At 53.6% G+C, this 54,705-nt stretch carries 47 protein-coding genes; 6 read left to right on the top strand and 41 right to left on the bottom strand.

Annotation, left to right across the window (positions count from 1 at the left end):
* Nucleotides 1–92: 92 nt before the first annotated feature.
* The gene (gene wzzB / locus RTP97_RS14085; protein ID WP_312414682.1) at nucleotides 93–1,085 is read right to left on the bottom strand and encodes an LPS O-antigen chain length determinant protein WzzB; all 993 of its coding nucleotides are present in this window, start codon (nucleotides 1,083–1,085) and stop codon (nucleotides 93–95) included.
* Between the two features lie 190 nt (nucleotides 1,086–1,275).
* Between wzzB and RTP97_RS14080 the strand changes: the two genes are divergently transcribed.
* Nucleotides 1,276–2,280: an NAD-dependent epimerase gene (locus RTP97_RS14080; RefSeq protein WP_312414680.1), complete on the top strand. Its 1,005-nt coding sequence runs from the start codon at nucleotides 1,276–1,278 to the stop codon at nucleotides 2,278–2,280.
* Nucleotides 2,281–2,332: 52 nt separating this feature from the next.
* Here the strand turns inward: RTP97_RS14080 and ugd are convergent, their stop codons facing one another.
* From ugd to RTP97_RS13900, 36 genes are all read right to left on the bottom strand, one after another.
* Entirely contained in the window at nucleotides 2,333–3,499 is a 1,167-nt protein-coding gene (ugd, locus tag RTP97_RS14075; RefSeq protein WP_312414677.1) for a UDP-glucose 6-dehydrogenase, read from the bottom strand.
* Between the two features lie 253 nt (nucleotides 3,500–3,752).
* Entirely contained in the window at nucleotides 3,753–5,159 is a 1,407-nt protein-coding gene (gene gndA / locus RTP97_RS14070) for an NADP-dependent phosphogluconate dehydrogenase (protein WP_312414675.1), read from the bottom strand.
* Between the two features lie 189 nt (nucleotides 5,160–5,348).
* Complete coding sequence (locus RTP97_RS14065; protein ID WP_312414673.1) at nucleotides 5,349–6,188, bottom strand: glycosyltransferase; 840 nt, start codon at nucleotides 6,186–6,188, stop codon at nucleotides 5,349–5,351.
* Nucleotides 6,185–7,060, bottom strand: coding sequence for a glycosyltransferase family 2 protein (locus RTP97_RS14060; RefSeq protein ID WP_312414670.1), 876 nt, complete (start codon nucleotides 7,058–7,060; stop codon nucleotides 6,185–6,187). Before RTP97_RS14060 ends, RTP97_RS14065 begins: the two co-directional genes overlap by 4 nt.
* Nucleotides 7,050–8,384: an O-antigen polymerase gene (locus RTP97_RS14055; RefSeq protein ID WP_312414667.1), complete on the bottom strand. Its 1,335-nt coding sequence runs from the start codon at nucleotides 8,382–8,384 to the stop codon at nucleotides 7,050–7,052. The genes RTP97_RS14060 and RTP97_RS14055 overlap by 11 nt, the downstream gene beginning before the upstream one ends.
* Before the next feature lie 21 nt (nucleotides 8,385–8,405).
* Entirely contained in the window at nucleotides 8,406–9,266 is an 861-nt protein-coding gene (locus RTP97_RS14050) for a glycosyltransferase (protein WP_312414664.1), read from the bottom strand.
* Entirely contained in the window at nucleotides 9,253–10,521 is a 1,269-nt protein-coding gene (locus tag RTP97_RS14045) for an O-antigen translocase (RefSeq protein ID WP_312414661.1), read from the bottom strand. Before RTP97_RS14045 ends, RTP97_RS14050 begins: the two co-directional genes overlap by 14 nt.
* The gene (locus RTP97_RS14040) at nucleotides 10,518–11,624 is read right to left on the bottom strand and encodes a DegT/DnrJ/EryC1/StrS family aminotransferase (protein ID WP_312414659.1); all 1,107 of its coding nucleotides are present in this window, start codon (nucleotides 11,622–11,624) and stop codon (nucleotides 10,518–10,520) included. The genes RTP97_RS14045 and RTP97_RS14040 overlap by 4 nt, the downstream gene beginning before the upstream one ends.
* Nucleotides 11,614–12,081, bottom strand: coding sequence for an acyltransferase (locus RTP97_RS14035; RefSeq protein WP_312414688.1), 468 nt, complete (start codon nucleotides 12,079–12,081; stop codon nucleotides 11,614–11,616). Before RTP97_RS14035 ends, RTP97_RS14040 begins: the two co-directional genes overlap by 11 nt.
* Entirely contained in the window at nucleotides 12,059–12,478 is a 420-nt protein-coding gene (locus tag RTP97_RS14030) for an FdtA/QdtA family cupin domain-containing protein (protein ID WP_312414657.1), read from the bottom strand. The genes RTP97_RS14035 and RTP97_RS14030 overlap by 23 nt, the downstream gene beginning before the upstream one ends.
* 2 nt (nucleotides 12,479–12,480) lie before the next feature.
* On the bottom strand, nucleotides 12,481–13,029 hold the full coding sequence (rfbC, locus tag RTP97_RS14025; RefSeq protein WP_312414654.1) for a dTDP-4-dehydrorhamnose 3,5-epimerase: 549 nt from the start codon (nucleotides 13,027–13,029) through the stop codon (nucleotides 12,481–12,483).
* A gap of 3 nt (nucleotides 13,030–13,032) precedes the next feature.
* Nucleotides 13,033–13,911 (bottom strand): glucose-1-phosphate thymidylyltransferase RfbA, encoded by an 879-nt coding sequence (gene rfbA / locus RTP97_RS14020; RefSeq protein ID WP_312414651.1) that lies wholly within the window; start codon nucleotides 13,909–13,911, stop codon nucleotides 13,033–13,035.
* A gap of 50 nt (nucleotides 13,912–13,961) precedes the next feature.
* The gene (rfbD, locus tag RTP97_RS14015; RefSeq protein ID WP_312414648.1) at nucleotides 13,962–14,861 is read right to left on the bottom strand and encodes a dTDP-4-dehydrorhamnose reductase; all 900 of its coding nucleotides are present in this window, start codon (nucleotides 14,859–14,861) and stop codon (nucleotides 13,962–13,964) included.
* A 2-nt stretch (nucleotides 14,862–14,863) separates the two neighbouring features.
* Nucleotides 14,864–15,946, bottom strand: coding sequence for a dTDP-glucose 4,6-dehydratase (gene rfbB, locus RTP97_RS14010; protein ID WP_312414645.1), 1,083 nt, complete (start codon nucleotides 15,944–15,946; stop codon nucleotides 14,864–14,866).
* Nucleotides 15,947–16,316: 370 nt separating this feature from the next.
* Nucleotides 16,317–17,219 (bottom strand): GalU regulator GalF, encoded by a 903-nt coding sequence (galF, locus tag RTP97_RS14005; protein WP_312414644.1) that lies wholly within the window; start codon nucleotides 17,217–17,219, stop codon nucleotides 16,317–16,319.
* A gap of 215 nt (nucleotides 17,220–17,434) precedes the next feature.
* A complete protein-coding gene (locus RTP97_RS14000; RefSeq protein WP_312414643.1) occupies nucleotides 17,435–18,430 on the bottom strand; it encodes an NAD-dependent epimerase/dehydratase family protein in 996 nt (331 codons plus the stop codon).
* A 182-nt stretch (nucleotides 18,431–18,612) separates the two neighbouring features.
* Complete coding sequence (gene wcaM, locus RTP97_RS13995; protein ID WP_409455947.1) at nucleotides 18,613–20,013, bottom strand: colanic acid biosynthesis protein WcaM; 1,401 nt, start codon at nucleotides 20,011–20,013, stop codon at nucleotides 18,613–18,615.
* Nucleotides 20,014–20,026: 13 nt separating this feature from the next.
* Nucleotides 20,027–21,247, bottom strand: coding sequence for a colanic acid biosynthesis glycosyltransferase WcaL (gene wcaL / locus RTP97_RS13990; protein ID WP_312414642.1), 1,221 nt, complete (start codon nucleotides 21,245–21,247; stop codon nucleotides 20,027–20,029).
* Nucleotides 21,244–22,521, bottom strand: coding sequence for a colanic acid biosynthesis pyruvyl transferase WcaK (wcaK, locus tag RTP97_RS13985; RefSeq protein ID WP_312414641.1), 1,278 nt, complete (start codon nucleotides 22,519–22,521; stop codon nucleotides 21,244–21,246). The genes wcaL and wcaK overlap by 4 nt, the downstream gene beginning before the upstream one ends.
* A gap of 25 nt (nucleotides 22,522–22,546) precedes the next feature.
* Entirely contained in the window at nucleotides 22,547–24,025 is a 1,479-nt protein-coding gene (locus RTP97_RS13980; protein WP_312414639.1) for an MOP flippase family protein, read from the bottom strand.
* An 11-nt stretch (nucleotides 24,026–24,036) separates the two neighbouring features.
* Complete coding sequence (wcaJ, locus tag RTP97_RS13975) at nucleotides 24,037–25,431, bottom strand: undecaprenyl-phosphate glucose phosphotransferase (RefSeq protein WP_312414636.1); 1,395 nt, start codon at nucleotides 25,429–25,431, stop codon at nucleotides 24,037–24,039.
* A 49-nt stretch (nucleotides 25,432–25,480) separates the two neighbouring features.
* Nucleotides 25,481–26,851: a phosphomannomutase CpsG gene (gene cpsG, locus RTP97_RS13970; RefSeq protein ID WP_312414633.1), complete on the bottom strand. Its 1,371-nt coding sequence runs from the start codon at nucleotides 26,849–26,851 to the stop codon at nucleotides 25,481–25,483.
* A 54-nt stretch (nucleotides 26,852–26,905) separates the two neighbouring features.
* Nucleotides 26,906–28,348, bottom strand: coding sequence for a mannose-1-phosphate guanyltransferase (gene cpsB / locus RTP97_RS13965; protein WP_312414684.1), 1,443 nt, complete (start codon nucleotides 28,346–28,348; stop codon nucleotides 26,906–26,908).
* The gene (gene wcaI, locus RTP97_RS13960) at nucleotides 28,345–29,568 is read right to left on the bottom strand and encodes a colanic acid biosynthesis fucosyltransferase WcaI (protein WP_312414630.1); all 1,224 of its coding nucleotides are present in this window, start codon (nucleotides 29,566–29,568) and stop codon (nucleotides 28,345–28,347) included. The genes cpsB and wcaI overlap by 4 nt, the downstream gene beginning before the upstream one ends.
* Nucleotides 29,565–30,038 (bottom strand): GDP-mannose mannosyl hydrolase, encoded by a 474-nt coding sequence (locus tag RTP97_RS13955; protein WP_312414627.1) that lies wholly within the window; start codon nucleotides 30,036–30,038, stop codon nucleotides 29,565–29,567. The genes wcaI and RTP97_RS13955 overlap by 4 nt, the downstream gene beginning before the upstream one ends.
* Before the next feature lie 2 nt (nucleotides 30,039–30,040).
* The gene (locus tag RTP97_RS13950) at nucleotides 30,041–31,006 is read right to left on the bottom strand and encodes a GDP-L-fucose synthase (RefSeq protein WP_312414624.1); all 966 of its coding nucleotides are present in this window, start codon (nucleotides 31,004–31,006) and stop codon (nucleotides 30,041–30,043) included.
* Between the two features lie 2 nt (nucleotides 31,007–31,008).
* Nucleotides 31,009–32,130, bottom strand: a complete 1,122-nt coding sequence (gene gmd, locus RTP97_RS13945) for a GDP-mannose 4,6-dehydratase (RefSeq protein WP_042389850.1) — start codon at nucleotides 32,128–32,130, stop codon at nucleotides 31,009–31,011.
* A 27-nt stretch (nucleotides 32,131–32,157) separates the two neighbouring features.
* Nucleotides 32,158–32,706 carry a colanic acid biosynthesis acetyltransferase WcaF gene (gene wcaF, locus RTP97_RS13940; RefSeq protein WP_312213175.1) on the bottom strand — a complete coding sequence of 183 codons (549 nt, stop codon included), beginning with the start codon at nucleotides 32,704–32,706 and terminating at the stop codon, nucleotides 32,158–32,160.
* Between the two features lie 15 nt (nucleotides 32,707–32,721).
* Entirely contained in the window at nucleotides 32,722–33,468 is a 747-nt protein-coding gene (gene wcaE / locus RTP97_RS13935; protein ID WP_312414620.1) for a colanic acid biosynthesis glycosyltransferase WcaE, read from the bottom strand.
* A gap of 12 nt (nucleotides 33,469–33,480) precedes the next feature.
* Nucleotides 33,481–34,701, bottom strand: a complete 1,221-nt coding sequence (gene wcaD, locus RTP97_RS13930) for a colanic acid polymerase WcaD (RefSeq protein ID WP_312414618.1) — start codon at nucleotides 34,699–34,701, stop codon at nucleotides 33,481–33,483.
* Nucleotides 34,676–35,893 (bottom strand): colanic acid biosynthesis glycosyltransferase WcaC, encoded by a 1,218-nt coding sequence (gene wcaC / locus RTP97_RS13925; protein WP_312414616.1) that lies wholly within the window; start codon nucleotides 35,891–35,893, stop codon nucleotides 34,676–34,678. The genes wcaD and wcaC overlap by 26 nt, the downstream gene beginning before the upstream one ends.
* Nucleotides 35,890–36,381 (bottom strand): colanic acid biosynthesis acetyltransferase WcaB, encoded by a 492-nt coding sequence (wcaB, locus tag RTP97_RS13920; protein ID WP_312213183.1) that lies wholly within the window; start codon nucleotides 36,379–36,381, stop codon nucleotides 35,890–35,892. The genes wcaC and wcaB overlap by 4 nt, the downstream gene beginning before the upstream one ends.
* Nucleotides 36,381–37,226, bottom strand: coding sequence for a colanic acid biosynthesis glycosyltransferase WcaA (wcaA, locus tag RTP97_RS13915; RefSeq protein ID WP_312414614.1), 846 nt, complete (start codon nucleotides 37,224–37,226; stop codon nucleotides 36,381–36,383). The genes wcaB and wcaA overlap by 1 nt, the downstream gene beginning before the upstream one ends.
* A 28-nt stretch (nucleotides 37,227–37,254) precedes the next feature.
* Nucleotides 37,255–39,417: a tyrosine-protein kinase Wzc gene (gene wzc / locus RTP97_RS13910; protein WP_312414612.1), complete on the bottom strand. Its 2,163-nt coding sequence runs from the start codon at nucleotides 39,415–39,417 to the stop codon at nucleotides 37,255–37,257.
* A 2-nt stretch (nucleotides 39,418–39,419) separates the two neighbouring features.
* Nucleotides 39,420–39,863, bottom strand: a complete 444-nt coding sequence (wzb, locus tag RTP97_RS13905; RefSeq protein WP_312414610.1) for a low molecular weight protein-tyrosine-phosphatase Wzb — start codon at nucleotides 39,861–39,863, stop codon at nucleotides 39,420–39,422.
* A 5-nt stretch (nucleotides 39,864–39,868) separates the two neighbouring features.
* On the bottom strand, nucleotides 39,869–41,008 hold the full coding sequence (locus tag RTP97_RS13900; protein ID WP_312414608.1) for a polysaccharide export protein: 1,140 nt from the start codon (nucleotides 41,006–41,008) through the stop codon (nucleotides 39,869–39,871).
* Nucleotides 41,009–41,484: 476 nt separating this feature from the next.
* On the opposite strand from RTP97_RS13900, the gene RTP97_RS13895 reads away from it, so the two are divergent.
* Nucleotides 41,485–43,065, top strand: coding sequence for a TerC family protein (locus RTP97_RS13895; RefSeq protein ID WP_312414606.1), 1,581 nt, complete (start codon nucleotides 41,485–41,487; stop codon nucleotides 43,063–43,065).
* A gap of 80 nt (nucleotides 43,066–43,145) precedes the next feature.
* Here the strand turns inward: RTP97_RS13895 and asmA are convergent, their stop codons facing one another.
* The 3 genes from asmA to udk form a co-directional block, all read right to left on the bottom strand.
* Nucleotides 43,146–44,996: an outer membrane assembly protein AsmA gene (gene asmA / locus RTP97_RS13890; protein ID WP_312414604.1), complete on the bottom strand. Its 1,851-nt coding sequence runs from the start codon at nucleotides 44,994–44,996 to the stop codon at nucleotides 43,146–43,148.
* Between the two features lie 41 nt (nucleotides 44,997–45,037).
* On the bottom strand, nucleotides 45,038–45,619 hold the full coding sequence (gene dcd / locus RTP97_RS13885) for a dCTP deaminase (protein WP_042389830.1): 582 nt from the start codon (nucleotides 45,617–45,619) through the stop codon (nucleotides 45,038–45,040).
* A gap of 117 nt (nucleotides 45,620–45,736) precedes the next feature.
* Nucleotides 45,737–46,378: a uridine kinase gene (gene udk / locus RTP97_RS13880; protein ID WP_312414602.1), complete on the bottom strand. Its 642-nt coding sequence runs from the start codon at nucleotides 46,376–46,378 to the stop codon at nucleotides 45,737–45,739.
* Nucleotides 46,379–46,722: 344 nt separating this feature from the next.
* Here udk and RTP97_RS13875 point away from each other — a divergent pair, with 344 nt between their 5' ends.
* Nucleotides 46,723–50,052, top strand: coding sequence for a diguanylate cyclase (locus RTP97_RS13875; protein WP_312414600.1), 3,330 nt, complete (start codon nucleotides 46,723–46,725; stop codon nucleotides 50,050–50,052).
* Here the strand turns inward: RTP97_RS13875 and alkA are convergent.
* Nucleotides 50,034–50,903 carry a DNA-3-methyladenine glycosylase 2 gene (gene alkA, locus RTP97_RS13870; protein WP_312414598.1) on the bottom strand — a complete coding sequence of 290 codons (870 nt, stop codon included), beginning with the start codon at nucleotides 50,901–50,903 and terminating at the stop codon, nucleotides 50,034–50,036. The two genes, RTP97_RS13875 and alkA, sit on opposite strands and share 19 nt — an antisense overlap.
* A 113-nt stretch (nucleotides 50,904–51,016) precedes the next feature.
* Here alkA and yegD point away from each other — a divergent pair, with 113 nt between their 5' ends.
* The 3 genes from yegD to RTP97_RS13855 all read left to right on the top strand — a co-directional run.
* A complete protein-coding gene (yegD, locus tag RTP97_RS13865; RefSeq protein ID WP_312414596.1) occupies nucleotides 51,017–52,366 on the top strand; it encodes a molecular chaperone in 1,350 nt (449 codons plus the stop codon).
* A gap of 200 nt (nucleotides 52,367–52,566) precedes the next feature.
* Nucleotides 52,567–53,811: an MdtA/MuxA family multidrug efflux RND transporter periplasmic adaptor subunit gene (locus RTP97_RS13860; protein WP_312414594.1), complete on the top strand. Its 1,245-nt coding sequence runs from the start codon at nucleotides 52,567–52,569 to the stop codon at nucleotides 53,809–53,811.
* A partial coding sequence (locus tag RTP97_RS13855; RefSeq protein WP_312414592.1) for an efflux RND transporter permease subunit occupies nucleotides 53,811–54,705 on the top strand: 895 nt, incomplete at its 3' end. The genes RTP97_RS13860 and RTP97_RS13855, both read left to right, overlap by 1 nt.

Here is a 54,705-nt window from a genome sequence, read left to right as displayed (position 1 = left end):
ACATTTTCCTCAGTGTATGAGTAAAATGTGTCAACGCTATTCAGGACGGGTCACACAAGTAAAAAAGACCGGGGAGACCCGGTCTTTTTTTATCATGCATTAGATCGGCCTCTACTCTGAGCATCCAGAAATACGTTACGTGCAAGCACCACGCCAGAACCAATCAAACCGCCCAGCAATACCGCCAAGATAAGTGTGACCAGACGTTTGGGACGGTCACGGCGGATGGGCAAATCCGGCTTCATAACATAGCGATAAACATGAATGGTATCCGAATCAACGTTCAAATCCTGAATGTCCAAAAGATTTTGCTTTGTCTGATAATAAGCTGAAGAGAACACCAGTGGTCGCGATGCTTCATTCTGAATCATTGAGGTTAGCGCCTCGCTGCCCAGAAGGAACATAGTATCCTGAGTAACATCCTGTGTTTGTTGAATCTGCGGCGATGTAATGTTCGCCGCTTGGGCAAATTTCAACGCCTCTGCAATCTGTTTAATTCGCAACGCTTTCTGATCCTCAGAAACCTTTTCCTGATTCTGTAGTGAATCGTTCAGATTTTTAGTTTGCTGTTTAATATTATCATTGAGGTCAACGCTAAGCTCTTTTGCGGTTTGTTCATCCACCTGTTGAATATACTGTGCCAGCTGCTTTTGCGCAGCTTCTGCCGTTTCACCAACGTAGGTCACTTTGAGCGGCAGCGACTGACCCTTGACTGACGGTTCTATTGTCAGCTTTTGAGGTTCTTCCTGATTCTCAAGTGTCGCGGCTAATGCGGAGAATGCAGAATTGAAACGCTCAATAGCGCGTACTTGCGTGTCTAACATCGAAGGCGCAGCACTTCCATAAACAATATTCAGGGCATTACTATAGGTGGCAACCTGTGCGGCATCAGGCTGTGCAACGATCGCAGTGGAGGTCCATTCTTCTTGAGCCGTAGCGATGTAGACTCCAGCCAGAATAACAGCAATAACGACAAAAGCCGCAATTATCCACTTCCCACGCCAAAGCTGTGCTAGTAAATCAACAAGATCAAACTGCTCCAGGTCCTCGTTACGACTAGATCCATTACTGTTGTTCTGCGTCATAGAATCCTTAAACGGTTAAAAGCACAAAATATTGTTTGGATAGTGTATCGCTTACTGGCAATTTTTCTATAAGAATCCGTCGAGTTATGAGCAGAGAGGCGAAGTTTTGCTAACTCAACGCTTAGAGGTATGATGAGCTACGGCCTTTTGCGCTAAACGCATTGGGATATTTGTAAACAAAGAGGATTTTATGAAATTTCTTGTCACTGGGGCTGCAGGCTTTATCGGCTTTCATGTTAGTGAACGTCTTCTGGCTGCGGGACACCAGGTGGTCGGGATTGATAATCTGAACGACTATTATGAGATGAGCCTTAAGCAGGCACGACTGGCGCTTTTGGCATCCAAAAACTTCACGTTCCATAAGCTCGATCTTGCCGAACGCAAAGGTATGGAGACGCTGTTCGCCGATGAGAAATTCGATCGAGTGATCCATCTGGCCGCGCAGGCTGGGGTGCGCTATTCGCTGGAAAATCCACATGCTTATGCTGACGCGAACCTTATCGGCCACCTCAACGTGCTTGAGGGCTGCCGTCATAATAAAGTTCAGCATCTGCTGTATGCCTCCTCCAGCTCCGTTTATGGCCTGAATCGCAAAATGCCTTTCTCGACCGATGATTCGGTGGACCACCCGGTATCGCTCTACGCTGCGACTAAAAAAGCAAACGAACTGATGTCGCATACCTATTCTCATCTTTACAACCTGCCGACTACTGGCCTGCGTTTCTTTACGGTGTATGGCCCCTGGGGCCGCCCGGATATGGCGCTGTTCAAGTTTACGAAAGCGATGATTGAAGGCAAAAGTATTGACGTCTATAACTACGGCAAGATGAAACGCGACTTCACGTACATTGATGACATCGCTGAAGCTATCATTCGCCTGCAGGATAAGATCCCTCAGGCAGACGCGGAGTGGACTGTTGAGTCCGGCTCACCCGCCACGAGTTCTGCACCGTATCGTGTATATAACATAGGTAACAGCTCGCCTGTCGAATTAATGGATTACATCACCGCACTGGAAGAGGCGTTAGGCACTACAGCAGAAAAAAATATGCTTCCGATCCAGCCAGGCGATGTACTAGAGACCAGCGCTGACACCCAGGCACTTTACAAGGTAATCAGTTTTAAACCGCAGACTTCCGTCAAAGATGGCGTCAAGAAATTCGTCGATTGGTATCGCGACTTTTATAAAGTCTAAAATCATAAAGCCCGGCATCGCCGGGCTTTAAACGCTTTTCAAACTAACATAATCAATCACTGCCGAAAAGATCGCGGGTATATACCTTATCCGCAACGTCTACTAGCTCCGTTGCCATACGGTTAGAGATGATAACATCCGCTTCCAACTTAAATGCGTCCAGGTCGCGTACCACACGAGAATGGAAAAAATCGTCTTCTTTCATCACAGGCTCATAAATAATGACCTGAACACCCTTGGCTTTTATCCTTTTCATAATCCCCTGAATAGAGGATGCGCGGAAATTATCAGAGCCGCTCTTCATTATCAGGCGATAGACGCCAACCACTTTCGGCTGACGAGCCAAAATAGCATCGGCAATAAAATCTTTTCGCGTCCGGTTGGCATCAACAATCGCCGAAATAAGATTATTGGGTACAGACTGATAATTTGCCAGTAGTTGCTTGGTATCTTTTGGCAGGCAGTAACCACCATAGCCAAAAGAGGGGTTATTGTAATGATTACCGATGCGCGGATCGAGACAAACCCCTTCAATAATTTGTTTGGTGTTCAGTCCGAGGCTCTCTGCATAGCTATCCAGTTCATTAAAATAGGCTACACGCATCGCCAGGTAGGTGTTGGCGAACAGTTTAATCGCTTCGGCTTCGGTAGCGTCGGTGAACAGCACATCAACGTCTTTCTTGATAGCGCCTTCTTGCAACAGCGCAGCGAAACGCTCTGCACGCTCTGAACGCTCTCCAATCACTATCCGCGATGGATGCAAATTATCATATAGCGCCCTGCCTTCACGCAGGAATTCAGGCGAGAAGATGACGTTATCAATACCCAGCTCTTCTTTAATCGACTGTGTAAAACCCACGGGGATCGTGGATTTAATGATCATGACCGCATGCGGGTTAATCGCTGTGACATCTCTAATGACGGCTTCTACGCTGGAAGTATTAAAGTAGTTGGTTTTTGGATCGTAATCAGTGGGCGTCGCGATGATGACATAGTCCGCATCACGGTAGGCATCTTCTTTGTCTGTCGTCGCACGAAAATTCAGCGGCTTATTGGCCAGATAATCTTGAATCTCTTTGTCGACAATGGGAGAGATCTTCTGGTTCAGCATGTCCACTTTGGCTTGCACAATGTCTAACGCGACCACCTCATGGTTTTGTGCAATCAGAACACCATTTGAAAGACCGACATAGCCTGTTCCGGAAATTGTTATTTTCATTGGTTCAACTTCTTCAAGTATGAGTGTCTGGAGGCGACGACAGCGCCACCGCAATAAATAACTGCTGAGTTTTTACCCCTTATGTTTATTGGCTGTCAAGACGGATAGTTTGAAGGGATAATCAGAAAACAGACGAAACTTTGCTGCCATATCGCGACCAGATTATGCAAGGCAAGACAAAATAGGGATAAAAGCGATAAAAAAAGCCCGGTTATTCACACCGGGCCTAAATATTGGACCGAGTTAAATCAGATTAATCCAGCCATTCCGTGTGGAACACACCTTCTTTATCGGTACGCTTGTAGGTATGCGCACCGAAGTAGTCGCGCTGGGCCTGGATGAGGTTGGCAGGCAGCACAGCGGAACGGTAGCTATCGTAGTAAGCAACGGCAGCACCGAAGGTCGGCACTGGGATGCCGTTCTGTACAGCATAGGCTACTACGTCACGCAGAGCCTGCTGATAATCGTCAGCGATCTGCTTGAAGTAAGGGGCCAGCAGCAGGTTGGCAATAGCCGCGTTTTCATCGTATGCGTCGGTGATTTTCTGCAGGAACTGGGCGCGGATAATGCATCCAGCTCGGAAAATCTTCGCGATTTCACCGTAGTTAAGATCCCAGCTGTACTCTTCAGATGCGGCACGCAGCTGAGAGAAGCCCTGGGCATAGGAGACGATTTTACCCAGATAGAGGGCGCGACGTACTTTCTCAACGAACTCGGCTTTATCGCCAGCTGGCTGAGCCAATGGGCCAGACAGCACTTTAGAGGCCGCAACGCGCTGCTCTTTAAGAGAGGAGATGTAACGCGCAAATACAGATTCAGTAATCAGTGACAGCGGCTCGCCAAGATCCAGCGAGCTCTGGCTGGTCCATTTACCGGTACCTTTGTTCGCTGCTTCGTCCAGAATCACATCTACCAGATATTTACCCTCTTCATCTTTTTTAGTGAAGATATCTTTGGTGATATCGATCAGGTAGCTGCTCAGCTCGCCCTCGTTCCACTCGGTAAAGATCTGGGCCAGCTCTTCATTAGAGAGGTTCAGGCCGCCTTTCAGCAGTGAGTAAGCCTCAGCAATCAGCTGCATGTCGCCGTATTCGATACCGTTATGCACCATCTTCACGTAGTGACCGGCACCGTCAGCGCCGATGTAGGTAACGCAAGGCTCGCCGTCTTCCGCAACCGCCGCGATCTTCGTCAGAATGGGTGCAACCAGCTCGTAAGCCTCTTTTTGACCACCAGGCATAATAGATGGGCCTTTCAGAGCACCCTCTTCACCGCCGGAAACACCGGTACCGATGAAGTTGAAGCCTTCAGCAGAGAGTTCGCGGTTGCGACGAATAGTGTCATGGAAGAAGGTGTTACCACCATCGATGATGATGTCGCCCTTATCAAGATAAGGTTTCAGGGAGTCGATAGCCGAGTCTGTGCCAGCGCCTGCTTGCACCATTAACAGAATACGACGTGGAGTTTCCAGCGATTCAACGAACTCCTGAACCGTATAGAACGGAACCAGTTTTTTGCCCGGGTTTTCGGCAACCACTTCTTCGGTCTTTTCACGAGAGCGGTTGAAAACGGAAACGGTGTAACCACGGCTTTCAATGTTAAGCGCCAGGTTGCGCCCCATCACTGCCATACCTACAACGCCGATCTGCTGTTTGGACATTACATACTCCTGTCAGGTGTGGTCACCGCGACTTACGCGCGGCTTGAATGTATCACTGATGTTAACTCAGGAAACGTTATCATGGGTAGTAGCTAATTTGGCGCAAGAGGCCATTATTATGTTATGCAATAAAAATGAGTGTGTTTTCATACCAGTTTGTATGCATATTCAACACTAAAATGAGCATTCCTAGCCTTGCTTCTTTCGCACCACAGCGTAGAGCATTTTCTTGAAACGTTCCGGAAGTATACGAAAAACGGTACGAATTGAAGCGTATTGAATAAATTCAGCAGTGGTGATAAAACCGATTTTGCGTTGAAATAACATGACCTGATACTCGTACTTAAGATATGACAATCCACGCCTTGCCATTAAATCACGGCCGGTGCGCATCCTGAGCAGTACTTCGTCAAGGTTAGCAAACACGGCATTGTTTACAAGCAGCAAACTCCATAATGCGAAATCTTGCGATTTTCTAAACAGCGGGTAACCGCCAACTGCGAGCACTTTGCTTTTTTTGAAAACAACAGACGGATGGCTTACGGCGCTTCTTTTGCGGGCAAAAATCTTGATCTCGTTGTGAGTAAGTGGCACTCGTCTGGTTGATATATACTCACCCGAATCTGTCTCTATTTCATCGATTAGAGTTCCACAAACATCCACATCTGGATTCGTTGCCATATAGTGTATCTGTTTATAAAACCGGGATGGCAAAGCAATATCGTCAGAATCCATCCTTGCAACAATCTCATAGCGACAGTGGGTTAGACCTTCATTAAGTGCTTTAGCCAGCCCCCTATTCTGGGGAAGCTGAACGAACTTTACGACATCGTTGTTAACGCTTTTCGTAAAATTTGAAATGATAGATAACTGTTCTAATGTTAATTCACCATCGGCAACAATGACCACTTGTTGAGGCTTGAGTGTTTGTTCTTGATAGATAGAATTTAGCGCTATGCTTAAATGCTCGGGATTATCATTTTTATAAACACTCATTAGCACCGAAAAATCCGAACTTAAAGGCATCATTTTAATATCCCTCTTTTACCTGCCAGACCATCCTTTATGCCTCTAAGAAAGAAGGATAAACGTTCTTTACCTTTTGGTAAGAAAATGGGATAAAATGCAACCTTTCCGGCTAATTTGATCAGGCTTGATACTTTCCAAAATAGCGGAACATGTTTTTCTCTAAGTAAAAGAAATATATTCCTGGTTGCATAATAGTGTCTGAAAGGACTTGGCATGCCAACCGATATAAGATTCATGATTTTAAAACGGCCATCGCCCAGCCGATGGGCAAGAAGCGCATTCTTATTACGAATAATTTTAAAGCCTGCATGCCTCAATCTCCAACAGTACTCGTGATCGACTGCATCAATGAAGAGATCGTCTCGCATCCCACCAACTGCTTCCCAGGCTTTTTTAGGAATAAGACTTCCTGAACTTAAGGTGCTATCAACGTCATAGTAATTATCAGTAATGGCCGTTCCTTTTTTCACTCGGGCCTTATTGATTTCACCGGTAACTCTATCATAATCCTGAACGCCAACCAGCCCAGGGTTGCGGCCTGCTGCACTCATTTCAAGATAGCAATGCAAAAGCTGTTGGACCATGTCCTCATGTGGCGTGCTGTCCTGATCCATTTGTAAAACGAAATCGGCACCGTTATCGAATGCCCATTGCATACCAATGCTTTGTGCTTTAGCAATACCAAGATTCTCACTAAAATTAATCAAATGTATATTTTGATTGTCTACAAACTTACCTAAATCTTCTTTAGGATCGGAATTATTGCAAATAACAACCTGATCAGTTTGCTTGAGCAAATTACTAATTAAGTTATTCAACTGTGAATGATCTGGATTGTATGCAGTAATAATCGAAATAACTTTAGTGTTCACGTTGATTCCATTTATTGACGTTAAATCTAATTTTTTCTAAAGTAACAACAACCAAAACAATAAACATTACCATTAGAAGCTTAAATACAAACTCCTTACCAAAAAGGAAGTAGTTAAAAGCTTGGTTAATTCTAAATTCTGGTACGATATAAATTAAAAAAGGAATAAAAAATATTTTCCCACACCCTATTAGAAGATCTATTACTTTTATAAAAAAAGCAGAAGAAAATCCAACAACTATAGGTGAAAAGATCAAGCCATAATAACCAAACATTGACCACGCCTCACCCAAATAATAGCTATTAACATTTACAACATCAACATTCTTATATATGTTAATGTAGGGAATTACATCAACATCGGCCCTTGAAGGGCTAATACCTAACCGTTCAATAAAATAAAAACTACTGAACCAGTATTTTTCGTCAGGTTTTATGGAGTTAATAATATGATAAAAACCTTGGTTTTGCCCAAAAATAAATCTATCTAATGAAGTGTTGAAGGCATCATATAAATTAGCATCAATAACATACGCCTGTAGAATTACCACCATAATTGCTACAATAGAAAACATAAAAATTAATTTCATAATAGCTTGATTCCTTAGGTAAAGTATAAAAACCACACCTAAGAAAAGAAAAACAATTGGAGCTTTTTGAGTTTCATAAAGACATTCTATTACAGCAAGAACAAATGAAATAAATAATAGGAATAAAGCACGTTTTCCTCTTCGAGAAGAAAAACTGTAAATATAGAAAACAAAATAGAATTGGAAAACTGATAGTAAAGAAATGATATTACTTATATAGGGTAAATAATAGCTTTGAGGGTTAGTCTGAATATCAATTCTTGCATTATATGCCATTTCAGCATTGCCAGCGATTAAATAAAAAAGCGGCGGTGTTTTAGAAAAAAATAACTTAGCCAAAAGTGCAAACAATGCTATTGAGACAATAATTAGTGCATACCTTTTAGCAGTATTTAAATCAATGCTGGTTGCTACTAGCCTATTATAGTTGTTACAATTAAAGATTTTTAAAAAAAATATATTAATGCATAAGAAAATAATGACTGAATAAATGTACCATAGGCCGATTTCAAATCGAACCCCTTCTGAAATGCCTGAATATCTTTCTGATTCGATCCCAAAGAAAGAAATTCCTAGTACCCCAGGAAATGAAAATATACAAAACTGGATTATTACAAGTAGTGATATCGGATGAGCAGTAATCCCCCTCAACCGGATACCTGCGAATTTATACAATAAATTAGTAATCAAGAAAAATAAAATAGTAAAAAAGACAATTGCGAAAATTGATAACACAGCGCCCTCGCCAAACTTAATTTAATGAGTTAAAATATAAGCAACACGTAGTATTTTCCTTAATGCACGAGGCAATTTATGTAAACCTAAAATATCCATTTTATAGCTACTTAGATACCAAGCAGCAAGACCGGTGTAAAGACCAGAAGCTCTATAATTTACAATTGCAAACTCATGATTTCTCTTATCCAAGTAAATATTACTTTTGCTGAAATTTGAATTATGCACACGATAATTAGCAATAATCTTGGAATTAAAAAAGACTTTAACCTTCGAGGTTAATCTTAAATAAAAATCTCGATCTTCAGCCATCAAATCTTCATCATAATAACCAATTTTATCATATACACTTCTCTTTAAAAGTAACGATGGCCCCGGTACAACCCAATTAAAAACTAATTCTTCGGGCAAGTTTTTAATAATCCTTTTGGGAGAAGAACTTCTATATTTAAAAAAAGCACTATCTGAGACCATTGAGCCCTTGTCATCTACTACATTACAGTCACTAATAACCGCATCAACATCATTAGATTTCATGACATCAATCGCTGTGGTTAATCCGCCAGGCACAAGATAATCATCACTTGCTATGATATATATATATTCGGATGATGTGTAATTTAAACATTCATTCAGAGTTGCAGACACACCTTTATTTTCAGTATGTTTAAGAAAAGTGAAGGATATACCTTTTAATTTATTATGAGTGATGAAGTTATTAATAATTTTTATTGAGTTGTCTTTTGAACCATCATCACATATAATTATTTCGAGCTCTCCTGAATATGCTAGCAACAAGCTATTCAAACACTCTAAAAGATATTTTTCATGATTGAAACAAGGTATTAAAATACTTACTTTAGGAATGTTAACCGTTTCCATTATTATCTCTAACAATATATTTCATCGCAGTAAGCACGAAAATAAAATAAAAAGCGTAGTTAATTAAATAAGCAATATTAGCGCCTTGTGTGTTAAGGTGAGGAACTAATATTGAAGTAATTACTACCAGTAATACGGCAAAAAACATTTCACTTCCAACAAACCATTTAGTTGCACCACGAGATATCATTGGATATGCATAAAGCCAACTGGCGATTTTAAGAACATCACCGACAAGCTGTATGGCAAATAAATCTCTGGCCCCTCTAAATTGCTCGGTAAATAGAATGGTAATCACCAAGTCTCTTAATAAATAAACACATACGGCCATCAGAATTACTATAGGGACAACTATCAATGCAGTATTATTTATTTCGCGTCGAATCTCGATGTATGTTTTTAATTTAGCTAATTGAGGCAGGAAATAAATACCAAGTGCCATTGTCATAACACTAAGGTATACTTCAGATATTTTCCATACAGCCTGCCATTGCCCAGCAGCTTCCCAGCCATCATTAGTTATTATAATTTTTCGTACTGCTATAAGCGCTAAAGGCATACTAATTGCTGAAGCTAAAGCCATAAGGATATATCCTCCAACTTTGAGCCTATGTTCTGCACTTACAGTTCCCAACCATAAATTTATTTTCATCCATGGTTGACTAAGACATAAAACCAACATAACAATACCAATCAGAGCAGATTGTATTGATGCAGCAATCAATGCGCCATTTATTCCCCAAAAGATAATTAGTGTAACCATCACAATGGTTGAAATAAGTACAGACAGGATACCTAATGTTATATATCTTTTATATTGTTGCTGCCCATTAATAACAGAATTAATTACCGTAGATAATGCTGAAAATGGAAGAACAATGAACATTACACATACTAACCAACTATAATTTGGATCTTCAAACAGCCACAGTGAAATATGTTTAGATAAAATAATTCCTGTAGGAATAAGAGATACGCAAAAAATCAAGGCCCACTGTGTCGAAGCGCGCCACCAAGGCGCACATGCAGAAAAACCTCTATCGCAATATTCAGAAGTATATCGCACAACTGCACTACTTGTTGGCGCATTGACAATGCCGTTAAGCATAGTTATTAAATTTTGAGCTTGTCCAAGTACTGCCATGCCTGTGGTGCCGGTATATACCGCAATGATTTTTGAAACTAAAAAACCGGCCATCATTCTGCTTAAAGTAAGTAAACCTGTAAAAAATGTTACACTTAACATTTTTTTCATAACTGGAACTCATTTAACTTCTGAATTACGTAATCAACATCTTCATCAGTCATCGTCGGATCCATCGGGAGTGAAAGAACTTCATTATGTATTGATTCTGTAATAGGAAGTGTAAGCATGTTATATTCAACATATGCAGTTTGCTTATGAGGCGGAATCGGATAGTGAATTAATGTGCTTATGCCTGCTGCACTAAGAAACGCAGATAATTCATTTCTATATTTTGTTTTAATTACAAAAAGATGCCATACACTTTGTTCCGCGACTTCATTATTTGGTAGAACAACTGCTGGGTTAGTTATTCCATTGATATATTTTTTAGCAATATGTTGACGAATGCTGGTATCTGAGTCGAGATAGTTAAGTTTTACACGTAACATAGCCGCCTGAATTTCATCTAAACGACTATTGACACCTTTGTAAATATTCTCATATTTCTTATAGGAACCGTAGTTTCGTAGAGCACGTAACGCTTGATTCAGTTCATCATTATTAGTTGTCACAGCGCCAGCATCACCTAATGCCCCTAAATTTTTCCCTGGGTAGAAGCTAAAACCACTAGCATTACCCCAGTTTCCGGCACGCTTTCCATTTATGCTTGCACCGTGGGCCTGCGCTGAATCCTCTAGTACAAGTAAATCTTTATCAAGAGCATAATCCATTATTTCATCCATCGGGCAAATACGACCGTAAAGATGAACTGCGATGATAGCTTTAGTTTTTTCAGTAGTGTTTTCTTTAATTCCAGCTAGGGAAATATTAAAAGTGTTAATATCCGGTTCAACAAAAATCGGTTTTAAGCCATTTTCAGTAATTGCCAATACTGTTGCAATATACGTATTAGCAGGCACGAGTATTTCATCACCTTCTTTTAACAGTCCGAGCAGTTTCCAGGCGCGAATGGTGAGTATTAATGCATCAAGCCCATTGGCCACACCTATACAATGCTTGGCACCACACCATGCTGCAAACTCTTTTTCAAATACGTCAAGTTCTTTCCCAGCGATGTACCATCCTGATTCGATGACTCTAGCACAGGCTTGTTTAAGTTCTTGTTCATAACGCCCATTAACTGATTGCAAATCAAGGAAATTAATTTTCATCTTTAACATTACCCATAATTTTGGCCGGATTTCCGTATACAACTGCATAATCAGGAACATCTTTAGTCACGACTGAACCCGCTCCAATCATGCATTTTTTTCCAAGCGTGATTCCTGGTAAAATAGTTGCATTTGCACCTATGGAAGCACCTTCTTTAACATAAATTGAATCAAATGGTTTATCATGCTGCTTTGAACGTGGAAATTTGTCATTTGTAAACGCGACGCATGGTCCAACAAAAACATCATTTTCTATTGTAATATTGTCCCAAATATAGACACCTGATTTCAGGGTGACTCGATCGCCAATAATGACTTTACTTTCGATAAGTGTATGCGCACAAATATTGCAATCTTTACCAATTTTAGCGCCATTAAAGACCACTGCATATTGCCATATGCGAGTCCCATCACCTATTTCTTTCGAATTAACATCACTCAATGGATGTATTTTTATCATTATTGGCGATCCTCAAAAAATCATCATAATCGCGAATATAATCGTCCTCATCATAATGGCTATCTGCCAGTACCATCAGTACGCAGTCTTTAGAGAAATCATACATTTCGCGCCACAAGCATGAATCGATAAGTAATCCTTGCCCTGGGTTATCCAGGAGAATTTCAACTCGTTCTGCACCATCGTCAAGAACAAATCGACAAGAGCCGCGAACAGCTATAGCCACTTGTTTTAACTTACGATGTGCATGAAGTCCTCTTCGCACTCCCTCTTTTGTATTAAACATGTAATACACACGCTTAATCTCAAACGGAATATTATTATCTTCCTCAAGAGCTATAAGAGATCCACGATCGTCACCATGTGCTTGCAATGGTATAATTTTGATATCCATTTTTACTCGCTAAATTTATCTGCAATTGTAAACACGAGTGCCAGAGCATCTTTTTCTGATATTGTAATAGGATTTATTGGCCAATCAATTTTTAATTGGTCATCATTCCAGATAATTGCTCTTTCGTATTCTTTGGCATAATAATTATTTGTTTTATAAAGGATTTCACTATCATCATCTAATGCAATAAATCCATGCGCAAACCCTTCCGGTATCCATATCTGCTTCTTATTTTCGGCACTTAGCTCAACACCAACCCATTTTCCGAAGGTTGAAGAGTTTTTACGTATATCAACGGCGACATCATAAATGGCGCCGCGTAGACAGCGGACTAGTTTTGCCTGGGCAACCGGAGCGAGTTGATAATGCAGTCCTCTTAATACGCCCTTTGATGAACGAGAGTGATTATCCTGTACAAAATTTACCGTACGTCCTACAGCTTGCTCAAATACTTGCTGGTTAAAACTTTCAAAGAAAAATCCGCGATCGTCACCAAACACCTTTGGCTCAAAAATCAGGACGTCAGGGATATCTGTCTTGATAACATTCATTGCCTAGTAACCCTTAATCATCTTCAGCAGATATTGACCGTACGCGTTTTTCTTCAACGGCTCAGCCAGTTTTTTCACCTGCTCTGCATCGATAAACCCTTTACGGAATGCAATCTCTTCCGGACAGGCTACTTTCAATCCTTGCCGCTCTTCGATAGTGGCAATAAAGTTACTGGCTTCGATCAAGCTCTGGTGGGTGCCGGTATCCAGCCATGCATAGCCCCGCCCCATCATGGCAACAGAGAGACGGCCCTGTTCCAGATAGATGCGGTTGATATCGGTAATTTCCAGCTCGCCGCGGGCTGATGGCTTGAGATTTTTCGCCATTTCAACCACATCGTTATCATAGAAATAGAGACCGGTAACCGCATAATTACTTTTCGGCTCAAGCGGTTTCTCTTCCAGGCTAATAGCCGTTCCCGTTTTGTCAAATTCGACAACGCCGTAGCGCTCAGGATCCTGAACATGATAGGCAAACACCGTTGCGCCTTCGCCTTTATTGACCGCAGACTCAAGCTGTTTCGGCAGATCGTGGCCGTAGAAGATATTGTCGCCCAGTACCAGCGCACAGCTATCATTGCCAATGAACTCTTCGCCAATGACAAAGGCCTGTGCCAGGCCGTCCGGGTTCGGTTGCACTTTATACTGAAGGTTCAATCCCCACTGGCTACCGTCTCCAAGCAGTTGCTCAAAGCGTGGTGTATCCTGCGGCGTGCTGATGATGAGAATATCTTTGATACCCGCCAGCATCAGGGTAGTGAGCGGGTAGTAGATCATCGGCTTGTCATAGATCGGCAGCAGCTGCTTGCTGACCGCCATGGTGACAGGATAAAGACGCGTGCCGGAACCGCCGGCAAGAATAATACCTTTACGTGTTTTCATTTTTTTCTCTATAAACACAAAATGCCCTTGCCAGGGCATTTATTGAATAATTAGATAGACTGGGCTGTAAACAGTTCGGCGAGCATCCGCTTAACGCCAACATCCCAGGCGGGCAGCACCAGGCCAAAACTCTGCTGAAACTTCTCAGTATTCAGGCGTGAGTTGTGTGGGCGACGGGCCGGAGTAGGATAGGCGGTTGTCGGAACGGCGTTCAGCTTCTGAATTGCCAGCTCCAGACCCGTTTTGCGAGCCTCGTCGAATACCAGAGCAGCATAGTCGTACCAGGTTGTTGTTTCTGACGCGACCAAATGATAAAGGCCAGCAACGTCGGGTTTAGCCATCGCTACGCGAATAGCATGCGCAGTACAATCTGCCAATAGCTCCGCGCCCGTTGGTGCGCCAACCTGATCATTGATCACCGACAGTTCAGCGCAATCTTTTGCTAAACGCAGCATGGTTTTGGCAAAGTTGTTACCTTTGCCAGCGTAGACCCAACTGGTGCGGAAAATCAGATGTTTTGGACAGTGCGCCTGCAGCGCTTGTTCACCTTCAAGCTTAGTCTGGCCGTAAACGTTCAACGGCGCAGTAGCGTCAGTCTCTTTCCATGGGGTTTCCCCATTGCCGGGAAAAACGTAATCGGTAGAGTAATGAACCACCCAGGCATCGATCTGTGCTGCTTCCTTTGCTATCGCCTCAACGCTTGTCGCATTGAGTAACTGCGCAAAGGCTTGCTCAGACTCAGCCTTATCTACTGCCGTATGTGCAGCAGCATTAACAATGACGTCGGGCTTAATCGACCGCACGGTCTGCGCAATCCCCTCAGGGTTACTGAAATCGCCGCAGTAATTCTCTGAGTGAACATCAAGGGCGATCAGGTTACCCAGCGGCGCCAGCGCACGCTGCAGCTCCCAACCTACCTGGCCCGTTTTACCAAACAGCAGAATATTCATGATTAACGTTCCCCGTAATTCTGCTCGATCCAGGTTTTGTAACTGCCGCTTTTCACGTTGTCTACCCACTGCTGGTTGTCCAGATACCAGCGGACGGTCTTACGAATACCGGATTCGAAGGTCTCCTGCGGCTTCCAACCCAGCTCGCGGCTAATTTTATCAGCATCGATAGCGTAGCGGCGATCGTGACCCGGACGGTCTGACACATAGGTGATCTGGTCCCGATAAGAGCCCTCTTTCGGCACGATCTCGTCCAGCAGGTCGCAGATGGTATGCACCACGTCCAGGTTCTGCTTCTCGTTATGGCCGCCGATGTTGTAGGTCTCGCCAGGCTCGCCCTGATTGACAACGGTATAGAGGGCACGGGCATGATCTTCAACGTAGAGCCAGTCGCGGATCTGATCGCCTTTGCCATAGATTGGCAGCGGTTTACCTTCCAGTGCGTTAAGGATCACCAGCGGGATCAGCTTCTCCGGGAAGTGATACGGGCCGTAGTTGTTAGAACAGTTGGTTACGAGGGTCGGCAGGCCATAGGTACGACGCCATGCACGCACCAGATGATCGCTGGAGGCTTTCGACGCAGAGTAAGGACTGCTTGGGGCGTAGGCGGTCTGCTCAGTAAAGAGCGGCAGAGCCGCGTCCTGCGGATGCTCATCCGGATGCGGCAGATCGCCATACACTTCATCGGTCGAGATATGGTGGAAGCGAAACGCTTTTTTCGCCTCATCGCTCAACGTCAGCCAATAAGCACGGGCGGCTTCCAGCAGAACGTAGGTACCCACAATGTTAGTTTCAATAAAGTCAGCCGGGCCGGTAATGGAGCGGTCAACATGGCTCTCGGCCGCCAGGTGCATGACTGCGTCAGGCTGATGCTCAGCAAATACGCGCGCCACCTCAGCAGCATCACAAATATCCACACGCTCAAAGGCGTAGCGATTACTATCGGCAACGTCAACAAGCGATTCCAGATTACCGGCGTAAGTCAATTTATCAACATTCACAACGGAATCTTGGGTATTTTTAATAATATGTCGGACGACCGCAGAGCCAATAAAACCCGCTCCACCAGTAACAAGGATTTTCACGCTATCAATTCCGTCAATTCAAGAAGAAGAGGTATGTTGCGGGTTAGATGCGGTGATAGGGTAAGCAGGCACGCTACCGCCCCAGGCTCTACAGCTACCTGTGGACTGGCCTGAACCAAATTATGCACTAACTCGCGCCCAACCTATGTAAGATGGGCGATAGATCAGATGCTAATTGTCATCTTAAACGCGTAGAGAAACAAGGAAAATTCTTAGCGTTTTATTGTATGAATAATCAACACAACCCCTTGATCTACAAGAATTTGGGGGTTGTAAAACGAAAACGGCAAGAGATTGTTCACCGCAAACAGAAACTGCGTTATGAACGATCTCCTGCCATCAAATTTTATTAATAGTACTTAAGTGTGACTTAGGCCTGGTTTTGGCTCAGCAGCTTCTGGATGCTGTCGCGGAACTTCTGCCCTTCTTTCAGGTTACGCAGACCGTACTTCACAAACGCCTGCATGTAACCCATTTTCTTACCGCAGTCGTAGCTGTCGCCGGTCATCAGCATCGCATCAACCGACTGTTTTTCTGCCAGTCGGGCAATGGCATCAGTAAGCTGAATACGGCCCCACGCGCCCGGCTCGGTCTTCTCCAGCTCTGCCCAGATATCTGCCGACAGGACATAGCGTCCTACCGCCATCAGGTCAGAGTCCAGCGTCTGCGGCTGATCCGGCTTCTCGATAAAGTTAGTAATGCGGCTCACTTTACCTTCACTATCCAGCGGCTCTTTGGTCTGGATCACAGAGTACTCAGAGAGATCGCCCTTCATGCGTTTCGCCAGCACCTGGCTGCGGCCGGTCTCGTTAAAGCGGGCTACCATCGCGGCCAGGTTATAGCGCAGTGGATCGGCGCTCGCCGTATCCAGAATGATATCCGGCAACACCACCACGAACGGGTTATCACCGACGATAGGACGCGCACAGAGAATGGAGTGGCCCAGACCCAGCGGCTGTGCCTGGCGCACGTTCATGATGGTCACGCCCGGCGGGCAGATGGACTGCACTTCCGCCAGCAACTGGCGCTTAACGCGCTGTTCCAGCAGAGCTTCAAGCTCATAAGAGGTATCGAAGTGGTTTTCTACCGCGTTTTTAGATGAGTGGGTAACCAGAACGATCTCTTTGATCCCTGCAGCAACCACTTCGTCGACGATGTATTGGATCATTGGCTTATCGACGATCGGCAGCATCTCTTTAGGGATCGCCTTGGTGGCAGGCAGCATATGCATCCCCAGACCCGCTACCGGAATAACCGCTTTCAAATTAATCATTATCTCTTCCACCTTACAATGGTTGACGAAGTATAGACCCGATCAGGAAAACCGCCTGATAAATGAAATGTACAACGCCGAATGCAAATTACGTTTAGAGCCTAAACTCACACTACTTAACCTCATTACAACTCAAGTGTGATCCAGAATTGTCGGAAACCTACGTCAGAAAGACGATTAGTCTCGTGTTTCCGACAAATCGCAGCCCTTAAACGTTATTCAGATACAAAGGTGATGTCATCTTGCTTCTCATGGACGAATTCATACTTCAGAGTACGGTCCAGCCCCTGTGATAATGTATACGGCGCATTGAAACCAGAACCGTGCACTTTAGTCGCATCGAACTGCGTCGTTGCACAGAATTTCTTCACACGCACAGAGCTTATTGCGTATTTCTTGCCCGTCACTTTGCTCAGAATATCAAAGCAATACCCCCCTAACATACCCAGAGGGTATGGAAGGTGGACCGATGGAATTTTTTTATTAAGGCTTTTTTCAACCTCACCCACCAGCTGATTCATATTCAGATCTGGCTTGTCAACGTAATTGTAAACATCATAGCCAGGCTTAACGTTGGTCAATTTGTACTTGATGAACTCAACAATGTTGCCAACATAAGCCATTGATTTGTAGTTTGTGCCAGCGCCCACCATGGCGAATTTACCCCCTGCAATTTGCTTCAGCAGGTTATAAACATTCCCGCGGTTGCGCTCACCGAAGATGACCGTCGGACGGACAATGGTCAAAGACCTTTCCTGTGGGGCCTTATTAAACCATTCACGCAGCACCTCTTCCGCTTGCCATTTGCTTTTACCGTAATGGTTAAAAGGATCATGTGGATGAGATTCATCAGGATTGACTTTGTTAAGACCATACACAGCCACTGAACTGGTAAAAATAATGTTCTTAACGTTATTTTTTTCCATTGCTGACAGTACGTTACGTGTGCCCTGTACGTTTACATCATAGTAGAGCGATGTAGGGCTAACATCATCACGGTGCTCAGCAGCGAGCAGTACTACGGTTTCGAAACCTGCAAGCGCCTGAGCGAGCTGCGCCTGGTCACGAACATCACCGGAAACGGTAATGTCTGGGTAGAAATGACTCGGCTGTTTGTCGAAGTTAGTAACGTCAAACTCGGTCCGAGAAATCTCGATCAATCGAGTCCCAACGAAACCAGATGCGCCAATAAACAAAACTTTATCGTTCATATACCACTCAATGCGTTATGTGTGTTTGGCAAACCTCCGGTAATCGCATTCTTCCCTGAGGCACCGCTATTGACGAGACAAATATTGCAAAATAGTGGCATGGATTATAAACACTAAATTCACGGAGTTCAGTAACAAATTTTAGGGGTTACATTAGACTTGATGACACATGCCTACGCTTCTCATCGCACTTTGGAAGGAAGCGTAAAATTCAGCCGTTCCGTATTCACGACGTGCTGATCGAGTCGGTCAATATCCACCGAACTCTGCCCTTTTTCATTCACAGCATGAATATTCGCCAGCGAAAGCAGGGTGTCCCGCTTCGCCATAAAGCGTCCACGCACGTCCTTGCGCAGGTCGAAATGGAGCTTCAGCGCCGGGCCGGTGGCCGCCTCCTGCATCACCTGAATATTACGCATAAACAGGTGCTGAGGCTTATTATGTATCTCCAGCGACGCGCGCTGAATATTGAGGTTGGTCAGCGCGACAAACGAGGTTGCATTCCCTGATGAGATCTGGATCCCGCGTAATTTCCGCGTTTGGCCACTATTGTCTAAATGGATCGCATTGAGTTTAAAGTTTTGCGGTATCGAAAGATAATTGCCTTTAATGACCCCGTAACCAATTAACATTCCAGCGCTGTTGCGCATTTTTACATCATCGATAACGAAATTATCGCAGCCGTAAATGGCAACCGTGGCGTTATCAATTCCCGCTTTTTTACTGTAGTCGGGGGTGATATCCGTGGCGGTGATGTGGCGGATGACAAAGTGCTTGCCGTTTTCAACGTGCACCAGCTGGCGGCAGTGGCTGCCGGTAATGTTGGCAACGGTAAAATGCTTAACCGCCTGGTCTTCCGGGTAGTCGTTGTCATAGGTGCTGCCCGCCAGCCCGATGCCGATGCCCCAGTTAATTTTGCCGTTGGTACAGTCGATGTGGTCAATGACGTGGTCGGAGATCAGCAGGTCACGATCGTTGATCGCCACGTTCCACTCGATAGCGTCCCCCTGCAGATAGCTGAAACGACCGTTGGTGATGCGCGCTCCGTCGATCTGGTTGTGAAAGCCCTGGCGCAGAATGGCGTAGTTAGCTTTGGTCACCGTAATGTTATCGATGACGAGGTTGCGCATCACCCGCTTCTCTTTACCACCGATATAGATTTGGGTTACCGGACCGTAGCCGCTCATCGCCACGCCCTCGATAGTGCAGTCCGAGCCACGCACGTCGAGGGTGATGTTATAGAGGCTCCCGCCCTCTTCACCCCGTACCCGACAGCCATCCTGCAACACGAAGCGCCCCCGGCCATTGCCCTTGAGCGCCCCGCGGATCAGCAGCGTTTTACCCGCCGGGATAAAAATAGCCGTATTGATGTTTTCGCAGATCGCGCCCGCCGGCACCAGCACCGTACTGGCCTCGGCAAAGGCCTGCTTAAAGGCGGCGATAACGTCATTTTTTAGGTAGCGGCGGATATCAACGCTGCTGGACTCCTGGGCCTGCAGCAGCGGCGAGTGCAGCAGGGGCAGCGCCGCCAGGGCAGAGCCTGCACCAATAAAGCGGCGGCGGGAGAGTAGGATATCTGGCATATAACCCTCTGGCTTAAAGCGCTTGCAACAGCGTGGCAAGCCGCTGGTTAATGATTTGCTGGTTGAACTCGGTTTCGACTTTCTCCCGCGCACGCGTCACGACCGGGGCCAGCGCTTCCTGCTGGATAGCGCTCAGCGCCGTCAGCCGATCCGCCAGCGCCTCGGGATCGTTCTCGGGTACCAGCCAGCCGGACCGATCGGCGTCGATCAGCTCGGGAATGCCGCTGTGTACGGTGGAAACCACCGGCAGGCCCACCGCCATCGCCTCCATCAGCGCCACCGGGATCCCCTCCATGTCGCCATCCGCACCGGTGACCGAAGGCAACAGGAAGATATCGGCCTCGTCCAGCATCGCCTTCACCTCGTGGCTCGGCTTGAAGCCCGGCATCTCAATCATCTCCTGAAGATCATATTTGGCGATCAGACCGCGCAGGCGCTGCTCCCATGGCCCGATGCCCAGAATACGGTAGTGAAAATCGATGCCCCGCTCTTTAAGCAGGCGACAGGCCTCAATGGCCACGTGTAGCCCCTTCTTCTCGGTCAGGCGGGCCACAGAGATGATATTTAGCCGGTTCGCTGGGGCCTGCACAGGCCGCCGGGAGAAGCGTGACATATCAACGCCCATGCGTGAGACGGCAATCTTATGCGCCGGACAGCCCATATTCATTAGCCGCCCGGCCCACAGTTCGCTGATGGGCAGCATCAGGTCGCCCCGGCGAAAAAGCTGCTGATACTCCGGCGTATAGTGGCTAAGCACCGCCCGGCTGGAGACGTCGATGCCGTGGAATACGGTGGCGATTTTCCCGTTAAGTACGCCCAGCTCGCGCAGCTTGGCCGCCGTAACGCCCGCCGGGCCAAAGTGAGCAATAAAGACGTCGGCATGGAACGTGCGCGGCGCGAGGCCGCACATCGCCGCCAGAATCAGGTTGCGCGCTTCGGCCCCGTAGCGTCCGACGTTCAGCGCCCGCCAGGTTGCGCCCCGCCCTGCCCCGCGCAGCAGCGCCGCGCCGCGATAGCGCAGCTTCGCCAGCTTGCCCTGCGGCTCGTCCAGCAGCCAGTGGGTCTTCTCCGCCAGCCGATAGTGCTGGAACGCCGCGTGGGTATTGCTCAGATCCCCTTTATGCATCGCCACAATCTCGACGTCGTAGCCCATCTCTATAAAGGCGACGATCTGATCCAGCACGAAGGTTTCAGATGAGAGGGGAAACTTGAGCAAAAAGAAGCTGACCTTCATTTTCCCTCCCGGACGCGCTTCAGCACCGACTCCACCATCTCCATGCCGTGCTGCCGCTCGTGAGCCACGGCATCGCTGAGGCGCTGCTCCAGAGCCGGCAGCTGGCCAAGCGTATCGGCCACCATCGACTCCAGCGATCCGTCCAGCAGATGACGAATATCGATCGCCATCTCCGGCATCCCTAGCTGCTGCATAATGCCCGCCGACTTGTGTTCGTAGTTGATAGCAATCGCCGGCGTGCCAAAGTTCATCGAGATAATCGCTGAGTGCAGACGGGTGCCCACTGTCAAATCGCAGGCGGCAAAGATTTTGCCCATCTCCAGGTCGTTTAGCTCGTCCATCACCACGTGATAGCGCGAGGGATCGCTGACGTGCTCACGCAGGTTGAGTGCCACCATGCGATCGTCCTTGTTGTAGCTGTCGATGCCGGTGCAGGTGGAAAGCGCCAGTACCTGATAGCCCGCATCAATAATGCGATTGACCACCCCAGCAAAGGCTTTCTCATAGGCTTTTTGGGTGGTGCCAAGCCGCTTATCGAAGGGGGCCAGCTCGCGCAGGGTAATAGCAACCGTCTTCTCTTTTGCCGCCACGTCGAGCCAGTGGGCCACCGCATAGCTCGGTACGAATGCCTCGTCGTGATCCACCAGCCAGGCGGTATCCACCCCCTGCTCAACTTTCGCGGTGGTGATCTGGCTGTGCTCCATCAGCTCCAGGCTGACGCGCTCGCGGAGGATCAGCGCGTCGCAGTGGCCGAACACGTAGTTTGCCAGCTGGTTGAACTGGGCATCCTGGAACGGACCGACGCTGTGGCCGATCATATAGAGCGGCTTTTTCGCCATAAAGGTGCAGAGGGCATGCTCAAACTGCGGCACACCATACAGATCGACAAAGAACGAGCCGCCGACCTGAATAATGGCGTCATAGCCCGCTAGCAGGCGGACAAAATCGGTGAAGCCCTGGGCGATGGCGATGTTGCGCAGCTTGCCGCTGTCGGTGACCCGAGAGAGCAGCACCTGATGCTGGTAGCGGCGGCGCAGAACCTTTTTAACCCGCCCCATTAGCCCGGCGGCGTTGTTGTGCTGTTTCATCTGGCTGTAGAGCGGATCGCCCATCACCGGGCGGTTCAGCAGCCAGGAGGAGCTGACCGGGTAGCGGCTCATCACGTCCACTTCGGCATCTGGCTCCAGCACGGAAATTGCGTCCAGCAGGCCGCGCAGGATGGCGCTGTCGCCACGGTTCCCGCAGGTATGGTTGCCCAGAATCAATAGTTTCATTGTGACCTCATTAAACGAAATAGGATTAACCTGCCCGCAGGAGCGTTCTTAATTTTTCATTGCGGCAAAGCTGGCGTTTGATCTCCACCACCAGCGCGTTACGCGACAGCGCGAGGGTGACCGCGAACGTCAGCGCGCCCGCGGCGATCTGGACAATCAGCAGAGTCACCAGCGGCAGATGGCCGCTCAGCGCCAGCCCCAGCCCGTAGCTCACCGCCAGCATCGGTAGCGAGAGGTAGAACGGCAGCCAGAGGCTAAGCACATACTGGCGATAGCTTGGGCCAAGCACGGACCTGATCATCACGAAATAGCTAAGAACGGTATTGATAATCTGCACCAGCAGGAAGCCCAGAGTGACCCCCAGCGCCCCCGCCATCTGACCGCCGAGAATAATAGCGGGCACAAAGAGCGCGGTTTTGAACAGGTTAAACTTAAAGCTGATATCCACCCGCGCCTTGGCCATCAGCAGGGAGCCGATCGGATTCCCCACAGCGCGCAGCAGGCCGACAATGCACAGCAGCTGCAGGATAGGGATAATGCCGCGCCACTTTTCGCCAAACACCAGCGGGACCATGTTATTGGCGACCACCATCAGGCCCAGCAGCACCGGGAAGTTGATGATCCCCACCGCCGACAGCAGCTTGTAGAAGTTCAGCCGCAGCTTGGCCGTATCGTCCTGAATTTTGGCGAAGGCCGGGAACAGAACGCGGGTGATGATAGGGTTAAGCTTCATCGGTGGCACCACCGCCACGTTGTAGGCGAGGTTATAGCCCCCGGCAACGCTGGCCCCGAGAATACGCGCCAGCACCAGCGTGGAGAGGTTGGTGTTGATGTAGTTGATGACGCTATCCGCCGTCAGCCACGCCCCGAAACGCAGGTTAGCGCTGACCGAGGCAAGGGAGAAGTGCAGGCCGGGACGGTAGATTTTGCGGCCGAAGAAGCCAAACAGCAGGGTGCGTACGGCGGTGTTAACCAGGTAGCCGACGATGGCGGTCATCGCCAGCGGCCAGAACCACGCGCCAATCACCGTCACGCTGAAACCCGCTACCACAGAGAGCGTTTCGATTGCGCCAATTTTGCCGAACTCTAACTCTTTTTGCATCAGAGCACGGAACTGCTGGCCGTGGGGGATCACCACAAAGGCCAGCGACAACGTTTTGATCAGCGGGGCGATGTCCGGGTTGTGCAGCACTCGGGCCAGGGTATCGCTCAGCAGGAACATCGCCACGCAGACCAGCAGCCCCAGCCCGACATTCAGCCAGTAGAGGGTAGTCAGCTCCAGCTGGCTAATCTCTTTACGCTGGATAATCGAGTTGGCGATGCCGAAATCAGACAGCGTATCGGCGAGCGCGATAATCGTCAGCGCCACGGTCAGCAGACCAAACTGATGGCTGTCGATAATGCGCGCCAGCCAGGTCATCTGTACCAGCCCGAGGCCAATGATGGTGACGGTGGCCATCGCCGACCATTTGGCCCCGCTCAGGGTTTTTTCTCTCAGGCTCACAGTGTGCTCACTCAGTAGGCCGCTTTGTTAACAAAGCCTTTGAAAATGGTCAGGAAAACGATCTTGATATCGAACCAGAGGCTCCATTCGCGAATGTACTCGAGGTCGAACTCGATCCGTTTTTCCATCTTCTCCAGGGTGTCGGTCTCTCCACGCCAGCCGTTGATCTGCGCCCAGCCGGTAATGCCCGGCTTGACCTTATGGCGCAGCATGTAACCCTGGATCAGCGTCCGGTACTGCTCGTTATGCGCCACGGCGTGCGGGCGCGGACCAACAATCGACATGCCACCAGTCAGAACGTTAATAAACTGCGGCAGCTCGTCGAGGGAGGTACGGCGCAGGAAGTTGCCGACGCGGGTAACGCGGGGATCGTTCTGCGTCGCCTGGGTGACCACGCTGTCGTTCTCCATCACCTTCATAGAGCGGAACTTCCACACCATGATCGGCTTGCCGTCCATGCCGTAGCGGGTCTGGCGGAAGATCACCGGACCCGGCGAGGTGAGCTTCACGGCGGCGGCAATGCTCAGCAGCACCGGGGAGATCATCAGCAGGATCAGCGACGACAGCACGATGTCCTCAACGCGCTTCAGCACCCGGTTCAGGCCAGAGAGCGGCGTGTCGTACAGCGGCACTACCGGAATGCCGTTCATCTCCTCAATACGCGAGTGCAGGATATTGAAGGTAAAGACGTCCGGGATCAGGATCACCGAGCAGGTGGTATCCGCCAGCTCGTTCACCAGCCTTTTAATGCTGGCGGCGTCGTTCATCGACATGGCGATATAGACGTTATGAATTTTGGCTGCCTTGGCATCCTCAATCAGCTGCTCAATAGTGCCCGCCCAGTCCGCCGAGACCCCTTCGGGGCTCACGTCGTGATAGACGCCCAACACCTCGAAGCCCAGCCACGGTTCATTGCGGAAGCTCTCCAGCAGCATCTGGCCCACCGGCAGATCGCCCGCGATGGCGACACGCCGGGTGTTATACCCTCGATTGCGCAGCCAGCCTGCACCGAAGCGGATCAGCGAGCGGCAGACCACCAGACCGATGCTGCTCAGCACGTACCAGGCAAGAAACAGCGAGAAGTCGTCATTAAAATCAGAATTGAAGGCCATTAGCCCGGCGCTAAAAATCAGGCTCAGGGTCCAGTTTTGCAGCAGCAGCACCAGCTCGGTAGAGATCTTCACCCCGCGCCATGAGCGGTAGAAATCGGTCATACCGCCAATCATCTGGAAAACCACCAGCGCCATGAGCGCCATCAGCAGATGCAGATAGAAAAAGGGTAAGGCGTATGCCTTACAGACCACCCAAAGCCCGCCAAACAGGATAGTGATGTCCGAAAATCGCTGCACCATAGAGATTAACGATGCATTCGTTTTGGCTCGCTCGCGCTTTTTTAAGTTTGTCATCGTTGTTCCTGTTAATTAATGCCCTCTCCGGAGAGAGGGCTCGCAATGGCTACCTGTCGAGCAGCGCCAGAATTTCCTGCGTCTTCGCCTCCATCAGCGAGACGTCACCGCATGACTCCACGTTCAGGCGCACTACCGGCTCGGTGTTGGAGGAGCGCAGGTTAAAGCGCCACGTCGGGAAGGCAACGCTGAGGCCGTCGGTACGGTCAACCTCCTGCGCTCCGCTGGCAAAATGCTGCTCTACGCGAGCGATAGCCTGCGCCGGTTCGCTGAGGGTACGGTTGATCTCCCCGCTGGCCGGAAACGCCGCCATGCGATCGCGTACCAGCGCCGACAGCGGCTGGCCGGAGAGGCACAGCAGCTCGGTGACCAGCAGCCAGGGGATCATGCCGCTGTCGCAGTAGGCAAAGTCGCGGAAATAGTGGTGAGCGCTCATCTCACCGCCGTAGATCGCATCCTCGGCGCGCATCCGCTCTTTGATAAAGGCGTGGCCGGTTTTCGACATCACCGGCGTGCCGCCGGACTGGGTCACCACGTCTACCGTGTTCCAGGAGAGGCGCGGATCGTGGATGATCTTCGCCCCAGGGTGCTTCTCCAGAAACGCCTGGGCCAGCAGGCCAACAATGTAGTAGCCCTCGATAAACTGGCCGTCGCCGTCGAACAGGAAGCAGCGGTCAAAGTCGCCGTCGAAGGCGATGCCCATATCGGCACCGTGCTCAATTACCGCGTTGCGGGTGCTGTCCCGGCACTCCGGCAGCAGCGGGTTGGGAATACCGTTCGGGAAGTTGCCGTCCGGGGTGTTGTGCACTTTGATAAAGGTCACCGGCACCTTCAGCGCCTGGAAACGCGCCTCAATGGCGTCAATTACCGGCCCCGCCGCGCCGTTGCCCGAGTTGATCACCAGCGTCAACGGTTTGAGATTGGCGATATCGATATAGCCCAGCAGGTGGTCGATATAGACGTCGCGCAGATCAATCTGCTTATAGCTGCCGCGCTTCGCCGGGTTAACCGGCGGGAAGTCGTTGGACTCTGCCAGACGCTGGACGTCGCGCAGGCCGGTATCGCCGCTGATGGGGCATGCGCCCTTGCGCACCAGCTTCATGCCGTTGTAGTCCATCGGGTTGTGGCTGGCGGTCACTTCGATACCGCCATCGATACCGAGATGGAAGGTAGCGAAGTAGATCTCCTCCGTGCCGCACAGGCCGAGGTCGAGCACGTCCACCCCGGCGTCCTGCAGCCCCTTCGCCAGGGCCAGCTTCAGCGCCTCGCTGGTCAGGCGCACGTCGCCCCCCAGCACGATGGTCTGCGGCTTCAGGTATTCGCCATAGGCACGGCCAATGCGCCAGGCGATCTCTTCATTGAGCTCCGTGCCCAGCCTGCCGCGAATATCGTAGGCTTTAAAACAGGTTAATTTTTCCATAATGGCCTCCATAGGCCCGGTACGCGCAGCGCCGCCGGGCAGAGTTAATGCGTACTAAACTCGCCCGTAGCGATCTTCAAAGCGCACCACGTCGTCCTCTTCGAGATAGCCGCCGGAGCGCACCTCAATCAGATCCAGTGGGATCTTGCCGGGGTTCTCCAGGCAGTGGGTCGCACCCAGCGGGATGTAGACCGACTCGTTCTCGCCGATCAGACGGATCTCATCGTTGATGGTCACCTTCGCCGTGCCCGCCACCACGATCCAGTGCTCGGCCCGGTGGTGGTGCATCTGCAACGACAGTCCCTCTCCCGGCTTAACGGTGATACGTTTCACCTGATAGCGATCGCCGGAGTCAATGGAGTCATATTTGCCCCACGGACGGTAAACCTCGCGGTGTATATGGTGCTCATGGCGGCCGTCGGCCTTAATCTGCTCGACCACCTTTTTGACGTCCTGCACCGCGTTGCGGTCGGCGATCAGCACCGCGTCTTTGGTCTGGACAACCACCAGATCCTTGACCCCGACGGTGGTCACCAGCCCGGATTCGGCGTAGACGTAGCTATTTTCGGTTTTGTGGCTGATGACGTCGCCGTGATGGACGTTTCCCTCCGGCGTATGGGGGCTGATCTCCCACAGCGAGGACCAGGAGCCCACGTCGCTCCAGCCTGCATCCATCGGGACCACCACCGCATCGGCGGTCTTCTCCATCACCGCGTAGTCCACCGACTCCTCGGGACAGGCTAAAAACGCCTCTTCATCGACGCGGATAAAGTCGAGATCCGGATCGAGCGTGCGCATGGCGTTTTCACAGGCTTCGAGAATGTCCGGGCGGAAGCGCTTTAACTCGTCGAGATAGCGTCCGGCGCGGAACAGGAACATGCCGCTGTTCCAGTAGTATTCGCCGCTGGCGACGTAGGCCTGCGCCGTTTCCAGATTGGGTTTTTCGACAAACTGCGCCACTTCAAAGGCGACGGCATCGATCCCGCCCTGGCTCACCTCGCCGCGGCGGATATAGCCGTAGCCGGTCTCCGGCAGATCCGGCACGATGCCAAAGGTCACCAGCTTGCCGCTTTCGGCGTAGGGCATTGCCGCACGCACCGCGTCGCGGAACGCCTCTTCCTGCTGGATCACGTGGTCAGCAGCGAGCACCAGCAGAAGCGGATCTGCGTCAGGGCTGTTGCGCTGTGCGGCCAGCGCCGCGAGCGCGATGGCGGGCGCGGTGTTGCGGCCCGCCGGTTCGAGAATGATGTTTTCGGTCAGCTTGTTGAGCTGACGCAGCTGCTCGGCAACAATAAAGCGATGCTCTTCGTTGCAGATCACCACCGGGCTTTCACACTCAACGCCGTTCAGGCGGTTAATCGTCGCCTGTAGCATCGTCAGCTCGCCCTTCAGGCAAAGAAACTGTTTAGGGTAGAGCACGCGGGAGAGCGGCCACAGGCGGCTACCCGAGCCGCCAGCCATGACTACCGGAAAAAGGGTTGTTTGATTCATGATTATCCCTGGATATCGGCAATAAATTGGCTTAACACGCTCTCTTTCTCGAGCGTGCGTTCGGCATATTCACGTGCCACCGTGTTGTTTTTTGGCATGACCAGCGCCTGCTCGATTCCGCTCACCAGCGTGTCGACCGACTCCGGCTCTACGCAGACGGCAATGCCCGGAAATGCGGTGCAGAGCTGGCCCAGCTCGGTATCCGCTTCGGCAGTAATCACCGCGTTACCGCCCACCGCCAGAATATTGGTTAGCTTGGAGGGCAGCACCGCGTCCGCCGCGCCGCGCTTCTGGATCACCAGATGGCAGTCGCCCATTTTCAAGAGCGCCGGTAGCGCCTCGTAGGGCTGCAGCGGGAAGAATGTGACGTTATCCAGCCCGCGCTCGGCGACCAGCTTTTCCAGCCGCGCCTTACCGCCGCCCTGGCCGACAATCACAAACAGCCACGGCTCGGCACGCAGACGCGCTGCGGCCTCGATGACGCTCTCCAGCCCCTGCTTCTCGCCAATGTTGCCGGAGTAGAGAATGATTTTTTTATCGTCCGGCAGACCGAAAGAGGTGCGCAGCTGGGCTACCTCGCGCTCGCTGACGTCGCGAAAGCGTGCCACTTCCGACCAGTTGGGGAAGAAGATGACCCGCTCTTCAGCGACGCCCTTCTCCCGGGCTTTATTCATCATCGAGCGGGAGATGGTGGAGACGTTATCCACCCCGAGCAGGCCGCTGCGCTCAAAGGCGCTGGCCAGCTTCGCCACCTTACCGCCCTTGCCTTTGCCCGCCATTCCCAGACCGAGCATGGCGTCCACCTCGTAGTCCTGAATATGCAGCAGCGTGCGCGCCCCGGAGAGTTTTGCCAGCAGGCGCATCCCCGGCGTGCAGAACAGCGTCGGCACTACGCCAATGATGCGATCCGGCTTCCAGCGGCGCTGGGCCAGCAGCGGAAAGAGGCTGCTGAGGGCAAAGCTGCCGAGGTGAACCAGACGCTTGATCGTCGAGGGCTGCTTCGGGACATAGAGCGGGCAGCGCCAGACGGTCGCCGCCCCCTCTTCCCGGCGATAGCGCCAGGCCGAGTAGCGTTCGCCTACCTTCCACTCCGGATAGTAGGGCGGCGCGGTGATGACCCGTACGTCATGGCCCTGGCGGGCCATCCACTCCACCATCTCGCCGGTATACTTGCCGATGCCAGTAAGCTCCGGCGAGTAGTTGATGCCGTAAACTAATATTTTCATACGCCAACCGCCTGACGGTCGGCGACAAAGTACGCCCGGCTGTTGTCGTGCACCTTCTCATCCGCGACCAGCGCCTCTGGCGTCAGCCAGCGGTAGTCCTCGTGCTGCGCATCCGGCAGGGCCAGATCCGCCTGGTTGACCTTCAGGCGGAAGCCGAGCACGATGTAGTGGGTGCTGAAGTCAGTCCCGGAGAAGTTGTCGTCATAGAAGTGCTGCCAGACGCCGTAAAACTCCCCCGCCGCCAGCGGCAGGCGGAGACCAAGCTCGGCCAGCGTCAGGCGCTCAAACGCCTGGGCCAGCGGCTCATCTTTCTGCACGCGTCCGCCGGGTACAAACCAGAAGCCCTGCGCCGGGCGGTTGGTCCGCTTGCCCAGTAGAAACTCACCATCCGCATTCTCAACGATCAGATCGATAGAGATCAGCGGCGTGGCGCGCACTACGGTGGCAAAATCTTCCTGACTTAAAAACATGCCTACCCCCGGAACCGGTGCTGGTTTTCAAGGAACCACTGGTAGGTGCTGGCCAGCCCCTGCTCGAGCGAGATCTCATGACGCCAGCCCAGCGCGTGCAGACGCGACACGTCCAGCAGCTTGCGCGGCGTGCCATCAGGTTTCGAGGCGTCAAAGACCACCCGGCCCTTAAAGCCCGTCACCTGTGCGAGCGTCTGCGCCAGCTCGCGGATGGTGCAGTCAACCCCGGTCCCGACGTTGATGTGCGACAGCATCGGCTCGGTGTTCTCCAGCCACACCTCACGATCCAGCTCCATTACGTGGATGCTGGCCGCAGCCATATCATCGACGTGAAGAAACTCACGCATCGGCGTGCCGCTGCCCCACACCACCACGTCGGTAGCGTTCTGTTCGGCCGCCTCGTGAAAGCGCCTAAGCAGCGCCGGGATCACGTGGGAGTTGCTCGGGTGGAAGTTGTCGTGCGGACCATACAGGTTGGTCGGCATCACCGAGCGATAGTCGCGGCCATGCTGACGGTTGTAGGATTCGCACAGCTTGATCCCGGCAATTTTGGCAATGGCGTACGGCTCGTTAGTGGCCTCCAAAGTACCCTGCAACAGCTCGCTCTCGGCGATCGGCTGGGTCGCCAGCTTCGGATAGATACATGAGGAGCCGAGGAACAGCAGCTTGTTCACGCCGTGCGTATGCGCAGCGTGAATGATGTTGCTCTCGATCATCATGTTTTCGTAGATGAAGTCAGCCGGATAGGTATTGTTCGCCACAATACCGCCCACCTTCGCCGCCGCCAGGTAGACCTGATCGACCCGCTGGTCGGCGAAAAAAGCGTTAACGGCGGCCGCATCCAGCAGGTTCAGCTCATCACGGGTGCGCAGGATCAACTCGACGTTACCGCGCTGCTCCAGCTGGCGCACGATAGCTGACCCCACCATGCCGCGATGGCCAGCTACAAAGATACGTTGTTTACTCATGCTCAGGACTCCAGCGCGATGGCAACCTCGTAGCCGTGGGACTTCAGCAGCGAGTGTTTCTTAGCGGCTTCCAGATCCTTGGCGACCATCTCAGAGACCATCTCCTGCAGGGTGGTTTCCGGCTTCCAGCCCAGCTTCTCGTGCGCCTTGGTCGGATCGCCGAGCAGGGTCTCTACCTCTGCCGGACGGAAGTAGCGCGGATCGACGGCAACAATCACATCGCCCGCCTTCACGCCCGGTGCGTCGTGACCGGTAACGGAGACCACGATGCCCTTCTCGTCTACGCCGGTGCCTTCAAAGCGCAGCTTGATACCCAGCTGAGCGGCAGCCATCTCAACGAACTGGCGCACCGAGTACTGCACGCCGGTCGCGATAACGAAATCTTCCGGGTGATCCTGCTGCAGCATCATCCACTGCATCTTCACGTAGTCTTTGGCATGGCCCCAGTCACGCAGGGAGTCCATGTTGCCGAGATAGAGGCAGGACTCGAGGCCCTGGGCAATGTTGGCAATGCCACGGGTGATTTTACGGGTTACGAAGGTCTCGCCGCGGCGCGGGGATTCATGGTTGAACAGGATGCCGTTGCAGGCGTACATGCCGTAGGACTCACGGTAGTTAACGGTGATCCAGTAGGCGTAGAGCTTCGCCACCGCATACGGCGAACGGGGGTAGAACGGGGTGGTCTCTTTCTGCGGGGTCTCCTGCACCAGGCCATACAGCTCGGAGGTGGAGGCCTGGTAGAAACGGGTTTTCTTCTCGAGGCCGAGGAAGCGGATCGCCTCCAGCAGGCGCAGGGTGCCCATGCCGTCAACGTCGGCGGTATACTCCGGGGACTCAAAGGAGACCGCTACGTGGCTCATCGCCCCCAGGTTGTAAACCTCATCCGGCTGCACTTCCTGCAGGATACGCGTCAGGTTGGAGCTGTCGGTCAGATCGCCATAGTGCAGATGGAATTTCGGGTTGCTGGCGTGCGGATCCTGGTAGATATGGTCCACGCGCTCGGTGTTAAACGAAGAGGCGCGACGTTTGATGCCGTGAACCTCATAGCCTTTCTCCAGCAGCAGTTCCGCCAGATAAGAGCCATCCTGCCCGGTCACGCCGGTGATGAGAGCGACTTTAGACATAGTTATTTTCTCCAGACTTATCAGAAATTATTCAGTTTCTACGCGTTCGCGTATCACCACTGCGGGATTGCCACGGCAGACGGCGTTGGCCGGTAGCGATTTAAAAACGCTGCTCCGCGCCCCTACCACCGTGCCGTTACCAATCGTGACCCCTGGGGCAACAAACACATCCGTTGCCAGCCAGCACTTCTCGCCAATCACAATAGGCGTCGCGTTAATAGCAAAATGCGCGCTTAAATAGTCGTGACTGCCGGTACACAAATAACACTTTTGTGACACTACCGAATTAGCGCCGAGGGTAATCTCACCCAGCGTATATAAAACGGCTTCGTCTCCTACCCAGCTATAGTCTCCGAGGGTTAATTTCCACGGATAGGTAATCTTTACCGACGGACGGATGACTACGTTTTTTCCGATTTTTGCGCCAAACAGCCGCAATAAAAAAGCTCGCCAGCGATACATTATCTGCGGCGACCAGGCAAATAACGTCGCCTGTACCGCCCACCACAGCTGGACCTTAATAGCTCCCGCCCCCCGGAACCCTTTCGGCACCGAGAATCCTTTTAAATCCTGCATGGTTATCCCTTATATTTAGGCTTTGTGATATAAGGCTTTCGTCTTTCCGGTGGTACGTACGCGTAAGAAATAGGAGAGCTGCGCCCAGAAGCCGGGCACGCGCAATATCTTACGCTGGACCTTTCGCGCATCCTGGCACAGCTCAAGATTATTAGACGTTGAGACACCGCCCATGGAAAATTCAGACACCAACCCCTTTACACGTTTAAAAGGATAACCCGCTTTAAACATTCTCGCGGCCAGCGCGTAATCCGATGAAACTTTATATTGCAGATCGTAGGGATAGGTTTTTAAGCCGCTCACCGGGAAAAAGATCGACTGGTGGCTGGCGGGCAGGCTGTGATAAATATACCAGCCGTGCTTGGCGCTGCGGCGTATTTTTGTCCCATCGCCAAAGTCCAACAGCGCGTCGCCAATATACATCGCCTTTTCACGCTCGTCCGCCAGCTGGCGAACCACGTCGGCAACATCCTCATGGAAGATATCGCCCGAGTTGAGGAACAGGGCAAAGCGCCCTTCGGCCAGCGCAACGCCCTTGTTCATGGCGTCGTAGATGCCGTTATCCCGCTCGCTTACAAAGCGTAAGTTATACTCGCCGTTGAGATTTTCTAAAAATTCACGGGTGCCATCGTTAGAGCCACCGTCCACCACAATCCACTCAAAGGTGATATCTTTTGCCCGTGCCAGGTGGGCCAGTGAGGCATGCGTTTTCACCACGCCCGCAGAGTTACGGAAGGCAACGGTAATGACACTGAGCAGCATGTTTTTACCTCGTCAGGATTGAGTAATATTTAGCGCCTTGCGCAAAATAAACGGGCAAACGATCAAGAACGCGTATTCCGGGCTAAAAATCGAACCGGTAAAAAAGAGCGATACCGGCATAAAAAGATAAAGCTGAACACGATAATTCTGATTATTACCAAATGCGTTGATCATCATTTTTAAGACTTTACTCATGTACCATACGGTCAGTACTACAGCGCACCATGAAAAATAAATAATCAGCAGATACAAGCCATTGTCTATTGTTTTTCCGACGTCCGCACCGTTAAAGATTCCGAATGATGCAACATATTCATAAAGCGATCCAAAACGTACTGCGCCATCGATATTGGTTAATGCGCTGCCAACCATCGCCAGCGGACCGATGATTCGATAATAGGAAGAGGAGCCTTCCGTACCGAGATCGCCGAGTCGTTCGGAAATATACGGAAATGCAAAAACGATACCGACCATAAAAACGGCTAACGATATTATTGCCAGCGGCAGCTTTTTCTTAATCGCCTCTTTATTCAGATACTGAAACGCCCACTCCAGCAAATAAAACAGAATAAAGGTCATTACGCCGGAGAAAGAACCTGAAAGAACTATCCCTGCCAGAATCATACCATCAGTTTTAGGGGTCTTGATACCAAACTGTTTGATACTGAGCCAAATTGAGATTAATGCCAGAGCGAAGAAAGCCGGTTCGAAATAGAGCGCCGTGGTTCGCTTCCCGCCGAACTTGATAAAATTCAGCACGTAGCTGTTGGAGTAGATCAGATATTTCGAGATCGTCTCCATCAGGCTGCTGCCGCCGGAGAGAATAATCTGCGCCATCTCCATCGCCGCCAGGGTCACTATCAGCCCCACCACCATGTAGAAGAAGCGCAGGATCTTACGGTAGTTGTGGGGCGAGACAACCTTAAAGCGGATGCTCCACACCATGCCGATAATAATCACGATGTTGATAAACAGCAGCGTGGAGGTGGCATATTTGCTGGCGTTAAACGACCGACCAAACAGGTAGTTAAAGACGGTCAGCCCGGCACCGATCCCCAGCGCAATCAGCAGCTTCTTCACGCTGATCTTATCGACAAACAGCAGCAGCAGCACCGGTAAAAAGGTGACGATGGTGATGGGGAAGCTCTCCCCCAGCTGGGCGATTTTGACGTTGACCAGCAGATAGGTCAGCGGCAGCAGCAGATAGCTACAGACTCTGATAGAACGCGACATACTCCTCCAGCATCTGCTCTCCGCTATAGGCCTGACGGCTGCGCGCCCGGAACGCCTCCAGCGAGGTGCCAAACACTGCCTCGGCAATCTCCGCTTTTGGCCGCTGAACCAGCGCCAGCACCGTCTTCTCGTCAAAGGTCATGCCGCCGGATTTGCGCAGCACCTCTTGCGCCGCATCGCTGTGGGTAGCAATGACCGGCACACCAATCGACAGCGCCTCGCACAGGATCAGCGGATAGTTATCGACCCGGGAGCTAAACACCAGGGCATCCATCTGGTTCAGCTCGCTCATCAGCTGGCGCTTGTCGGTCAAAAAGCCGTGGTTGATAACGTTCTCCCCTTCGAAGGGTGAGAACTTGCCAAAGGTGTGCAGCTCAATGCCCTTGCCAAGGGCCATCATCTTCTGCACCAGCGCCTGATTGGTTTTGCCGTCGTAGCGCAGGTCGTGCGCGACAATGGCAATTTTTGGTGCCCCCTGGACGTGCTCTACCGGCGTCAGCTCGGCGAGGATCGCTTCGGTGGCGACATCGATGCCGTTATTGATGATCTTGCAGCGGTCCTTGCCATAGATACTGTTAAAGGCGTCGGCCACGTGCTGGCTGGGGGAGATGAAGTGGCATCCGAGGGCGATCATTTCGCTAAACAGACGGCGCTTGCCCGCTATCAGACTGTGGGCGCGATCCACCTTCACGGGGGGATAGTTATCCAGTGTCGGGCAGGTCTGACAGTGGTTTTTCCATCCTTCGCAGCCGTCGGTAAAGGCGCAGCGCCCGGTGACGCTCCAGTGATCGTGCAGAGTCCAGACCAGGGTGACATCACCTCGGCTGGCGGTGACCCGCTGGCAAAACGCCACTACCTTTTCCAGCTTCAGCCAGTAGCTGTGCATAACGTGGAAGTGCAGCACCACCGGCCCCTGGGAGCGGATCACCTCAAGGTAAAGGTCGTTGAGATCGCCAAAGATATCGCGATTGAAGAGGCGAAACAGCGCCAGGTTGGCAATCGAGGTCAGGCGCGGCGTGTGCTTGATCACCTCTGGATAGCTGTCATGGCTGACGCTCTTCTTGCCGCCCTTGCCGTAGCCGTACACAAAGCGCGAGCGCATCCCCTGCTGTAACGCCCGCTGGTGCAGGTCGAGCGCCACGCCAGCCGCGCCCCCTTCGGCCAGGCGGACGTTGAACTGTAAAATATTCATTTGCTCACCTTCACGCGTGCTTTCTCTCCTACCACCAGCGCGTTATCCGGCACGCTGTCCAGCACCACGCTGCCGGCACCGATAGTGACGCCGTTGCCAATGGTGATATCACCAATAATGACCACGTTCGCCCCCAGCTCTACGCCGTTACCAATCACCGGACAGGCCAGGCTCTCCCCGCCCCGGTTGCCGATGGTGACGCCGTGGCGAATGGTGAAGTCATCCCCGGCCACGACGTTTTTGTTGATCACTACGGCATAGCCGTGATGAATGGTAAAACGCCGTCCGATGGTGGCCGCAGCCTGGATCTCATAGCCAAACAGGCACTCGGTAATAAAGCGGTAGAGCAGCAGCACTGGCGCGGCCCACAGATTGTTAATGACGCTTTTTTTGCGCCACACCGAGCAAAAATGCGCGATACGGTAGGCCATCACCATGCAGCAGGGGCGCAGGCTCCAGTGGTTAGCGCGAAAATCCTCCAGGCGCATTATTTACTCCGTAGCCCATAAGCCAGGCGCTTGCCGTTGCGCAGAGAGAACAGGGTCAGCAGCGTACGCAGGGTCATCCGCTTGTTGCGGATCTGGTAGAGCGTAAAGAGCTGATACTTCTTACTGCCACGATCGAACTTATCTTTATGCTTGCGATAGAAGTGGAAGTAGCCGGAAAACTTCTTCGGCGAGGTGGTGATCTGCATCTCCCCGTGGTTGATGTGCAGGATCTGCGTCGCCTCCTCGACCTTCCACGGCTCGCCGTACTCCACCACCATCCGCAGGAAGATGTCGTAGTCCTGAGCTGCCTTCAGCTCGACGTCAAACAGACAGGCCTTAAAGCGCGACGCCAGCGTAAAGACCTGGTTGCCAATAATGTTGCGCTTGTAGAACAGCGTCCGCGAATAGGGAGATTTCGGATAGAGCGGCAAACTGGCTGGCTGGGCATAAACCTCTCCCTCGCAAACGTAGTCGTTGGCATAGAGGAAGGCATGGGTCACCAGCTGGTGCTTATGCTCAAGAAACACCGACAGGCGGTTCGGCGTCCACTCGTCGTCGTCGTCGATACCGGTGATGTAGTGCCCCCGCGCCTGCAAAATGGCCTGGTTGCGTACCGCGCAGGCCCCGGAGTTGAACGGGTTGCGGACGTAGGTTACGCGCGGATCGTTAAGGCCCGCAACGTACTGCTCAAGCTGCTCGTAGTTTGCCGAGCAGTCATCGACGACGATCATCTCCCAGTGCGGATAGTCCTGGCGTAATACCGACTTGATAGCGCGGATCGCCAGCTGCTGACGATTCCATGTCGGCATATAAATAGAGATCGTTGGGTAATTGGCTATTGTCATTTCTTGTCCCCGGGGTTGCCTGTAGGTCTTACTTGGAGTCCGACTTATATTCGTACTCGTAATAGCCGTAGTCCTGATATCCCGTCGCCCGACGGAAGATAGAGTTCAGGATCACGCCTTTTACCTGAATGCCGTTCTGCGCAAAGCGGCTCAGGCTGGTCTCCACCTCTTTCAGGGTGTTAACCGCATAGCGCGCCACCATCAGGGTGGTGCCGGCATGACGCCCCACTACCGCCGCATCGGTCACCGCGAGGATCGGCGGGGTATCGATCAGCACCAGGTCGTAGCGGCTGCTGGCCCACTCAAGCAGCTGCGAGAAACGCTCGCTCATCAGCAGCTCAGAGGGGTTAGGCGGCACCTGGCCACGCGGCACCAGATCGAAATGGGTAATGGCGGTGGGTTTCACGCAGGTGGAGAAATCCCCCTGCCCTGCCAGGATGTCAGAGAGGCCGTTGACGTTATCGGTCCCGAGCAGCTCATGGGTGTAGCCCTTGCGCATGTCGCAGTCGATCATCAGCACGCGCTTGTTGGTCTGGCTGATCACCGCCGCCAGGTTGGCACAGACGAAGGTTTTACCGATCGACGGGCTGACCCCGGTCATCATCAGTACGTTATTGCTGGCCTGCATCATGGCAAAGTGCAGGCTGGTACGCAGGCTGCGGATCGCTTCGATGGCCAGATCGGTTGGGTTGCCTACCGCCAGCAGCTGGCTCTGCTTGAAGCGCTTGCTGCCTTTGCTGGTGGTAACACTGTCACGGGCTTTCTGCCACTCGGAGAGCGGAATGCTGGCGTAGACGCTGATGCCGTTCTCCTCCAGCACCTGCGGGCTTTCGATACCGCGGTTAAACAGCGAGCGCAGCAGTACGCCAACGATGGAGAGCATCAGGCCGAGAATAATGCTGCCGAGAATAATCAGCGCCTTCTTCGGCTTCAGCACGCCGGGCTGATCGATAGCCGGATCGACAATACGCACATCCCCTACCGTGCTGGCCTCGGTGATCTTCAGCTCCTGCTGTTTATTCAGCAGCTGCATATAAACCTGCTGGCCGGACTCCACGTCACGGGTCAGGCGCACAATCTCCTGCTGGGTTTTAGGCATCGCGGAGACGCGCCCGCTGAGACGGCCCTTCTCCTCCTCTAGCGCGCGGCGTTTCTCCAGCAGCGTGCGGTAGGCCGGGTGCGCTTTGGTATAGAGTTTGGAGATCTCCGCCTCTTTGAAGGTCAGCTCGTTAAGCTGGGCGTCAATGTTAACCATTGAGTCCAGCACCGCCTTCGCCTCCAGCGGCAGGTCTACCGAATCCTTATCCTGACGGAAGGCATTAAGCTTGTTCTCCGCCTCATCGAGATTCGCCCGCACTTCCGGTAGCTGTTTCGCAAGGAAGGCCAGGCTTTTCGCCGCCTCTTCCGACTTACGCTCAACGTTCTGCGCCAGATAGTTACGGGTGATGCTGTTGAGAATGGCGCGGATCTGGTTGCGATCCTCCCCAGTAAAGCTCAGGCTCAGTACGCCGGTATCTTTACCGTTCTCGGTGACCGAGAGATTGTTTTGCAGATTGTTAATTACGCCCAGCGTGGAGAATTTCGTTACCGTAAACTCGCTGCCTTCTGTCGCCTGGATAGCGCTAACCTCGAAGGTCACCCCCTCCTTCTGCAGCAGCTTGCCGACTTCGCCACGGGCGCTAAACCCGGCGTCGCTGGTCAGCTGATACTGTTTCGGCCCCAACACGCTGAGGGTAAAGATCTGCCCGCTCGCGCCTTTGGGTAACGTAAAGGTGGTCACCTTAACAGTCTCATTCTGCCGGCCCTGAAGGCGATCCCAGCCTGCGCCGAAGATCGGGAAGGTGTTTTTCGTCACGCCGATATCAAGATCCAGATCGTCAACCGTTTTGCCCAGCACCATTCGCGACTTAATCAGCTGGATCTCTGCATCCGAGGCGGGGGGCTTATTGGAGAGCGCGCTGTTGAGGTTCTGCACCAGCGAGCCGCCAGCGTCCTGCTCAATCTGCACCAGCGCGTCGGCGCTATAGATAGGGGTGGCAAACAGGGTGTAGATTGCCGCCGCCAGCGCGAACAGGGCCGTAATGCCCAGCACCCACCAGCGCGCCTCAATAACGGTTCCTACAAGGCGGCCGATATCGATCTCATCACCGCCCGTCTGTGGGGCAGCAGCATGGTGTAATTTTTCTGTCATGGTTATCCCTGCTGAACGTGCAACGCCTGCGCCCACTGGCGGGCCGAGCGATCGAGTAAGGTGTAGACGGCCTCAAAGGCCTCGCGGCTTTTGCGGTAGGGATCGGGGATCTCGCGCTCGCCGTCCCAGTGGCCGAACAGCATCACCTTGCCGCGCATCTCCGGTGCGATTTCGCACAGCGCGGCAATATGGCGCTTCTCCATCACCAGGATCAGGTCATACTCCCGGCACATCCGCCCGCTGATCTGCCGGGCGCTGTGCCCGGACAGCGACAGCTGGTGATCCTCTGCCACGCTGGTCGCCGTGGCGTCCGCGCCTTTCCCTACCAGCGCCCCCAGTCCGGCAGACTCCACCGTCAGAGCGGGCTGATAGTGTTTCAGCAGACGCTCTCCCGTTGGAGAGCGGCAGATGTTGCCCACGCATACCACCAGAATTTTGTTAAACATGAGCATTACCAGTTGTGAACGTCGCTGGCGGTGTCGGTCATGTAGCGAACGCCACTGATCGTCGGCAGCAACTGATTGATAAGACGGTTCCAGCGAGTAACCGGCGCGGTAGTGACGTAGACCACGTCGTAAGGCTGAAGGCGGAACTCCGTCGCCATCACCAGCGAAGTGGCATCGGACATATCGAGCTGGTAAATATTGGCCATCTTGCCGCTGCGGCCACCCTCGCCTTTCAGCGGACGGATCACAAAGATGCCGCTGGCGTCGGAGGCGGTGAGATCCAGACCTTCGGCCTGGCCCAGCGCTTCGGTCAGGGTCATGCCGCTGAAGTCCATCTTGAGGGTGCTCTGTTTTTTCACTTCGCCCATCACGAACACTTTCAGGTCGTCATTGCGCGGTACAAACAGAATGTCCCCTGGATAGAGCAGGCGGTTCTGGCTGAGGTCGCCGTTCTGCATCAGCGCCTGGAGAGAGATGCGCTGCTCGCGGCCCTCATGGGTAAGCACTACGTTGCGCCAGTCGGCGGTATCGGTCAGGCCGCCGGCGGCGTTAATCGCATCCAGCACGGTGAGCGGCACGTTAGTAATGGCCTGCTGGCCCGATTTATTGACCTGCCCGGAGATATAGGCTTTCTGCGAGCGGAAAGCGGCGATATTAACGTCCACCTGCGGGTCGGCGATGTACTGCGCTAAGCGGCCGGTAATATCACTGCGGATTTCAGCAAGGGTTTTGCCCACGACGTGGACTCTGCCAATGTAGGGGTAGAACATGGTGCCGTCGGGCTGAACCCAGTTACCGGCGTCGCTGGAGCTGCGGTACTGTCCTGCGGGAGTCGTCAGCTCCGGGTGATCCCAGACGGTGACGTTGAGAACGTCACCCGGTCCAACGCGGTACTGGTAGCTGGAGATCTCCTGGTCCAGCGACATGTTGGGTTGGGCGACGTTGGGTCGGGGTCGAAGCTGTTCTACCAGTCGGGGAGTCAAAGGATAAACATTCACCATGCGGTCGAGATCGAAATCAGCATCTTGCTGTTTAATCACATCCTTACCCATTGTGGTCATATTGCTTCCGGGGAAAACCGTGCAACCACTCATCAAGGCCACAGATACCAATAATGGCATCAATTTCATTTTGGATTTCATCATTGATTATTTATCACTTTGGCAGAGTAATTATCCTGTGCAATTTAAATAGCGCTGCTTTCGCCGCACATTTAACAGAATGCATTTAATGTCTGTTAAATATAACTGGCATCAGTCCTAAAAAGCGCCTGGTCAAATGCAGCCGACTGATAGTATTAGCGAAGGTGATTAATACCCCTTATGATCCAGAGACATAACGTTAAACCACGGGCAGACAACGCCGGGCAGGACAACGGGAAAATAGTTTAGTAAAGTAGCGCGTTAACGCTGGAAGAATTGTTGCAGCTAAAGGAATTACAGGCAAGGTTCCGCTTTACCTGATGCCAGTTTTTAAGAATAAGATTAAGTCGCTATTTTCAGCGTTTTAGGAATTACTTCATATTGACAAAAAAAATAGACACTTTTACATCTGCGATATATCCTAATTTACATTCCCGCCGAGACGGGTAATTATTTTTCTGGAGGGTACGAAACGTATTATGGAATGGATTGCCGATCCATCAATCTGGGCCGGGCTGCTGACGCTGGTGGTGCTTGAGCTGGTGTTAGGTATTGATAACCTGGTCTTTATCGCCATCCTTGCCGAGAAGCTGCCACCTGCCCAACGCGACCGGGCGCGGGTCACCGGGCTGGTGCTGGCGATGCTCATGCGCCTGCTGCTGCTGGCCTCTATCTCCTGGCTGGTGACCCTCACTACGCCTCTCTTCTCGGTGCGCGGCTTTAGCTTCAGCGCCCGGGATCTGATCATGCTGTTTGGCGGTCTCTTCCTGCTCTTTAAGGCCACCGTTGAACTCAACGAGCGGCTGGAGGGTAAAGACAGCGATAACCCCACCCAGCAGCGCGGGGCCAGATTCTGGCCGGTAGTGGCGCAGATTGTGGTGCTGGACGCAATCTTCTCGCTGGACTCGGTGATCACCGCCGTGGGAATGGTCGATCATCTGGCGGTGATGATGGCGGCGGTGGTGATTGCCATCGCGCTGATGCTGCTGGCCAGCAAGGCGCTGACGCGCTTTGTTAACAGCCATCCGACCATCGTTATTCTCTGCCTCAGTTTCCTGCTAATGATCGGCTTCAGCCTGATCGCCGACGGCTTTGGATTCCACATTCCGAAAGGCTATCTGTACGCGGCGATTGGCTTCTCGGTGATAATTGAGGCGCTTAACCAGCTGGCTATCTTCAACCGCCGTCGTTTTCTCTCTGCTAACCAGACGCTGCGCCAGCGTACCACCGACGCGGTAATGCGCCTGCTGAGCAACAGGAAAGAGGATGCCGAGCTGGACGTGGAGACCTCCTCCCTGCTGGCGGACCATGATAATCACCAGATCTTCAATACTCAGGAGCGGCTGATGATTGAGCGGGTGCTGAACCTTAACCAGCGCACCGTTAGCAGCATCATGACCTCCCGCCATGACATTGAGTACATCGATCTCAGCGCCCCGGAAGAGGAGATCCGCGCCCTGCTGGATAAAAACCAGCACACCCGTATGGTGGTGACCGGCGGCGATCAGCATGAGGATCTGCTGGGGGTGGTACACATTCTCGACCTGCTCCAGCAGTCGCTGCGCGGCGAGCCGCTCAACATCAACGTGCTGATCCGCCAGCCGCTGGTCTTTCCCGAGGGGCTGCCGCTGTTGCAGGCGCTGGAGCAGTTCCGCAATGCGCGAACGCACTTTGCCTTTGTGGTGGATGAGTTTGGCTCTATCGAAGGGATCGTGACCCTCAGCGACGTGATGGAGACCATCGCAGGTAACCTGCCGAACGAGGTAGAGGAGATTGACGCCCGCCACGACATTCAGAAAAACGCCGACGGCAGCTGGACAGCAAACGGCCACATGCCGCTGGAGGATCTGGTGCAGTATGTGCCCCTGCCGCTGGACGACAAGCGGGAGTATCACACTATCGCCGGACTGCTGATGGAGTATCTGCAGCGCATTCCCAAAGTGGGAGAGGAGGTGCAGGTGGGCGACTACCTGCTGAAGACGCTCCAGGTCGAGAGCCACCGCGTACAGAAGGTGCAGATTGTGCCGCTGGAGACAGAGGGCGCGGAGTACGAGGTGTAACGCCGGGCACGGGAGTGGTTAATGCCCGGTGGCGCTACGCTTACCGGGCCTACGAACCACAAACCATTACCCGCCTGATACTAAAGCTTATCAATCAGCTTTTTAATATCTTTACTACCCTGGCTATCTTTATTGCGATCCGCCCAGTCGTTGAGACGGCGTTTCGCCTCATCCTGCAGATGCTTACGCAGAACCTGATCCACCTGCAGATTATAATTAAGCTCCTGCCATTTGCCGTAAACGCGCAGCGGGATCGGCGTGTTTTTCAGGAATTCAATAAGCTTCCCGTCACCCCTCCAACCCTCGGTAACCTGAACGTTAAACCGGGCATCGCAGAGCTGTTTCACCAGATCGAGCGTGCCCTGCCCAGAGAGATTCAGCAGCGCGGACTGCCCCTGCATATCGTCGAGGGCCATCTGGCCGCGATCGAGGGTTAAATCGGTGCTGAAGCTATCGAGCCGGGTGGCGCTATCATAATTCTGCTGGGCCTGGACATCGCTGCTGCGGGCTACCGCCTGCTGGATAAGCTGCTGGAAGTTCAGACCCTCCATGCGCGTGTTAGCCATCTCAACGTGGGCGCTGCCCTGCCAGCTGCGGCGGAATGCCTCGGCGTCCACCCTGTCGCCGTTGAAATCTCCCGCCAGCGACAGCTTGCCGGTCAGCGCCAGCGGATAGTCAAAGGCTTTCAGCACCGTGCCAATCTCGACGTTATCAAGCTGCGGCTGGAAGGTACTTTTAGGCGTTTTGCCCCGGACATCCAGGCTGCCCGGCAGCGAGAGCGTACCCTCCCCCAGCTTTCCTGTCAGGGTTGAGAGGCTCAACAGGCCCGCTTTATTGGTGATATGGCTACTGACGTCGGTAAAGTCCATCCCCCGCCAGCGGGCCTTTTTTGCGGTCAGCGACAGGTTTGCCGTAAAGCCAAGCAGGCTGCTGTAGTCATCGCCTTCAACGTCACGGGCGATAACCGGGCGAGGCAGCGTCATCAGGCTCTGCACCTGCTGCGCAGCGGTGGCGTTGGTCGCCGGGTTGATTACCGCACCCAGCAGATTCTCCAGGTTGAGATTATCAAAGGCCAGATCCAGCGCCCACTCGGGCTTATCTCCCAACGTCACGCTGCCGCTGCCGGTCACCGCGCTATCGTTGGCGGTCATGTTCAGCTGGCTAAAGGTAAGCTGCTTTTGTGCTTCGCGCCACTGGGCCTGGAAGCCGCCCTGCCCGGTGATACCCTGGACAGGCACATCCCCCCCCTGAAGCTGCCAGTTAAGCTGCTCCACGGCGGCGGTAAGATTATAGGGGTAGTCGGCGGCGTTAACGTTCGCCTTTAGCGCCAGGGTCAGGTCGCGCTGATTGCGGTTGATCCGCCCCGAGAAGTCCACGCTGGCATGGTAGTTTTCATCCTGATCCATCTTGAGATGGATATTACGTACCGTCACCTGCTCATCGTCTTTGTGCTGGAAAACCAGCACGCTGTCGGCGATTTGCAGATGGGAGACCGCCCAGGACCAGCCGCGATCGGTCTCTACCTGCGGCAGCGTGTTCTCCTGCGGCGCAACCGGCGCACCTTCCGGCTCCGACGCCTCGGTTTGCGGCGTAAGCTGGACCACCGCGCCCTTCAGCATCACCTGCTTAACGTGCAGCTGATGGGAGAGCAGCGGCAGCAGCTCTACGTCCAGACGCATATTGTCTGCCGTCACCAGCGGCTGTGTCGCACCGGGGGCGGTCAGCGACATGCGCCCCGAGAGAATGCTCAGCCGGGGCCAGACGTGCCAGCGCAGCGGCTCGTCAAGCTTCAGCTGATAGCCACTGCGCGACTCAACGTGTCGCACCATGTAATCCCGAAAGTCGTTCGGGTTCACCAGCAGCACCAACGCAGAGAGGCCGGCGACCAGCACGACCAGTACAATCATCAGCGTGGTTAACACTCTTCTCATGGCATCCTCAACGAGCAGCTATTACAAGGCGCAACAGGCGCTCAGTCTTTATCAATTCGGCTGGCCACCGCGCCCTGCTGGTCACGGTATTTTGCATCCTGGCGACGGTTATAGGGGCGTGCGGCCGGGCCGGAGAGCGGCTCAAAGCTGAGCGCGCCAATCAGCATTCCCGGACGCAGCGCCAGCGGCAGCTTACCGGAGTTATAAAACTCCAGCACGATGCAGCCAGACCAGCCTGGATCGATACGGTGAGCGGTTACGTGCACCATCAGGCCCAGCCGCGCCAGCGAGGAGCGGCCGTCCAGCCAGCCCACCAGATCCGCCGGCAGGGTCACGGACTCAAAGGTCACCGCCAGCGCCAGCTCGCCCGGGTGCAGGAAGAAGGCGTCGCCTTCTGCGAGCACGATCTCATCGCTCATCACGCGATCCAACGCGGCGCTCACTTCATCTTTGGGACCACTCAGATCGATAAAGGCAGCGGTGTGGCCACGGAAGGTGCGAAACTTGTTGCCCAGACGAACGTCCACCGTCGCACCGTTGATGCGCTCTACCGGGGGGCGCGGGGTAATCGACAGGCGACCATCGTCCAGCCAGGCTTCAATATCGCGGTCACACAAACGCATAGCACTTTCTCCTTAGGTGCTGCCTGCCCGGTTAAGTTCGCCCAGGGCAGACAGTTATCTCTGAACGGTACACAATTTGCGCCGTTTATTCAAAACCAGACGGTTCAAAAAACCCGGTTATTCAAAAAACTGGCTGATCTTGGCCTTCAGGATATCGATAGCAATGCGGTTTTTACCCCCGCGCGGCACGATAATATCGGCGTACTGTTTTGATGGCTCAATAAACTGCAGGAACATTGGACGCACCGTCTTCTGATATTGTGCCATCACCGAGTCCATAGAGCGGCCGCGTTCGTTGACGTCACGCTTGATACGGCGCATCAGGCAGATATCCAGCGGCGTGTCGACAAAGATCGAAAAGTTCATCGCCTCGCGCAGGCGCGCGTCGGTCAGCAGCAGGATCCCCTCAAGAATGATCACTTTCTTGGGTTCAATGTGGATGGTCTCATGGGTACGGGTGTGCTCAACGTAGCTGTACACCGGCAGCTCAATGGGGTTGCCGCCTTTCAGGGTCTGCAAATGTTCAAACAGCAGATTGTGATCCATGGCGCTGGGATGGTCGTAGTTCGTTTTAACACGCTCTTCCATCAACAGGTGACTTTGATCCTTGTAGTAGCTATCTTCTGGGATAACGCCAATATGTTCATCACCAACCTGTTCGCGCAACTCGCGGTAAAGCGTACTGGCAATGAGACTTTTACCTGAAGCGGATGCGCCGGCGATGCCGATAATGACGCACTGATGGGACTTATCAGTCATAAATTTTTGCGACCTGATTAACCTGGAAGTAAAGAAGGGAGACGCCATAGCGTCAAACGCGGCAATTATAGGGATTTCGCTCGCGTGATACCAGTCGAATGCGCAAACGTCTGCCACAACGGCTCTGATCCCGCACATTACCCTTTTCGCAAATTAAAACGTCTAATTTTACAGCGTTCAGCTACCATTTTTGGCAGACTAAGTGATTAATAACACTATGATGTCAAATTATGAGCGGTCACGATAGGAATTGTAAATTGTTTGTACTAGCATAATCCAAATTTCAATTTTACCCGACCGGGCGTTATGAACCTGGCGGCACAGGGACTGCGGATAAAGCGGTAATGAATAAACAATACCAGCGCGTTTTGGTTACTACCCCAAACCCCCTACTGAGGCTGCTCAGTTTAGGACTGGTGACCTTTATCTTTACCCTGTTTTCCCTTGAGCTAACCCGTTTCGGTACCATTCTTGCGCCGCTGTGGTTCCCGACCTCGATTATGATGGTGGCTTTCTACCGCCATGCCGGGCGCATGTGGCCGGGCATCGCTATCGCCTGTACGCTGGGTAGCCTGGCCGCGTCGTTTCTGCTCTTTCCCGCCAGTGAAGTAAACTTCTGGTATCCGGCAATCAATATTATTGAGGCGCTAACGGGCGCGGTGCTGCTGCGTAAGATGCTGCCGTGGTATAACCCGCTGCAGAACCTGGGGGACTGGATCCGCCTGACCATCGGCAGTGCCGTGATCCCTCCCCTGCTCGGTGGACTGCTGGTCTGCCTCGTGCCCAGCAGCGAAAACCTGCTGCGCACCTTTATGATTTGGGTGCTTTCGGAATCCATTGGCGCGCTGGCGCTGGTCCCGCTTGGGCTGATGTTCAAGCTGCACTACCTGCTGCGCCACCGCAAGCCGCAGCTGCTGGTCGAGACCCTGGTGACGCTGGTCGTGACGCTTTTTCTCAGCTGGCTCTCAATGACCTATCTGCCGTGGCCCTTTACCGCCGTTATCGTTCTGCTGATGTGGACCGCCGTTCGCCTGCCGCGCCTGGAGGCCTTTCTCATCTTCCTCGTCACCATCATGGTGGTGTCGCTGATGATGGTTCATAACCCCCTTGAGTTCACCAATTTCAACAGCACCGCCATGCTTAATGCGCCCTGGCTGCCGTTCCTGATGATCCTGCTGCCAGCCAACGTCATGACCATGGTGATGTACTCTTTCCGTGCCGAGCGCAAGCACATTACCGAAAGCGAAGCCCGTTTCCGTAATGCCATGGAGTATTCCGCCATCGGCATGGCGTTGGTGGGCACGGACGGCCAGTGGTTACAGGTCAATAAAGCGCTGTGCAGCTTTCTCGGCTACTCCCAGGATGAGCTGCGCCTGCTGACCTTCCAGCAGCTCACCTGGCCGGAAGATCTCAACAGCGATCTGGAGCAGCTTGAGTCGCTGGTGCGCGGTGAGATCGACAGCTACTCCATGGAGAAGCGCTACTACACCCGCACGGGGGATATCGTCTGGGCGCTGCTGGCGGTGTCGCTGGTGCGCCACCCGGACGGCACGCCGCTCTACTTCATCTCGCAGGTCGAAGATATCAACGATCTGAAGCACACTGAGTGGGTCAACAAGCGGCTGATGGAGCGCATTACGCTGGCCAACGAGGCCGGGGGGATCGGCATCTGGGAGTGGGATCTGGAGCCGGACATTATCAGCTGGGACAAGCGCATGTTTGAGCTGTACGAGCTACCGCCGCACGTGAAGCCCACCTGGAAGCTCTGGTATGAGTGCGTGGTTCCGGAGGACAGAGCCGAGACCGAGCGCATTGTCCGCGACTCGCTGGTGGCAAGAGTGGCCTTTAAGCTGGAGTTTCGCATCCAGGTTAAAGAGGGCGTTCGCCATATCCGCGCCCTGGCGAACCGGGTGCTGAATAAAAATGGCGAAGTTGAACGGCTGCTCGGCGTCAATATGGACATGACCGAGGTGAAGCAGCTGAACGAGGCGCTGTTCCAGGAGAAAGAGCGCCTGCACATTACCCTGGACTCCATCGGCGAAGCGGTGCTCTGTACCGACGTGGATATGAACGTCACCTTTATGAACCCGGTGGCGGAAAAAATGAGCGGCTGGCAGCAGGAGCACGCCATCGGCCAGGCCTTGTTGAACGTGCTGCGCATTACCTTTGGCGATAACGGGCCCGCGCTGGAAAATATTCACAGCGGTGATATGTCGCGCTCAGCCATCGAACAGGATGTGGTGCTGCACTGCCGCAACGGCGGAACCTACGATATTCACTACAGCGTGACGCCCCTCAGCACCCTTGATGGGCAGAACATCGGCTTCGTGCTGGTGATCCAGGACGTGACCGAGTCCCGGAAGATGCTGCGCCAGCTGAGCTATAGCGCCTCTCACGATGCGCTGACCCACCTGGCGAACCGCGTTAGCTTCGAGAACCATCTTAAGCGGCTCTTGCAGACGGTGCAGGAGACGCATCAGCGCCACGCGCTGGTCTATATCGATCTCGACCGCTTTAAGGCGGTTAACGATACCGCAGGCCATGCGGCGGGCGATGCCCTGCTGCGAGAGCTCTCCTCCCTGATGCTCAGCATGCTGCGCTCTACCGATATTCTTGCCCGCCTCGGCGGAGATGAGTTCGGCCTGCTGCTGCCGGAGTGCAATATCGAGAGCGCCCGCTACATCTCCGGGCGAATTATTCACGCAATCAATGATTACCGCTTTATGTGGGAGGGTCGCCTGCATCGCATTGGCGCGAGCGCTGGGATCACGCTGATTGATGAGAGCAACTGTCAGGCCTCCGAGGTGATGTCTCAGGCCGATATCGCCTGCTACGCGTCGAAAAACAACGGCCGTGGCGTGGTCACAGTGTACGAGCCGCAGCAGGATCATATGCACCACAACCGCAGTCTGATCTCCCTTGAGGAGCAGACGCGGATGATCCGCGATAACCATCTGCTGCTGGTGGCACGCGGCGTCGCCTCTCCGCGCGTACCGGAGTCCTGCAACTTCTGGCTGCTCTCGCTGCGTCTGTGGACCAGCGAAGGGGAAGCCATGGAGGAGCGCGCCTTCCGCTCGGGCCTCGCCGAGCCGGAGCTGATCCGTGCTCTCGACCGCCGGGTGGTCCACGAATTCTTCACCAACAGCGCCGCCGGAGTAGTACGTAAAGGGGTCAGCGTCGCCCTGCCGCTCTCCAGCGCCGGGCTGGCCAGCCGGACGGTGATCAACGAGATCGTCGAGAGGCTGGAGCAGAGCGGGATGCCAGGTCGTCTGCTGCACTTTGTGATCCATGCTGATGCCCTGATGCGCGAAGAGAGCAGCATCGGTGACGGCCTCGCCAAACTTCGCCAGGCGGGCTGCCGACTGATTATCAGCCATATCGGGCGCGATCTGGAGATCTTCAACCATCTTATGCCGCAGATGGCGGACTACGTTCTGCTGGAGCCGGAGCTGGTGACCAACGTGCACGGTAACCTGATGGACGAGATGATGGTCACTATCGTGCAGGGCCATGCCCAGCGTCTGGGAATGAAGAGCATCGCCGGGCCAACCAACCAGCCGATGATGATGGATACCCTCTCCGGCATTGGGATTGACTATATCTACGGGGATACCATCTCCCAGGCCCAGCCGCTGGATCTGATGCTCAACACCAGCTACTTTGCCATTAACTGACGGCTCTCATCTGACGGCTGCCAGTCCGGGGTGTACCAGATGTGCAGCAGCGCATAGGAGCGCCAGGGCTGCCAGCGTTGGGCATAGCGGCGGATCTGCGCCGGGGTCATGCCCGCGAAACGCTGCTTGATGGCATAGTCATCGGCTAAAAAGACATCCTTCGCCTGCCAGCCGCGCATCGCCAGATAGTTTGCCGTCCAGCGTCCTATGCCAGGAAAGCCCTGCAATAGCTTTACGCCCTGTTCGATATCCGTCGGGGCCTGCAACGGAAACTCACCGTCAAGGGTGGCGCGGGCCAGATTAATCAGCGCCTCGGCGCGCTTAAGCGGCATCCCCAGCGTTTTTAACGCCGCGGGATCGGCCTGGGCCATAGTTTCTGCCGTCGGGAAGCAGATAAAGCCCGGCGCGTCTGCCAGCGGCTCACCCAGGTGTTCCACCACCTTGCCGGTCAGCTTTGCCGCCATCGCCACGCTCACCAGCTGCCCAAGGATCGCCCGCACGCCCTGCTCAAAGGTATCCATCGAGCCAGGTAGCCGCAGGCCCGGTCGTTGCTCGCCCAGCGGGCCGAGGGCCTGAACAATCTCCTGCGGATCGCAGGCGAGATCGAACAGACGTCCCAGCCTGGCCAGACAGGTTTCAGCCACCGGCATCAGCCCGTCGCTGAGGGTGACTCTCAGGGTATGGTTAGTCTCGTCCGGCTCGGCAGTAACGATCCCCCGGTGCTCCCCCAGCGCAAAACTGCGCACGTAGCGGCCTTCGCTGACCACCTCCACGCCGGTCACCGCACGCGCCTGTAAAAAACCTAACATCCACGCCCAGTCGTAGGGCGGCTTCCAGCTCAGTGTATACATGGTTACTCCTCTCACTCTCTTTTCAGCTTAAGCGCCCCACCACTTTTTTGCTTTGCTTTCATAATCCTTTCGGCTAAAGTCGCCCCCCTTCTTCACCGGCATGGGGAACTTTCATGTTTATTGGTTTTGACTACGGCACGGCAAACTGCTCCGTTGCGGTGATGCGCGACGGCATCCCGCAGCTATTAAAAATGGAAAACGGCAGCACGTTACTGCCGTCAATGCTCTGCGCGCCGACGCGGGAAGCGGTCAGCGAGTGGCTCTACCGCCACCATGACGTTCCCGCCACCGGCGGCGAAACCCAGGCGCTGCTGCGCCGGGCGGTGAGCTTCAACCGTGAAGAGGATATCGAGGTGCTGCCGGGCAGCGTCCAGTTTGGTCTTCAGTCGTTGCAGCAGTACGTTCAGGATCCGGAAGAGGTCTACTTCGTTAAATCGCCGAAATCCTTCCTCGGGGCCAGCGGCCTGAAGCCGCAGCAGATCGCCCTGTTTGAGGATCTGGTCTGCGCCATGATGCTGCATATTCGCCAGCAGGCGGAGAGCCAGTTGCCGGAGGCCATCGATCGGGCGGTGATTGGCCGCCCGATCAACTTCCAGGGGCTGGGCGGCGATGACGCTAACGCCCAGGCGCAGGGGATCCTCGAGCGTGCCGCAAAGCGTGCAGGCTTTAATGAGGTGGTGTTCCAGTACGAGCCGGTCGCTGCCGGGCTAGATTTTGAAGCCACATTGCAGGCGGAGAAGCGCGTGCTGGTGGTGGATATCGGCGGCGGGACCACCGACTGCTCGCTGCTGCTGATGGGCCCGCAGTGGCACCAGCGCCAGGATCGCGATACCAGCCTGCTGGGCCACAGCGGCTGCCGCGTTGGCGGTAACGATCTCGATATTGCGCTGGCCTTTAAGCACCTGATGCCGCTGCTAGGCATGGGCGGCCAGACCGAAAAGGGTATCGCCCTGCCGATCCTGCCGTGGTGGAACGCGGTAGCGATCAACGACGTTCCGGCCCAGAGCGACTTCTACAGCAGCGCCAACGGCCGCCTGCTTAACGACCTGGTGCGCGACGCCCGTGAAGGGGATAAGGTGGCGCGGCTGGTGAAGGTGTGGCGTCAGCGCCTCAGCTACCGCCTGGTGCGCAGTGCGGAAGAGAGCAAGATTGCCCTCTCCGACAACGCGCAAACCGAGGCCCGGCTGCCGTTTATTAGCGACGAGCTGGCGACGGCGATCACGCAGGAGGGGCTGGAGAGTGCCCTCAACCAGCCGCTGACGCGCATTCTTGAACAGGTGCAGCTGGCGCTGGCGAGCAGCAACGAGACGCCGGATATTATCTACCTGACCGGCGGCAGCGCCCGCTCGCCGCTGATCAAAAAGGCGCTGGCCGATGCCCTACCCGGCATTCCGATTGCCGGCGGCGACGATTTTGGCTCGGTCACCGCAGGCCTCGCCCGCTGGGCGCAGGTAGTGTTTTAAAAACGTAAAGTCCGCTCCAAACCTGTAGGCCGGGTAAGGCGTAGCCGCCACCCGGCATTTCCATGCCCGCATTATATACAATGCCCGTCCCATTCAGACGATTCCATACGGTCTTTCATATTTCCTCCATTTTTCTGCGGCGTTGCATTACTAAACTAGTATCATTCTGTGAAATGTTTCAGGAAGAGATACGGATAACAATGAAAGGTCGTGTTAATGCCCGCTGGGCGATGGTAATTGGCGTGGTGATTGTTGCTATTGCCGCACTCTGGTACTGGCATAGCCACACCGCTACCCAGACCGCCGCAGGCGCACACGCCCCGCAGGCTGGACGTGGCGCTACAGGTGGCCGTCGCGGTATGCCGCTGGCCCCGGTACAGGCGGCCACTGCCGTTGAAGGCGAAGTTCCCCGCTACCTGTCGGGCCTCGGCACCATCACCGCTGCTAATACCGTCACCGTGCGCAGCCGCGTCGACGGCCAGCTGATGGCCCTGCATTTCCAGGAGGGCCAGCAGGTGAAAGCTGGCGATCTGCTGGCGGAGATCGACCCCAGCCAGTTTAAAGTGGCCCTCGCCCAGGCCCAGGGCCAGCTGGCGAAGGACAGAGCCACCCTGGCTAACGCCCAGCGCGATCTGGCTCGCTATCAGCAGCTGGTTAAAACTAACCTCGTCTCCCGTCAGGAGCTGGATGCCCAGCAGGCGCTGGTGAGCGAATCCCAGGGCACCATCAAAGCGGATGAAGCCTCGGTTGCCAGCGCCCAGCTGCAGCTGGACTGGAGCCGCATCACCGCCCCAATTGATGGCCGCGTGGGCCTGAAGCAGGTCGACATCGGCAACCAGATCTCCAGCGGCGACACCACTGGTATCGTGGTGATCACCCAGACCCACCCTATCGATCTGGTCTTTACCCTGCCGGAGAGCGATATCGCCACGGTGGTGCAGGCGCAGAAGGCCGGGCAGACCCTCAGCGTTGAGGCCTGGGACCGCACCAACAAGCAGAAGCTGAGCGACGGCACGTTGCTGAGCCTCGACAACCAGATCGACACCACCACCGGCACCATCAAGCTAAAGGCCCGCTTTACCAACCAGGATGATGCCCTCTTCCCTAACCAGTTCGTTAACGCCAGGATGCTGGTCTCTACCGAGCAGAATGCAGTGCTGATCCCGACCGCTGCGCTGCAGATGGGCAACGACGGCCACTTCGTCTGGGTACTGAACGAGCAGAACAAAGTGAGCAAGCACACCGTGACCCCAGGCATTCAGGACAGCCAGCAGGTGGCGATCAGCGCCGGGCTGTCGGCAGGTGACCGTGTAGTCACTGACGGCATCGACCGCCTAACCGAAGGTGCGCAGGTTGAAGTGGTAACGGCCCAGAGCGCCGACGCCGCTCCTGCCGCGCAGGCGAAAACCCACGGCACACGCGCCGCACAGGGAGCCGGTTCCTGATGCAGGTGTTACCTCCCAGCGCTACCGGCGGCCCGTCCCGCCTGTTTATTCTGCGTCCGGTCGCCACCACCCTGATGATGGTGGCGATCCTGCTGGCCGGGATCATCGGCTACCGTTTTCTGCCGGTCTCCGCCCTGCCCGAGGTGGACTACCCCACTATTCAGGTGGTGACCCTCTACCCTGGCGCCAGCCCGGACGTAATGACCTCTGCGGTCACCGCGCCCCTTGAGCGCCAGTTTGGCCAGATGTCTGGCCTCAAGCAAATGTCCTCCCAAAGCTCCGGCGGTGCGTCGGTGGTGACGCTCCAGTTTCAGCTAACGCTGGGGCTGGACGTTGCCGAGCAGGAGGTGCAGGCCGCAATCAACGCCGCCACCAACCTGCTCCCCTCCGATCTGCCCAATCCGCCGGTCTACAGCAAGGTCAACCCGGCGGATCCGCCGATCATGTCGCTGGCGGTCACGTCGACTGCGATGCCGATGACCCAGGTCGAGGACATGGTCGAGACCCGGGTGGCACAGAAGATCTCCCAGGTCTCCGGCGTCGGGCTGGTCACGCTTTCCGGCGGCCAGCGTCCGGCCGTGCGGGTGAAACTTAATGCCCAGGCTATTGCCGCGCTCGGGCTGACCAGCGAAACCGTGCGCACCGCGATCAACAACAACAACGTTAATTCGGCGAAGGGTAGTCTCGACGGCCCAACGCGGGCGGTGACCCTTTCCGCGAACGATCAGATGCAGTCCGCCGAAGATTACCGCCGCCTAATAATCGCCTACCAGAACGGGGCGCCGATCCGCCTCGGCGACGTGGCAACCATCGAACAGGGCGCGGAGAATAGCTGGCTGGGGGCGTGGGCCAACAAGCAGCAGGCGATTGTGATGAACGTCCAGCGCCAGCCGG

The sequence above is a fragment of the Pseudescherichia sp. genome, from assembly GCF_031998825.1.
In the GTDB taxonomy this organism is placed as follows: domain Bacteria; phylum Pseudomonadota; class Gammaproteobacteria; order Enterobacterales; family Enterobacteriaceae; genus Pseudescherichia.
Note: the sequence above shows the minus strand (reverse complement) of the source record. Positions and strands in the feature narration are given on the sequence as shown.

Excerpts from the sequence above, each read along its gene's own strand:
- asmA (WP_312414604.1), bottom strand. The coding sequence starts at position 44,996 with ATGAGAAGAGTGTTAACCACGCTGATGATTGTACTGGTCGTGCTGGTC.
- wzc (WP_312414612.1), bottom strand. The coding sequence starts at position 39,417 with ATGACAGAAAAATTACACCATGCTGCTGCCCCACAGACGGGCGGTGAT.
- RTP97_RS14065 (WP_312414673.1), bottom strand. The coding sequence starts at position 6,188 with ATGATGCCTTTAAGTTCGGATTTTTCGGTGCTAATGAGTGTTTATAAA.
- wcaE (WP_312414620.1), bottom strand. The coding sequence starts at position 33,468 with ATGCTGCTCAGTGTCATTACCGTTGCCTTCCGTAACTCTGCGGGCGTG.
- galF (WP_312414644.1), bottom strand. The coding sequence starts at position 17,219 with ATGATTAATTTGAAAGCGGTTATTCCGGTAGCGGGTCTGGGGATGCAT.
- wzzB (WP_312414682.1), bottom strand. The coding sequence starts at position 1,085 with ATGACGCAGAACAACAGTAATGGATCTAGTCGTAACGAGGACCTGGAG.
- wzb (WP_312414610.1), bottom strand. The coding sequence starts at position 39,863 with ATGTTTAACAAAATTCTGGTGGTATGCGTGGGCAACATCTGCCGCTCT.
- udk (WP_312414602.1), bottom strand. The coding sequence starts at position 46,378 with ATGACTGATAAGTCCCATCAGTGCGTCATTATCGGCATCGCCGGCGCA.
- dcd (WP_042389830.1), bottom strand. The coding sequence starts at position 45,619 with ATGCGTTTGTGTGACCGCGATATTGAAGCCTGGCTGGACGATGGTCGC.
- yegD (WP_312414596.1), top strand. The coding sequence starts at position 51,017 with ATGTTTATTGGTTTTGACTACGGCACGGCAAACTGCTCCGTTGCGGTG.
- cpsG (WP_312414633.1), bottom strand. The coding sequence starts at position 26,851 with ATGGAAAAATTAACCTGTTTTAAAGCCTACGATATTCGCGGCAGGCTG.
- RTP97_RS14080 (WP_312414680.1), top strand. The coding sequence starts at position 1,276 with ATGAAATTTCTTGTCACTGGGGCTGCAGGCTTTATCGGCTTTCATGTT.
- rfbD (WP_312414648.1), bottom strand. The coding sequence starts at position 14,861 with ATGAATATTCTGCTGTTTGGTAAAACGGGCCAGGTAGGTTGGGAGCTG.
- alkA (WP_312414598.1), bottom strand. The coding sequence starts at position 50,903 with ATGTATACACTGAGCTGGAAGCCGCCCTACGACTGGGCGTGGATGTTA.
- rfbA (WP_312414651.1), bottom strand. The coding sequence starts at position 13,911 with ATGAAAACACGTAAAGGTATTATTCTTGCCGGCGGTTCCGGCACGCGT.
- wcaI (WP_312414630.1), bottom strand. The coding sequence starts at position 29,568 with ATGAAAATATTAGTTTACGGCATCAACTACTCGCCGGAGCTTACTGGC.
- RTP97_RS13875 (WP_312414600.1), top strand. The coding sequence starts at position 46,723 with ATGAATAAACAATACCAGCGCGTTTTGGTTACTACCCCAAACCCCCTA.
- RTP97_RS14030 (WP_312414657.1), bottom strand. The coding sequence starts at position 12,478 with ATGGATATCAAAATTATACCATTGCAAGCACATGGTGACGATCGTGGA.
- RTP97_RS14045 (WP_312414661.1), bottom strand. The coding sequence starts at position 10,521 with ATGAAAAAAATGTTAAGTGTAACATTTTTTACAGGTTTACTTACTTTA.
- wcaB (WP_312213183.1), bottom strand. The coding sequence starts at position 36,381 with ATGCGCCTGGAGGATTTTCGCGCTAACCACTGGAGCCTGCGCCCCTGC.
- wcaD (WP_312414618.1), bottom strand. The coding sequence starts at position 34,701 with ATGTCGCGTTCTATCAGAGTCTGTAGCTATCTGCTGCTGCCGCTGACC.
- RTP97_RS13950 (WP_312414624.1), bottom strand. The coding sequence starts at position 31,006 with ATGAGTAAACAACGTATCTTTGTAGCTGGCCATCGCGGCATGGTGGGG.
- RTP97_RS14040 (WP_312414659.1), bottom strand. The coding sequence starts at position 11,624 with ATGAAAATTAATTTCCTTGATTTGCAATCAGTTAATGGGCGTTATGAA.
- rfbC (WP_312414654.1), bottom strand. The coding sequence starts at position 13,029 with ATGAATGTTATCAAGACAGATATCCCTGACGTCCTGATTTTTGAGCCA.
- wcaJ (WP_312414636.1), bottom strand. The coding sequence starts at position 25,431 with ATGACAAACTTAAAAAAGCGCGAGCGAGCCAAAACGAATGCATCGTTA.
- wcaL (WP_312414642.1), bottom strand. The coding sequence starts at position 21,247 with ATGAAGGTCAGCTTCTTTTTGCTCAAGTTTCCCCTCTCATCTGAAACC.
- wcaA (WP_312414614.1), bottom strand. The coding sequence starts at position 37,226 with ATGACAATAGCCAATTACCCAACGATCTCTATTTATATGCCGACATGG.
- wcaC (WP_312414616.1), bottom strand. The coding sequence starts at position 35,893 with ATGAATATTTTACAGTTCAACGTCCGCCTGGCCGAAGGGGGCGCGGCT.
- gndA (WP_312414675.1), bottom strand. The coding sequence starts at position 5,159 with ATGTCCAAACAGCAGATCGGCGTTGTAGGTATGGCAGTGATGGGGCGC.
- RTP97_RS13955 (WP_312414627.1), bottom strand. The coding sequence starts at position 30,038 with ATGTTTTTAAGTCAGGAAGATTTTGCCACCGTAGTGCGCGCCACGCCG.
- wcaM (WP_409455947.1), bottom strand. The coding sequence starts at position 20,013 with ATGCCAGATATCCTACTCTCCCGCCGCCGCTTTATTGGTGCAGGCTCT.
- RTP97_RS14000 (WP_312414643.1), bottom strand. The coding sequence starts at position 18,430 with ATGAACGATAAAGTTTTGTTTATTGGCGCATCTGGTTTCGTTGGGACT.
- RTP97_RS13860 (WP_312414594.1), top strand. The coding sequence starts at position 52,567 with ATGAAAGGTCGTGTTAATGCCCGCTGGGCGATGGTAATTGGCGTGGTG.
- ugd (WP_312414677.1), bottom strand. The coding sequence starts at position 3,499 with ATGAAAATAACAATTTCCGGAACAGGCTATGTCGGTCTTTCAAATGGT.
- wcaK (WP_312414641.1), bottom strand. The coding sequence starts at position 22,521 with ATGAAACTATTGATTCTGGGCAACCATACCTGCGGGAACCGTGGCGAC.
- RTP97_RS14050 (WP_312414664.1), bottom strand. The coding sequence starts at position 9,266 with ATGGAAACGGTTAACATTCCTAAAGTAAGTATTTTAATACCTTGTTTC.
- RTP97_RS13895 (WP_312414606.1), top strand. The coding sequence starts at position 41,485 with ATGGAATGGATTGCCGATCCATCAATCTGGGCCGGGCTGCTGACGCTG.
- RTP97_RS13900 (WP_312414608.1), bottom strand. The coding sequence starts at position 41,008 with ATGATGAAATCCAAAATGAAATTGATGCCATTATTGGTATCTGTGGCC.
- wcaF (WP_312213175.1), bottom strand. The coding sequence starts at position 32,706 with ATGCAGGATTTAAAAGGATTCTCGGTGCCGAAAGGGTTCCGGGGGGCG.
- gmd (WP_042389850.1), bottom strand. The coding sequence starts at position 32,130 with ATGTCTAAAGTCGCTCTCATCACCGGCGTGACCGGGCAGGATGGCTCT.